We start from the raw sequence: 56,735 nt of genomic DNA, 5'->3' as shown, positions 1-56,735 counted from the left end.
AATCGCACAGCCGTCTGCACGAGGGCCACGGTGGCCGGATGCACCGACATCGCGGACCCGCTGATGTCCAGTACCCCGAGTACCTCGCCGGAGCGTGGATCGTGGACCGGTGACCCCGTACACGACCAGCCGTAGTGGGACCGCGCGTAGTGTTCGGCCGAGAAGAGCTGCACCGGAGCGTCCTCGACCAGCGACGTGCCGACCGAATTGGTGCCCACCGACTTCTCCGACCACCGGGCGCCCTCCACGAATCCGAGGACGTCGGCTTCCCTCTGCACGTCGCGTGCACCCTCTCGCCACAACACCACCCCGTCCGAGTCTGCGACGACCACGATGAAGTTCGCGTCGCTCGCCACCTCGGTCAGGGTGCCGCGTAGCTCGGGCAGAACCGATCTCAGGGCACTTCGTGCACGGCGCGCCTCGAGTTCGGAAGTGTCCGCGAGTACGACGTCCTCACACCGGGCGGGACTGACACCGTCTGCCCGAAGACGCGACCACGACCGGGCGACGACGTCGCGCGGCGGTACCGGCGGCGTCCGACCGGACATCACCGCGTCGTGGACGTCGCTCAGCAATCGGGCGCGGCGCGACAAGTCTTCACCGGAACCGGAAGCGAGCAACCGTTGGCGTGCCGAACTGGCCTTACTCACGCCGTCCAGCCTACCGTCAGGAGTGTGAGCCACACCATGGCCCCTGCCGTCTGCGGCCGTCACGAATGCGGAATTCGTCGACAATCTCGCACACTCGCCGAGAAGTGGGTCGACCGGCACACTGCCTGAGCAAGATCGTTCCGCACGAACGCTTTCGGGCCCCACGCACGCCACCACAGGTCGACACACCCGCGGGAAGCGGACCGCACCGTGTACGGCGTGGCCCCGGCCGGCTCGCCACCGAACCCGTCCATCTCCCGCGGCCCCACCGAGCCGCCGAACGACGTCGACGCCTTATGATCCTCTCGACACGGGGTGCCCTGGAGGAGGGCTGAGATCACACTCGTCGAACCTGCTCTAGTTCGTACTAGCGAAGGGATGTCCGAACGACGATGTCTGCTTGTCCACCGCCGCGAGTGTTGTCCGTTGCCGGTTCGGATTCCGGAGGACAGGCAGCGCTTCTTCTGGACCATGTTCAGGCGACCCACTGCCGCCGGATCGTCCTCGTGCCGGGCGGGGATCCTTCGCAGCCTGCCGAGTTGTCCGATGTGACATCGAAGTTCGACGTGCAGGCACAGCCGGGGTAGTCTTGCGACGGACTCGACACGGGGTGCCGGAAACGGCTGAGAGACAGACCCGTCGAACCTGATCTCGATCATGCGAGCGAAGGGATGCCGAGCCGGCGCGGCCGTGTGGTCCGTCGCTGCGGTGAACCCCTTCCCACCGAAGGGAAAGAACAGACAATGCTCCTGCAGAACCAGACTGTCCTCGTCACCGGCGCCGGGCGCGGTCTCGGTCGCCACCTCGCGCAGGCGTTCGCCGACGAGGGCGCCGCCGTCGTGGTCAACTACCGCAACAGCAGCGACGCCGCCCACGCCCTCGCCGAGAAGATCGGCCCGGACCGTGCGATCGCCCTGCCCGCCGACGTGACCGACGCCGCGCAGGTAGACGTCCTGTTCACGCAGGCCCGGAAACAGTTCGGCCGGCCGGTCACCACCGTGGTCAACAACGCGCTGCCCGACTTCTCCTTCAACGGCGACGCGCGCCGCAGAGCCGACGAGATCGGCTACGGCGACTTCGCCGCTCAACTCGACGGCATCGTCGGCGGCGCTGTCAACACGATCCAGGCGGCCCTGCCCGGCATGCGCGAGGCCGGCGGCGGCACCGTCATCAACATCGGCACCAACCTGTTCCAGAACCCGGTGGTGCCGTATCACGACTACACCGCCGCCAAGGCGGCACTGCTGTCGCTGACCCGCACGTTCGCGGCAGACCTCGGGCCCGAAGGCATCCGCGTGAACATGGTCTCCGGCGGGCTGCTGCGCACTACCGACGCATCGGCAGCGACCCCCGAGGAAGTATTCGACCTGATCGCCGCCTCCACGCCCCTGCGGAAGGTCACCACCCCGGCGGACGTCGCCGCCGCCGTCCTGTTCTTCGCTTCCGACTGGTCGCGAGCAGTGACCGGCCAGAACCTGGTGGTCGACGGTGGACTGGTGATGAACTGATGCCGGAGCCCCGCACCCTCCATCTGAACGCCTTTCTCCACGGTGTCGGCCACCATTCGGCGGCCTGGCGGCATCCATCGTCCGCGGCGGAGCGAATCGGCGACATCGCCTACTACGAGGAACTCGCGCGGACCGCCGAACGCGGCTGCCTCGATGCGGTGTTCTTCGCCGACGGACACTGCGTGAACCCGGGCTACACGGCCGGGACCACGTGGTTTCTCGAACCCCTGACCGCGCTGTCCGCCATGGCGCGCAGGACGAATCGCATCGGGCTGGTCACTACGGTGTCCGCGAGCTTCCATACACCGTTCCATGCGGCGCGGATGCTCGCCTCGCTGGACCACATCAGCGGTGGACGGGCCGGGGTGAACATTGTGACCTCGATGTTCGACGCGGAGGCGCGCAACCACGGGTTCGACGCGCTGCCGGACCATGCTGAGCGTTACGGCCGCGCCGAGGAGTTCATCGAGGTGCTGACTGCGCTGTGGGACTCGTGGGACGAAGCCGGCATCCTCGTCGATCGCGCGGCCGGTCGATACCTCGACGCCGATGCCATCCGTCGGATCGACCATCGCGGTCAGCACTTCCGCGTCGACGGGCCGCTCACCGTGCCGCGTTGTCCGCAGGGGCGTCCGGTGCTGTTCCAAGCGGGCGCGTCGGAGACCGGACGCAACCTCGCAGCGCGGCACGCCGAAGCGGTGTACTCGGTGTCGTGGGATTCGGCCGCGGCGCTCGACTTCGCCACCGATCTGCGTGGCCGCGCTGCCGCCGCCGGACGAGATCCCGCGTCGATTGCGATATTGCCGGGCCTCGTCCCCTACGTCGGTCGCACCGAGGACGAGGCCCGGGCGAAGAAGGCGACCCTGGACGCGTTGCTCGACATCGACGCTGCGCTCGCCCAGCTCGGTGTCTTCACCGGTCAGGACTACACGGGCCACGATCTCGACGCGCCGGTGGACGACCTGCCGTCCCTCGATCAGTTCTCCGGCCCGCAGGGCCGCTACGCGACGGTACAACGGATCATCGAAACGCACCGGCCCACTCTGCGTGAACTGCTCGGCTACCTCGCGGCCGGAGGAGGACATGCGACGATGATCGGCACGCCCGAGGCGATCGCGGATGGGATCGAGGAGTGGTTCGTCGCCGGCGCCTGCGACGGATTCAACCTGATGTGTCCGGCGTATCCGGATTCGCTGGACGACTTCGTCGACCTCGTCGTCCCGGAACTGCAACGCCGCGGCCTGTTTCGCACCGCATACCCCGGGGCCACCTTGCGCGACAGTCTGGGACTGTGGTCCTTCGCGTGAAGGCACCCGGGTGACGGCGCCGCTCGGGTAGTGCACAGCGCGGTCAGGGGTCCTGCTCGTCGAGCACCCGCCCGACGAAGCCACCGAGTCGAGTCCCGAGCCGGCGGATCCGAGTCTCGGTGGGCAGTGCTCGATCGGGCTGATTGCCGGGCAGAGGCGCCAGCTCCCGCACATACAGTGAGCATGCGAAGTTGCTGCACATGTAGGTTCCGATGCTGTTTCCGGCCTTGCCGCCGGCGCCGGCCTTGCGCGCCGTGAACAGCGACGTCCCGCCGGTGCGGTGGGCTCGAGCTGGCCTGGGCGGAAGCGCACACGCCGGATGGGCGCCGGCGAACCGCCATGTTCTTCGAGATCTATACCGCGGCGACGCGGGATCCCGAGCTGCAGCAGACATTCCTCGTCCCGGTGGTGACCGAATGGCTCGACCCCATGGCCGCGGCGATCGAGGCTGCGGGCGCGGCACCGGGCGCGGCCCGGTCCGTCGCCTCGCGCATCCTCGCGGTCCATCGAGGTCTTCTCCTCGAGGACCTCGCGCTCGGCTGCAACGTCGCCACCGATGCAGCGCACCGGGACGCCGTCCTGACGATCCGTACCGAGATCTCCCGTGCGACTTCCTCGGACGAGGAAGGGGTCCGTGACCCGGCCGAGTGAGCAGCCCGCCAATCGTTCGTCGCGATCCCGTTCGCACCGCTGTTCCGGGCTTTCCCGGCGTCGCCGGGGTCGCCGACCGGCCTGGGATCGAGCCCCGGCTCGATCGGCGGATCGGCACGAGCTGCCGGACCTTCGTGGGCCACCGTTCTCATCGGCCTCGCAATCGTCCGGCACAACCAGTCTTGCTAACGATAACGATTATCAGTAGCTTCTGTGGCGCTGGGTACTACGGAGGATGCGAGCGGAAGGCCACGTGTGGCACACCTACTGCTGGTCGAGAGCTGGGTCGGGGCAATGGGAACGTTGCTGCCGAGAGCGATTGCCGACCTGGGAGTCGAGTTCACATTCCTGACCCGACGACCGGGGCACTACCCGGACACCCTGCCGGACGGCTCCCCGCATCCGCTGCGTCTCGGTCGCGCGGTGGCGACTGCCGAGACCAACGATCCGGCTGCCGCACTCGAGGCGGCGCGGCGGATCGATGCCGAGGCAAGGATCGACGGCGTCCTCACCAGTTGCGACTACTACCTGCCGACGGCCGCGCGAATTGCCGCCGCGCTCGGACTTCCCGGTCCGACACCCGAGGCGATCGAGACCGCCTGCGACAAGGCGCGCACCCGGGCGGTGTTGGATTGCGTCGGTGTCCCGGGGCCGCGGCACACCACCGCCTCGGTCGACGACCCGATCCGGCTCCGTACCGCGGCCGAGTTGGTGGGATTCCCCTTGGTGGTCAAGCCCACCGATCTGTGTGCGGGAATGTTCGTGCGACGCGCGGACAGTTGGCTGGATGTCGAGTCGGCGGTGCACGCGCTGCGCGGGTTCGAGATCAATGCGCGCGGGCAGCGGCGGAGTCCGGTGGTGTTGCTCGAGGAGTTCCTCGCCGGACCGGAATTCAGTGTGGAGAGCTGGATTTCACGCGGAAACGTCCACACGGTCGGCGTGACCGACAAGAGCCTGGGTGGGACGTCGGGTTTCGTGGAGACCGGGCACATGTTTCCGGCCGACCTGGCTGAGGGGGACCGCGCGAAGGTGGTGGCCGCCGCGGAGGAGGCGATCGACGCGGTGGGCCTCGATCACGGTGTGGTGCACACCGAACTGCGTCTGACCGCCGCCGGGCCGCGGATCATCGAGATCAATCCACGGCCGGCCGGCAATCAGATCACCGAGCTGATCCGGCATGTGAGCGGAGTCGACCTGCCGCGGGTGGCGGTCGAGCTCGCACTGGGACGCGAGCCGATCGTCCCGGCGGTCCCGGACGAGCACCGTGACGGCGGACGGCCCTCGAGCGCAGCCGTGAGCATGCTGGTGCCGACGAGGGCGGGTGTCGTCACCGGAATCGAGGGAGTGGACACCGTCGCAGCCGATCCGTCGGTGGTCTCGGCGGCGTTCAAGGGGCCCGGTCACCGAACCACGCCGGGAATGGACAACAACAGCTACCTGGGCAGCGTCGTCGTCATCTCGCCGGAGCGGTCCGGGGCCCGCCCGCTGGCGGAGCGCCTGTTGTCGTCGATCTCCGCCACATACGGCGAGGAGCCGGCGTCGTGACCGCCACCTCGGCGATCGATACCGCGACGAACGGGCGCCTGGCTGCGCTTCTCGAGTGCTACCGCACCGACCCTGCCCGGCGTCCCGCGCGCGACGTGGTGGTGTCGGTTGCGTTCACCACGTCACAGGGGGTACGGCACGGCGGGCGCAGTGGCGGCTACCGCAACCAGGTGATCTCGCTGCGGGTGGGGGCTGCGACGGGCTCGTGCGCGGTCGAGCCGGGCTCGGTGGATCCGGAGATCGTGCACGCCTGCGCAGGGGTGGCAGTGGCCGATCTGCTGCACCATGCCGAGATCGCCGTGCAGATCGCCGCACTCGACGCCTACCTGACGCACCAGCGCCCGCACTCGGATGAGCCCCGCGCAGTGACGGTGCAGCTGGATTCCGGGGATTCGCTGCAGCGCTCGCTGGCCCGGGCGCATCACGTGACCGGGCTGGTCGACGCACCACCCGGCGGGCGGGTGCTGGTGATCGGAGTGGTCAACTCGCTGCTCGTCAGCTTGCGCGAGCGCGGGCTGCGGTACGTGCCGTGTGATCTGAAGGGCGGCACCACCGAGTGGGGTGAGCCGATCGTTACCGACTTCGCCGAGCATCTCGACGAGTGTGATGCGGTGCTGGCCAGCGGAATGATGCTGGGCAACGGCACCGTCGACACCTTGTTCGCGCGGGTGGCAGCGTCCGGCCGGCGGATTCCGATCACGATGTTCGCCCAGAGTGGCGCCGCGGTCGCCCGGGAGTTGCTCGGACACGGCATCGACGCACTCTCGGCCGAGCCGTACCCGTTCTTCTGGCTGACCGGGGACGCCGGCCCGATCTACCTGTACCACGGGTCGAGGGCACGATGACTGTGATCGATCTACCGGCGCGGGTGGGGAACAGCCCACTCGTCCGCATCCTCACGCCGGTGCCGACCCGGCATCCGGGCTACTTCGCGAAGATCGAGGCGCTCGGCCTCGGTGGGCTCAAGGCGCGGTCGGCCCTGTCGATGCTGGTCGGCGCCCGGCGACGCGGGGAACTGCGGGACGGCGCGCGGATCGTCGAATCGACCAGCGGCACTTTGGGAGTCGGGTTGGCATACGTGGCACAGCCACTCGGCCACCCCGTGACCCTGGTGGTGGACTGCGAGCTCGAACCCGCCATGCGCAATTTGCTGTGCGCGCTGGGTGCCACCGTGGAGATCGTGGACCGTCCGCACCCGGAAGGCGGGTGGCAGCAGGCCAGGCTCGACGTCCTGCACCGGATTCTTGCCGCCGACCCGGATGCGTACTGGCCCAACCAGTACGACAATCCCGACAACGCCGTGGGCTACCACGGGCTCGCCGACGAGATCGTCGCGGGCCTGGCCGCACAGGGTATCGAGCGGGCCGAGGTGCTTGTGTGCAGTGTGGGCACCGGCGGCCACAGCAGCGGAGTGGGTCTGCGGTTGCGCCAGGCGTGGCCGGACCTGCGGATCATCGGGGTCGATGCGGTGGGGTCGACGATCTTCGGACAGCCCGCCGCCTGCCGGGTCATGCGGGGACTGGGCAGCAGCGTGCATCCGCGCAATGTGCGATACGAGATGTTCGACGAGGTGCACTGGGTCGGCCCGCGCGAGGCCGTGCACGCCTGCCGCAGCCTGGCGCGGGACGGGTTCCACACCGGCGGCTGGTCGACGGGTGCGGTGGCCACGGTGGCCGGGTGGGCGGCCACCCGCTGGCCGGGCTCGGTGGTCACCGTCTTTCCGGACGGCCCCGACCGCTACCTGCGCACCATCTTCGACGACGACTGGTGTGCTCGGCACAGCCTGCTCGCTCCGCCGCGAACACATCCGCACGAGATCGCCGAGTGCGGTGACCCGGCGGAGTGCTGGACGCGGTGCGAATCCGTGCGGGCCCCGCACCCGGGGGCGAGGGACCGGATGGAGACGGCGCGATGAGCCTGACCTGGTCGGTGAGCACCCTCGCCCTGGCCCGGCCGTTCCGGATCAGCCGGGCGGTGATGTCGTCCCGCCAGGCGATCACGGTCACCGTGACCGATCCCGACACGGGATCGTGCGGCCGCGGCGAGGTCGTCACCTCCGTGTTCGCGGGCCTGGACGTGCACCTCGTCGAGGCCCAACTGCGGGCGGTCGCGGCGTGCTGCGGTGCCCGAGGGATCCCCGAAACGATTCCGGCACACGTGCACCCGGCGGTCGCCGGCGCCGTGTGGTCCGCCGTCGCCGACTACCGGGCACGCGTGAACAGGCAGACGGGCGCTGCGCACCTCGGGCTGCCGCTGCCCGCCGAGATCCCGATCTCCCGCACCCTCGGAATCGGTGCGCCCGAGGACATGGCCGCCGAGGCCGCCGAGTTGTCCGGGTGCGGGTTCGCTCTGCTGAAGGTCAAGACCGACGCCGACCCGACCGAATCGGTACGGCGGCTGGCCGCCATCGCCGCTGCCGCTCCAGGCGTGGACCTGATCGTCGACCCGAACGAAGCGTGGACCGCCGCCACCGCGCTGTCGGTACTCGCCGACAGCGGTGGTCTGCCGATCGTCGCGCTCGAACAACCGCTGCCGGTGCACGACCGCGACGGAATGCGGGAGCTGCGCAGCCGCACCGATCTTCCGCTCGTCGCGGACGAGGCCGTCCACGACCTGACGGACCTGGACGAGCTGACCGGCCTCGCGGACGTGGTGAACATCAAACTCGCCAAGTGCGGCGGCATCTACCGCGCCCACGCACTGGCCGAGGCGGCCGGCGCGCGCGGAATGGAGGTGATGCTCGGCTGCCTGGTGTGCAGCTCGCTGGGTATCGCCCCCGCGGTTCAGCTGGCGTCCCTGGCCCGATGGTGCGACCTGGACGGGCACCTGCTGCTCGCCCGAGACCCGTGGGCCGGCCTCGGGGGCGGAGACGGAAAGCTGCGCCCGAGCGGCCTGCCCGGACTCGGCGTGTACCGACCCGACAACGAGGAAACGCGATGACCGCCACCGACTCCCCGGCAGGGACCTTCGCTCTGCTGCGCAGCTTCCCCCGCTCGGTACAACTGCTGGTGCTCAACCAGTACGGCGTCAACACCGGCTTCTACATGCTGGTGCCGTACCTGTCGATGCATCTGACCGGGAACCTGGGTCTGTCCCTGGCGATCACCGGCCTGGTCCTCGGGGCGCGCACCCTCAGCCAGCAGGGGTTGTTCCTGATCGGGGGCACCGCTGCCGACCGGCTCGGACCCCATCGGGTCATCATCGCCGGCTGCGCACTACGGTCGGTGGGCTTCGCGGTGTTCGCTGTGGGCACCAGCGTGCCGCTGCTGCTGCTCGCCTCTGTTCTGTCGGGATTGGCTGGGGCTCTGTTCAATCCGGCCGTGCGCTCCTACATCGCCGTCGCCGAAACCCGGCGCCGGGCGGAGGCGTTCGCGGTCTTCAATGCCTTCGCACAGGCGGGGGCACTGTCCGGGCCGCTGATCGGCAGCGCGCTGCTGACGGTGGACTTCCGTACCGTCGCCGTCGCCGCGGCGGCCGTCTTCGCCGCCCTCACCCTGGCACAGCTGCGGTTTCTGCCCGCCCACCCGGTGGACCGCGCCGAGACGACGGTGCTCCGCGGCTGGGGTGCGGTGCTGGCCGACCGCCGGTTCGTGCTGTTCACCGTGACCATGCTCGGGATGTTCGCCCTGCAGACGCAGATGTATCTGGTGTATCCGGTGCTGGCCGGGCGGATCACCGACTGGAGTGGGGCAGTGGCGGTGCTGTTCCTGTCCACCACCGTCTTCGGTCTGCTCGCTCAGGTGCGGCTGACCCGATGGTTCGATCGCCACACCAGCCGGGGCACCGCGATCACGGCGGGGCTGATGCTGATGGGCGCCGCGTTCGTGGTGGCACTGCCGGTCCTGTGGGGCGAACCCTCCCACGGCGCGGGACGGATCGCCCTGACGCTGGCACCGCTGTTGCTCTCCGCCCTGATCCTCGAAGCGGGCATCCTGATCGCGCAGCCGTTCGTGATGGAACTGATCCCGGCATACGGGCCGTCGAACATGTCCGGAACTCTGTTCGGGATGTTCTACCTGGTCTCCGGGGTGGCCGCCGCCGGCGGCAATGCGCTGATCGGATACGGCCTCGACCTGGGCAACGGGTGGCCCGGAGCGCTGGTGTGCGTCGCCCTCGCATGGGGTTCGGCCACCGGGATCTGGCTGTTGCACCGCCGCGGCCTGCTCGCCGACCCGGCCGGAGCGCGGACATGACCGCGGCTGCAGGGGCTCGGAACCTGTTGACGGACAACCCCGCTCTGTACGAGGCACGATTCCCCGACCCGGACCACAGCGCCGCCCGGTTCGTCGACGACATTCTCGCGACCTACCTGACCTCCGACGATCCGGCGCCGCGGACACACCCCGCGACAGTGCTGGACCTGGGCTGTGGCACCGGCCGCGACCTGGGATACCTGGCCCGGCGGGGATACCGCTGCCTGGGCATCGACCAGTCCCCGGCGATGGTGCGGTACGCGCAACAACAGTATCCGGGCGTGAGAGCCGCGGTCGGCGACCTGCGCACCTTCGAGGTCGACGCGAGCGTCGACGCCATCGTCTGCCTCGACAGTGCCCTGCTGTACTGCCACACCGACGTCGAGCTGGAATCGTGCCTGCGCTGCTGCCGCAGGCACCTACGTCCCGGTGGGCTGCTGATCGCGGAAATGCGCAACGGCGCCTTCTTCCTCGGCAACACCGAACTCCTCGACGGGCCCACCCGCTCGTCCTTCTCCTGGCACGGCCACACCTGGCGGGCGGAGACCACCCTGTGGATCGACCACGCCGCGCAGCTGCTACGCCGCCGCCGGCGGTGGCAGATCCCCGAGTCCGCCGAGCCCCTCGTCCAGACCTCGGCGTGGCGGCTGCTGTTTCCGCTGGAGCTGACCGGCCACCTGCAGCGCGCCGGATTCGTGGTGCGGGCACTGTTCGACACACCCGGACCCCGCACCGAGACCGGCTGGCCGGGGCAAGGAACCGATCTCGGCGGTACTGCGCTCTGCGGCGACCGGCTGCACGTGATCGCCGAGGCCGTCTGACTCACCCGCACTCTTCACCCCGACCCGCTCGATCCACTGCCCGAGGAGATACCCCGATGAATCCGATTGCCCTGCCTCCGCGTCCGCACCTGAGCCGTCGCTCGTTCCTCGGCCTCGGCGCCGCCGCCGGCGCCGTACTGCTCGGGGCATGCAGCACGAGCGGCGAGACCGCCCCCGCGGCCACCGCCGGGCCCCGGGACGGCGGCCGACTGCGAGCGGTGTTCGCGGGCGGTGGCGCACAGGAGGTGTTGGACCCGCACAAGACCAACCTGTACGCCGACGTCGCCCGCGCGAACGCGCTCTACGACAAGCTCGTCGAATACGGCGACGACCTCGGCCCGGTACCGCGGCTCGCCACCGCCTGGCATCCGAACGCCGACGCGACCACCTGGACGGTGGAGCTGCGCCCGGCGGTCTTCCACGACGGCCGGCCGGTGCGCGCCGCCGACGTGCTGTACTCCTACCGGCGGATCCTGGACCCGGTGAACGCACTGCGCCCGCGGGCCTCTCTCGAGGTGATCGACATCGCCCGCTCCCGCGCCCTCGACGACCACACGATCGAGTTCGTCTGCGCCCGCCCGTGCGGGGAACTGGCGAACGTGCTGGCCGCGTTCGGCGCCTACATCATCCCGGAGGGCACCACCGACTTCAGCCGTCCGATCGGCTCCGGGCCGTTCACGTTCGTCTCGTTCGAACCGGGGCGCTCGCTCGTCACCGCGCGATTCCCCGACTACTGGGACGGTGCCCCCCATGTGGACGAACTCGAGATCCTCACCGCTCCGGACGAGACCGCACGGATCAACGCCCTGCTCGGTGGGCAGGTCGACTACGCCGACGACCTCGGTGTCACCTCGGCGCGCACCTACGAAACCGATGCCCGGATGCAGATCCTGCGGTCGCCGCGCAGCGCGATGTCGGCGTTCGCGATGAAGGTGGACCGGCCCCCCTTCGACAACGTGGATCTGCGGCGGGCGATGTTCGCCCTCGTCGATCGCGACGAGCTGGTCACCACCGTGCTGGGCAGCACCGGTGTGGTCGGCAACGACCTGTTCGGCAAGGACGCCAAGTACTACGCGGCCGACCTGCCGCAGCGCACCCTGGATCTGGACGAGGCCGAGGCCCTGATCCGCAAGGCCGGCGCCCGGAACGCGACCATCGAACTGCAGACCACCGGCGCCACCAACGGCTTCGTCGAGGCCGCCAACATCCTGGCCGAGCAGGCCGGACGCGCCGGACTGAAGATCGATGTGAAAGTCGGTGAGGGATCGACCTATTGGACGCGCACCCTCGACGAGGGTGTGTTGTCGAGTTTCCGCTCCGGGGCCATGCCCATCGAAACGCACCTCGCGCAGCGGATGCTGTCGACCTCGGCGAAGAACTACACCCAGTGGCGCCGCCCCGAGTTCGACGCCTTGTTCGCCACCGCCAGCGAAACCACCGACGAGAACGTCCGGGCCCGCGCATATCAGCAGATGCAGTCGCAGCTCCACAGCGAGGGCGGTCTGCTGGTGTGGGGCTTCTCCGACGGCCTGCACGGGATGGCGCCGCATCTGGCGGGGATGGCCGAGAATGCGCCCAGCAACACCCTCGGGTACGCCCGTTTCGACAAGGCCTGGCTTTCGTGATGCTCGCCCGCTACGCCGGTACCCGCCTCACGGTGGGACTGGCCCAGGTGCTGGGCGTACTCGTCGTCGTCTTCGCGATCGCCGCCCTGCTGCCGGGGGACGCTGCGGTGGTGATCGCGGGCGATGACGCAGATCCGCGGCGGATTGCGCAGTTACGCGAACTCCTCGGGCTGGACCGGCCGCTGTCCGTGCAGTTCGGGGACTGGCTGACCGGTCTGCTCGGCGGCGACCTGGGCACCTCCGTGGTATCCGGCCGCCCCGTCACCGCGATGCTGGGCTCGGCGCTGGCGCCGACGCTGACCCTCGCCGCCCTGGCGTTCGTGGTGCTGGTCCCGCTGGCACTGCTCCTCGGGGTGGTCGCCGCGGTGCGCCGCGGCCACCGGATCGACCGGGCCGTCACCGCCCTGACCGTAGCGTTCTACGCGGCACCGGAATTCGCGTTGGCGATCGTGCTGGTGGCAGTGTTCGCGGTCGGGCTGGGATGGTTCGCGCCCACCGCGGTCGGCGCCGGTGGTCCGTTGCTGATGCAACCGGAGCTGTGGGTGCTGCCCGTACTGGTGCTGGTGATCCGCCCGGTGTGCTCGCTGTCGCGGTTGGTGCGCTCGTCGCTGATCACCACCCTGGACTCCGAATACATCCGGCACACCCGTCGCCTCGGTGTGCCCGTGCGGCGGGTGATCTGGCGGCATGCCCTGCCGGGCTCGCTCACCCCGGCGACACAGCATCTCGCGCGGGTCGCCGATTGGCTGCTCGGCGGGGTCGTGGTCGTCGAGGCGGTGTTCGCGCTCGGCGGTCTCGGGCAGCTGCTGGTCAGCGCGGTCAGCAGCCGCGACATTCCGCTGTTGATGGGATTGGTGACGGTGTTCGCGGTGATCACGGTGGCGGTGAACACGGTCGCGGACATCGCGGCGTTCCAGCTCAACCCCACGGCCGGATCGGCATCGTGACCGGCTCCACGTTTCTCGAGCGTGCGGGTGGGCGGTCCCGGGTGCGCGTCGGGGCTGCCCTGACGGCGGTCCCGCTCGCGGTCGCGCTGCTGGGGCCCTTGTTCACCGAACCCGGTGCCCGTGGCCCGGCGTTCACCTACGGGGACCAGTGGCTTCTGGGAACCGATTCCGAGGGGCGCGATCTGCTCACGCAGGTCCTGCTCGGGGGGCGTTCGCTGGTGCTGGTGGCCGCGGCGGCCGTGGCCTTGACGTACCTGCTCGCCGTGCCGTGGGGGATAGCTGCCGCGACCGCTCGGGTACCGATCGTCGACGAGATGCTGATGCGCCCCCTGGATCTGCTGCTGTCGCTGCCGTCGATCATGGTGCTGCTGCTGCTGGCCGTGGCGCTCACCGACGCCGACCTGGTCGTTCTGACAGTCACCGTGGCGGTGCTGCTGTTCCCTGATGCGGCGCGTCTGGTGCGGGCGTCGGCGCTGCACACCGCGCACACCCCGGCCATGGAGGCGCTGCTCCTGCAACGCGAAACCTGGTGGCGCCGGCACCTCGGCTATCTGGGACGATCGCTGCTCCCGGTCCTCGCGGCAGACGCAGGGCTACGGTTCGTCGGGGCGATCTACCTGGTCGCCTCGGCCAGCTTCCTGGGGGTGAGCGCGGACTCCGCCGGCACCGATTGGGCCGTGATGATCGACCGCAACCGCGCGGGCCTCGCCCTCGTCCCGTGGGGTGTCGTCCTGCCCGCGGCCCTGATCATCGCCTTGGCGATGGGGGTGAATCTGCTGTTCGACTCCGGTGCTCGCGCGGCAACACGCGAGGTGTCGACGAGGAAGTGGCGATGACCGAGGTAATCCCCGCGGCCCCGGCCGCCGCTGTGCCCAGCAGCACCATCCGAGTGCGCGGTCTGACCGCACGGACACGGGATCGGCTCCTGGTCGACGGCGTCGACCTGGACATTCCCGCCGGGGTGGTCACCGCGCTCGTCGGGGCTTCCGGGAGCGGCAAGACCACCACCGCGCTGGCATTGATGGGCGAGCGCCGCCCGGGGGTCGACGTGACCACGACCGCCCTGGACACGGGCGGGGCACGGTTCGGGTACGTGCCCCAGCACCCCTCCTCGGCGCTGAACCCGGCCCTGCGGATCGGTACCGTGCTCGACGACATCGCTCGTGCCGGCCGACGGCACGGGCATCCGGTGACCGTGGCCGACGCACTCGCACGTGCGGGATTCGCCGACGATCCGGGCATGCTGCGCCGTTACCCGCATCAACTGTCGGGCGGACAGCAACAACGACTGGTCATCGCCCAGGCTCTGCTGACCGACCCGACATGCCTGATCCTCGACGAACCCACTACCGGGCAGGACCCGGCTCGTCGGACGGCGGTCCTCGACGAGATCACCCGACTTGCCCGGCAGGGCCTGACGATCGTGCTCGTCACCCACGACCTGGACGCGGTCCACGCGGTCGCCCAGCGTGTGATCGTCATGGGCGGCGGCCGGGTGCTCGAGACCGGTGACGCCGGGATCCTGCCGGTCGCCGCCCAGCGGATCCCGCAGACACGCGCCGACACTGCGGATCGCCGCCCGACCCGGGCCGACGCCCGGTTGATCCTGGACGCCGTCTCGGCGGGGTACCGCAACAACCGGGTTCTGCAACGCTTTTCGATCTCGTTGCAGCCCGGCGAATGTCTGGCACTTCACGGCCCCTCGGGCTGCGGCAAGACCACCGCGGCCCGGGTCGTCGCGGGCTTGCACCCACCCACGGCCGGACGGGTTCTTCTCGACGGCCACCCGTTGGCCGCATCGGTACGGCGACGGACCCGGCACCAGACGGCGGCGATCGGGTACGTCTTCCAGGACGCCAAGGCGGCCTTCGACCCGTATCGCAGCATGTGGGAGCAGATCCTGCGCGGTCCGGCACGCCTGCGCGGTGCCACCGGCCCGGAATCGGCCGCGGCGGCCCGTCGCGCGCTCGACCAGGTGGGTCTGGCCGAACGGATCACCCGGCAGCATCCGTCCGCCCTTTCCGGCGGCGAGGCCCAGCGCGCCGCCCTCGCCCGTGCCCTGGCGGTCGAGCCGTCGCTGCTCATCTGCGACGAAGTCACCACGGGACTCGATCCCGCATCCCGACAGCGGGTGCTCGACATCTTGTCCGATCTCGTACGAACACAACGCATATCCCTGCTGATGATCAGCCACGACGGCGCCGTGGTGGATGCGATCTCCGACCGGGTCGTCGACATGACCCTCCCGGCCACGAACGGGGAACCGCCGTGAGCGCGCCTCGCCGCGTCCGTCGCCGAGGAAACCCGGCTGTCTCCGCACCGAGCCGAACCGGACAAATCACTCGCGTTCGAGGGGCCGGTTGTGTCAGTCTCTCGGACATGACCGTGCACGACGCCCTCACCATCCGTACCGCCACCGATGACGACTGGCCGGCCCTGGAGCTGCTCGACTCGGTGGCGTTCGGGTATCACCCCATCGATGCCGATCGGACACTGCTTCGTCCGATGTTCCGCACGGAGAACATCGTGGTGGCGACCGAGCGGGGCGCGCCGATCGGTCAGGCGCTGTATCTGGACATGGAGGTCACCGTGCCCGGCGGGCACCAGGTCCCGGCATGTGGCGTCAGCTGGGTTTCGGTCGCTCCCACGCACCGTCGCCGCGGCGTGCTGCGGTCGATGTTCACCGAGCTGCACCGCCGGATGGAGGCGACCGGGGCACCGCTGGCCGCCTTGACCGCCAGCGACGCCGGCATCTACGGGCGTTTCGGATACGGTCCGGCCACCGTCGCCACCGAGGTCACCGTCGATCGGCGCTTCGCCCGCTTCCGCGAGGACGCCCCCGATCCCGGCGGGGTGGTCCTTGCCGACGCTGCGACGGCGGCGGTCCGGTTGCCGGAACTGTACGACCGGTGGCGGCTGTGCACGCCGGGAGCGCAGGCCCGTCCGAAAGCCGAGTGGGACTACACTTTTGCCGATCCCGAGGAGCGCCGCGACGGCGCCTCGGCGCTGTTCTTCCTGGTACACCCCGACGGGTACGCCACCTTCCGCCGCAAGGGATCCGACGCCGAGCCGGTCGCGGTGGTCGAGGAGCTGGTCGCGATCACCGACGACGCCCACGCCGCGCTGTGGCGCACCCTGTGCGGACTGGACCTGACCCACCGCATCGAAGCCGTCCAGCATCCCGACGATCCGCTGCGCCTGCTGCTGACCGACTACCGCCTGCCGCGCACGACCGCCCGGGTGGACGAATTGTGGCTGCGGATCATGGACGTGCCGGCCGCGTTGACCGCCCGCGACTATGCCGCCGACCTGGACACCGTGCTGGCGGTCCGTGACCCGTTCCGCAGCGCCGGGGCCACTTTCGCGCTGACGGTCCGCAACGGCCGGGCCCGGTGCGTCCGCACCGACGCGGCGCCGGTGATCACGCTGGACCTGGACGCGCTGTCCGCGTTGTACCTCGGCGCGCACAAGGCCCGCACGTTTGCCGCAGCCGGCCGGGTGGAGGCGCGCAGTGCTCGTGATATCGCCGACTTGGACCGCGCGTTCGACGTCGCCCGCCCCGCAACACTGGGCTGGCACTTCTGAATCGAGAGCTGCCCTGTGTCATGTCGACACAGCCTTGTCGACACAGTGTGGGATTCTCATGATCCGGTCGGAATCCTCCGGTTGCGACCTGCACCAGTCGGCAGGCCGGCGACGTCGACGGTGGCCGCCGATGCCGCGGCCAGCCACACCAGCACGAACACTCCCGCCGCCGCCCATGCGGCCACCAGCAGGTCGAACCCTGGCAGACACTGCGTGCCGGTGCGGACGCACTCGCCCCATCCGGCGTCTGCGACCACGCTCCCGGTCACCATCACGATCACCGAGACTACCGCCGCGAGCTCGCCACACCTCCGGACCGCGCGGACCGGCGACGCGTCAGGTCGGCGACGTCGATCGAGCGACGTGTACAGGTCAATCGGCGACCAGTCGCGCCGACCCGTACCGTCCTGCGCCGTGCTCGCGTTGTCGACGGATCACGTAGCAACCCGGAGCGATCCCCGTCGCCCCGTGCTCGGGGTGAAGAAGATACGCCGTCCCGGTGGTCTCGACGATGCCCAGAGCGAGACCCATGGTGTCCCGGACGGGGGTCGTCCACGTGCAGGTGCCCTCGTCGGCGACGAGGGAGTGCGGGTTGCCGCCGGCGGCGCTCCGCAGCAACTCCACTCCCGACCGTGGCACCCGGAGGGAGCGCGCCCACGGTGTGCGTTCGACGGCGGCACCGACCACCGGGTAGGGGATGACGATCAGATCGCCTTGAGCCTGGAGACCACCGGTCACCGGGACGGTGACCTCCCGGTCCAGGTGGTCGAGGACGTCCAACCCGCTGAGAGTCGTGAGATCGGACAGTGTGAGTTCGGACAGTGCGAGTTCGGAATGCATGGGATCACCTTGGTGGAGTTCAGGTTCGGCGAACGAGTTGGGCATAGTCGGTACCGCTGATGCCGTAGGTCCAGCCCGCGGCGTCCAGTGCGGAGGGAACCCAATCGGGGACGTGCAGGCCGTACCGGCGCCGTTGCCCGTCGCGTTCGGCGGAACCGTTGACGACGAGCAGGATCCGGCCGTGCCGACCCCAACCGGTCGGGGATGCATACAGTCCGAGCGTGCATCCCGGGTTTCCCGGATCGTCGGCACGGTCCACGAGTGCGAGCGCAGCCATGTCGATGTACCTGTCCCAGCCGATTCGCTCGATGGCGCATCGGCGGACCTCGATATTGCGCTCGTCGTTGATCCGCTCGACGGTGGGATCGAGGACGACCCAATCGGGAACGATGGTGCCGTGATGCACGAAAACATGGCTGCCGTCCGAGAATTCGAGTGCCGGACGATCGGGGTGGTGTAAGCGGCGTTCGTTGTGGACGCCCTCGGGTGTGGGTTCGGTGTGTAGTGCGGTAGGCCGTTCGGCCATGACGCAGACTCCGCCGAACGCCCACCACCACCCGGTGGCGCGGACCAGTGCGGCCTGAAGATCGAGGAGGTCGTCGTCGCGCGACTCGAAGCTCGCGAGGCCGAAGCGTCGGACCGTGTCGTAGTACGCGACCCGATGTGCCTCCTGTTGCCCGTACCAGGTGACACCGGGAGTCGGGCGCGGCCACAGTGTGCGTATCGCCGTCGCGACACCGACGTACAGAGACGTCCGCAACGAATCCCACACGGCCGCACGAAGGAGCGGGTCCTGCCGCCGAGGTGTGCGGGCGTCCATCCGGTCACGGGACGCGGACCAGAGTGCGGCGATCCCCGCCGAAGGGTGTGCCGGCTTTCCGAAGCGCAGCGGGGGGACCGAGAGGCCTTCGTCGGCAATCGACTGCAGTGCCGCTGGGGGAGAGGGGACCCAGACGAACTCCGGTTCGTCGAATCCCGCTCGTCGGTAGAGCTCTGCGACGGCGGATTCCGCGGCGGGCTGGTCGGAAGGCCTCGTACACAGTCCTTGCGCGAGCCAATGGTCGCGCCGGGCGGACGCGGCGGCGGCAAGGGCGTGCGGATCGGTGATTCCGGTGGACAGGGTGCGGTGCGGAACCGCTGATGAGATCGGCACGGCGCTCACCGGATGGTGGCGGTGGCCGCCTTTCCTGTAGTCATGGTTATCGAGGATGGCACGGGAAGGCTCTGGGCGCAAGCAAGTGTCCCCGCCCAGGCGTTCGGGCGTGGACGAAGACCGACGTTTACGTCATCGGCCGAGCGGGACCGTCGTCGATCGTCGTACGGGACTGCTGCAGAAGGGCATTCTCGGAACTACCGCCGCGACCCGGGCAACGGATCGGCACGCGGGCAACGGCGCCCGCGCGTCAGCCGATCTGCTCGAAGAGCGACACGATGATCCCTTCGGGTCCACGCACGTAGGCCATCCGCACGCTGTTCTCGTACTCGCCGATGCCGCCGACGAGCCCGTAACCGTCCGCAGCCACCGCGTCGACGGCCGCCTGGAGGTCGTCGACCTCGAAGGACACGTTGCGCAGCCCGAGCTCGTTGGGCATCGCCGTGGGTGATCCGGGCCCGTGGTCGGGCGTGACGAAGGTCGCGAGCTCCAGCCGGGTCCCTCCGTCGGGCGGCCGGAGCACGGCGATCTCACAGTGCGCGCCGGGGATGCCGCAGACGGTCTCCACGAACTCGCCCTCCACGGATCCGGTGCCCTCCACCTCGAGACCCAGTCCGACGAAGAACGCCGTCACCGACTCGAGGTCCGCGACGGTGATGCCGATGTGGTCGAAACGTTTCACGTGTGCCATGGGACCCATCCTCCGAGTGTCGTCGTGCCGATGCTGGGACGGAGACGGGTCCGGGATCTCGACATGTTCTTGCCGCAGAGCCGCGGTCGACCCGTGGTATCGAAAGGTCGCTGTTGTCCTGCATGGACCGGACCTCGCCGGTCGTGGGCACGCATCCGGTGTTGTCCCGGGTGCTACCGAACCGGGGAAATGGCACGCGAGCGACCGGGCCGTCCGCGACGTCACCGAGGAGCTCGGCGAGGAGTGATCACCCGGCCGGCGACGGCGGGCGGCTCACAGGCCCTCGGCGCGTAGCCAGGTGCGGAGGCGGCGCCGGGCGTTGGTGTACGGGGAGGAGGTGTTGAGCTGGATCATCCGTCCCGCGGTGTACGTGCGATACCAGGGCGCGCCGTAGAGTTCGTCGTTGTCGAGCCCGCGCACCAGGGCAACGATGCGGTCGTGGGCGGCATCGAGCCGCTGCAGCAGCTGCGGCCACGGTACGTCGGCATGATCGCGGTAGAACTTCTGCGCCAGCGAGCCGAGTCCGTTCCAGGTGAATCCCGGTGCCGGGAGGTGCGGGTCGATGCCGCGAGCGCGGTCGTCGTGCCACGAAACGACCAGTTCGCTCCATCCGATCAGGTACGCCACCAGATCGGCCGGGCTCATCCGGGTTCCGGCGCGGTGCCCGGGCAGCGACGCCTCCCGGGCCCGTTCGGCAGGCACACGCTGCAGCTCGCGCGTGAGCGCGCCGTACGTGTCGGCGAGGGCGTGCAGCAACTCGTCCTTGGTGTGCGGTACCGGCATGCGTGTCTCCGTGTGGCGGGCGGTGGTGCCGGCATGCACGGTATCGGCGACGGTGGGTCTGTGCCCGGCGACGGGCCCGGTCAGACCACCGGCGCCGGGCTGTCGATCCCGAACCGGCCCCGGAAGAACACCATGGGACGCTCCTCGCACACGGTGTCCAGCTCCAGCACCCGGCCGATGATCACGTCGTGGTCGCCGGCGACGTGGACGTCGTGCACCTGCGCGTGCACGCGCATCAGCACGTCCGGCAGCGCCGGCGTTCCCCAGCGGGACACCTCCCAGGCAAGATCCTCGTACTTGCGCCCCCGGCTCGAGCCGAACCGGGCGCACAGGTCGGACTGGTCCTCGCGGAGCACGTTGACGCTGAACCGCCCCGTCGCCCGGATCCGGGGCCACGCGCGGCCGCGGTGGTCGGCGCAGAACAGGATGAGCGGCGGCTCGAGCGAGACCGAGGCGAACGACTGGCACGCGAACCCCACCGGGCCCTCGTCGTCCAGTCCCGTCACCACCGTGACCCCGGTGGCGAACTGTCCCATCACCCGGCGCATGTCCTCCGGGCTGGGCGCGTCGGCTGTCGATGGTGCGAGGGTCGTCGTCTCGAGGGGCATGAGTCCACCTCCGGGTCGTGGGGACGGATCGGCGTGATCACTGGTCGATGGGCGACGCTAGGTCAGGGCCGGGGCGGTCCGAGCGAGCGTCCCGCTGAGCGGACGGGGTCGGCGGCGCCGCCGTCGACCGAGCGGTGATCTCGCTGAACGGGATGGTGTATGGCCGTCGTCGACCAGGGCTGGCAGCCTGCGGTTCGAATGGGCGGTGTGCCCGGCACCACGGCGACGAACAGGGACGACGATGACCGAAGTGAGCTACGAGGGGACCCTGAAGGAACTTTCCACCGATCAGGGTGTGCTGCGCTACCACGACGCCGGCGACGGGCCGCCGCTGCTCCTGCTGCACGGCTCCGGACCCGGGGTGACGGGGTGGCGCAACTACCGCGGCGTCCTCGCCGACTTCGCGCGGCACTTCCGCTGCCTGGTGCTCGAGTTTCCCGGTTTCGGCGTCAGCGACCCCGGCGACGGCCATCCGATGGCGATGGCGCAGGGGGCCGTCGGCACCTTCCTCGACGGCCTCGGTCTCGGTGCGGTGGACATGGTCGGCAACTCGATGGGCGGGATCGTCGCCGCGAAGGTCGCCATCGACGAGCCGCACCGCGTGCGCAGGCTCGTCACGATCGGCGGGATGGGCAAGAACGTCTTCGCGCCCGGACCGGGCGAGGGCATCAAGCTGCTCATGGAGTTCACCGACAACCCCACCCGCGAGGGTCTCGTCCGCTGGCTGCAGTCCATGGTCTACGACCCCGCCGTGGTCACCGACCAGCTCGTCGAGGAACGCTGGGCGCTCGCCACCGAACCGAAGACCCTCGAGATCGCCCGCCGGATGTACAGCTCGAAGGCATTCGCCGCCGGTGCCGCCGCAGCGGCCGCGTCGAACGTCACCCCGTACTGGGCGCAGCTGCACAAGATCACCGCACCGACCCTGCTGACGTGGGGTCGCGACGACCGGGTCAGCCCCGTGGACATGGCGATGCTGCCGATGCGCGACATCCCGAACTGCGAGCTGCACACGTTCCCGAAGTGCGGGCACTGGACGATGATCGAAGCCCGCGACGCGTGGCTGTCGGCCGTGCTCGCGTTCCTGCTGCGCGACGGCGACAGCAGCTAGTCCACGATCCCGCTGAGCGGGAGGGCTTCCGCCGTCCCACCTGCGCATATGCCACCTTCGAGACAGCCGATCGGCGCGACGACGCGCGGATCATCGACCAGTTCCAGGAGTGCACGATGCTCGACGGTTCCCGGCGACTCGCCGCCGCCGATCTCCTCTGGGCCGCCGAGCGCGACCGCGTCGCGATCGCCCCGCTGACGGAGACCTTTCCCGACATCGACGTGGTGGATTCGTACGAGATCCAGCTGATCAACATCCGCCGCCGGCTCGAGGCGGGCGCCACTGTCTACGGCCACAAGGTCGGCCTGTCGTCCGAGGTCATGCAGAAGATGATGGGCGTGGACGAGCCCGACTACGGACATCTGCTCTCGACGATGGTGTACTCCGAGGACGAGCCGATCGACACGGCGCAGTTCTGCTACCCGCGCATCGAGGTCGAGATCGGCTACGTCCTGGGCGAGACCCTGCCCGGCGAGAACTGCACCGAGGCGGACGTGCTGCGGGCGACCGAGTACATCGTCCCGAGCATCGAACTCATCGACTCGCGCATCGTGGACTGGCGCATCGGCCTGGCGGACACGATCGCCGACAACGCCTCGTCCGCGGGAGTGATCCTCGGAGCGGGCCGCATCGAACCGGACAAGGTCGACATCGGAGCCATCTCGGCGGTGCTGTACCAGGGCGACGAGGAGATCGCGCGCGGCGAGGCCGCAGCCGTGCTCGGTGACCCGACCCGCGCCGTCGCGTGGCTGGCCCGCAAGGTGGCGAGCTTCGGGGTGCGGCTCGAGGCCGGGCACGTGATCCTGCCCGGCTCGTGCACTCGCGCCGTCGATGCCCGGCCGGGCGATGTCTTCCGTGCCGATTTCAGCGACATCGGCTCCGTCTCAGTCGAATTCAAGTAAGGAAGTGCACCAGTGACGAAGGCTACCGCCGCGATCGTCGGGCCCGGCAACATCGGCACCGACCTGATGTACAAACTGCTGCGCTCGGACGTCATCGAGCCGCGGTGGATGATCGGTGTCGACCCCAGCAGCGAGGGTCTCGCCCGCGCAGCGACCGAGGGCCTGGTCGCGAGCCACGAGGGTGTGGACTGGCTGCTCGCCCAGGACGAGCGGCCCGACGTGATCTTCGAGGCCACCTCGGCCTACGTGCACCGCGCCAACGCCCCCCGCTACGCCGAGCTCGGCATCCAGGTCGTCGACCTGACCCCGGCGGCCCTCGGGCCGGCCGTCGTGCCCGCCGTGAACATGGGCGAACACGAGGACGCGCCGAACGTCAACCTCATCACCTGCGGTGGCCAGGCCACGATCCCGATGGTGCACGCCGTCTCCCGGGTCACCGAGGTCGAGTACGCCGAGATCGTCGCGAGCGTCGCCTCCCCGTCGGCCGGGCCCGGCACCCGCGCCAACATCGACGAGTTCACCATCACCACCAGCCGCGGCATCGAGACGATCGGCGGTGCCCGCAAGGGCAAGGCCATCATCATCCTCAACCCGGCCGAGCCGCCGATGCTCATGCGCGACACCGTGTTCTGCTCGATCCCCGAGGACGCGGACCGCGACGCGATCGCCGCGTCGATCCACGAGGTGGCTGCCACGGTGCAGGGCTACGTCCCCGGCTACCGCCTGCGCGCCGAGCCGCAGTTCGACGACCCCACCCCGATGACCGGGGGACGCGCCCGGGTGGCGATCTTCCTCGAGGTCGAGGGCGCCGGCGACTTCCTGCCGCCGTACTCGGGCAACCTCGACATCATGACCGCGGCCGCCACGAAGGTGGGCGAGAGTTTCGCGGCCAAGCTGCTCACCGCCCGCGTGTAGACCCCCACCGCAGACCGTACTTTCGAAGGAACACAGTCGATGCCCTACAGCGCTGATCTCGACATCCGGATCACGGACTCGTCGTTGCGTGACGGCTCCCATGCCAAGCGTCACCAGTTCACCGTCGAGGACGTGCGCTCGATCGTCGGTGCACTCGACGCCGCCGGTGTGCCCGTCATCGAGGTCACCCACGGCGACGGCCTCGGTGGCTCGTCGTTCAACTACGGCTTCAGCCGCACCCCCGAACAGGAGCTGATCAAGGCCGCCGTCGAGACCGCGACGCAGGCGAAGATCGCGTTCCTGATGCTGCCGGGTCTCGGTGTCCGGTCTGACATCCGTGAAGCCGCCGACAACGGCGCGTCGATCTGCCGGATCGCCACGCACTGCACCGAGGCCGACATCTCCGCCCAGCACTTCGGTCTGGCCCGCGAGCTCGGACTCGAGACCGTCGGATTCCTGATGATGTCGCACAGCCAGCCGCCCGAGGTGCTCGCGAAGCAGGCGCGCATCATGGCCGACGCCGGCTGCCAGTGCGTGTACGTCGTCGACTCGGCCGGCGCCCTCGTCCTCGAGGGAGTCTCCGACCGGGTCGCGGCCCTCGTCGCCGAGCTCGGCGACGACGCGCAGGTCGGTTTCCACGGGCACGAGAACATGGGGCTCGGCGTGGCCAACTCGGTGCTCGCGGTGCGTGCCGGCGCACTGCAGATCGACGGCTCCACCCGCCGGTTCGGTGCCGGCGCCGGCAACACCCCCGTCGAAGCGTTCGTCGCCGTCGCCGAGAAGCTCGGTATCCGAACGGGTATCGACACCCTGAAGATCATCGACGCCGCCGAGGACGTGGTGCGGCCGATCATGGACGGCGAGTGCCTCCTCGACCGGATGTCGCTGACGATGGGGTACGCCGGGGTGTACTCGAGTTTCCTCAAGCACGCCGCCACCCACGCCGATCGGTACGGGGTCTCCGGCGCGGAGATCCTCATCGAGGCCGGCCGCCGCAACCTCGTCGGGGGCCAGGAAGACCAACTCATCGAGATCGCCGTCGGTCTCGCCGCCCAGAAGTAGACCCTCGGGTCCCGAGCAGAGAGCTGACAGTCATGGGCCAGGTTTTGGACAACATCATCCAGTACGCGGACGAGATCCGCGCCGAGGGCGCCGAGGGCGACAAGCTCATGCGCCTGACCGACAACAACGCCAAGCGGCTGCGCAACGCCGGTGTGATCCGCATGCTGCAGCCCAAGGAGCACGGCGGCCTCGAAGTCCACCCGCGCGAGTTCGCCGAGACCGCGATGGCGATCGGAGCAATGGACGGCGCCACCGGCTGGGTCGCCGGCATCGTCGGCGTACACCCGTGGGAGCTCACGTTCTTCGATCCGAAGGCGCAGAACGAGATCTGGGGCGAGGACCCCGACATGTGGATGGCCTCCCCGTACGCGCCGATGGGTGTCGCGGTTCCGGTCGACGGTGGCTACATCCTCAACGGCCGCTGGTCGTTCTCCTCGGGCACCGACCACTGCGGCTGGATCATGATCGGCGCCGCGGTGGGCGACAAGGACGGAAACCGGCTGAACCCGCCGCAGGTCCTGCACGTGCTGCTGCCGCGCTCGGACTACGAGATCGACCAGGACAGCTGGAACGTCGTGGGCCTGCGCGGCACCGGCTCGAAGGATCTGATCATCGAGGACGCCTTCATCCCCGCCTACCGCACCCTCGACGCCGATGTCGTCCTCAGCGGCAACGGCTGGCGGCACGCCGGGCGCGACGAGACCCTCTACAAGTTCCCGTTCTCGTGCATCTTCCCGCTGGGCATCACCTCGTCGCTGATCGGCATGGCCGAGGGCGCGCTCGCGTGCTACATCGCGGCCCAGAAGGAGCGCGTCGCGGTCACCGGTATCCCGATCAAGGAGGACCCGTACGTCCTCTATGCCCTCGGTGAGGCGGCCGCCGAGATCGCCGCGTCGCGCGCCGCGATCCTCGAGACCGTCGACCGCTTCTGGGACAAGACGGACAAAGGCCAGGAGGTCACCTTCGACGAGCGTGCCATCGGGCGCCGCACCCAGACCGCTGCCGCGTGGCGGGCCGTCCGCGCCGTCGACGAGATCTTCGCCCGCGCCGGTGGTGGCGCGATGCACCTGAAGTTCCCGATGCAGCGTTTCTGGCGCGATGCGCACGTCGGTCTGTCGCACGCGATCCACGTCCCCGGCTCGATCTTCCACGCGTCTGCGCTGACCCAGCTCGGCGGCGAGCCGCAGGGTGTCCACCGCTCGATGATCTAGCTCTCCCGCGAACGTCCCGGAAGGAACACATATGACGGATATTCGAGGACTCGGATACCTCCGGATCCAGACCACCGACGTCGCGCGCTGGCGTGAACTCGTCGTCGACGGCCTCGGCATGGCCGTCGGTTCCGGCCCCGAACCGGACGGCCTCTACCTGCGGGTCGACGAGCGGCGGGCACGCCTGATCGTGCTGCCCGGCGAATCCGACAAGGCACTCGCGGTGGGCTGGGAGGTGCGCGATCAGTTCGCCCTCCAGCGGGTCCGCGAGACCGTCGAGAAGGCGGGCGTCACCGTCGACGTCCTCTCCCAGGAGGAATGCGACTACCGCGACGCCGAGCAGGTCATCGCGTTCGACGACCCGATCGGCACCCGCGTCGAGGTGTTCTTCGGCCCGGTGCTCGATCACAGCCCCGTCGTCACCCCGCACGGCGGCCGGTGGGTCACCGGCGAGCAGGGCCTCGGCCACGTCGTGCTGCCCGCCACCGATTTCGACGCGGCGCATGCCTTCTACACCGAGGTGCTCGGCTTCCTGCCGCGCGGCGCGATCCGGCTCCAGGCTCCCGGCCCGGCGCGGCGCGTGCGCTTCCTCGGCGTGAACCAGCGTCACCACAGCCTGGCCCTGTGCCCGGCGCCGCCGACCGAGGAGCCCGGCCTCGTGCACCTGATGACCGAGGTCGACACCCTCGACGCCGTCGGTCAGGCACTCGACCGCGTACGTAAGCTCGGGTTCTCCATCTCCTCGACGCTGGGCCGGCACACGAACGACAAGATGGTCTCGTTCTACGTGCGCGCGCCGGGCGGCTGGGACCTCGAGTTCGGCACCGAGGGAATGCTCGTCGACGAGGCGTACTACACGGCCGAGGAGATCACCGCCGACAGCTACTGGGGCCACGACTGGTCCGGGTCCGAGCCGCTGGCGGCGTTCAGCCCGAAGTCCTAGCTCGCAGAGGGAACACGAACAAAGGCCCGGCCGGGGATCACCCCGGCCGGGCCTTCGTCGTCGAGCCCTGGTGCTGGGCCGCACCTCGCACGGCATGGTTCCTGCCGTGCTGCTCGGCGTCGTCGCGACGCTGCTCGCGACGAATTTGTCGGTGCGGCTGCGACGGTGCACCCGCGCCGCGATCTGTCATGGCTCGTCGTGATCGTCGGCTACGGCTGCGCCATGACCCCGGTGCGCCTGCAGGACAGGATCGTCGGTGCTCTGCGCGGAACGCAGTGCCGGTCCGCGCCTGCCGACGACGCACCGAGCTCGCAGGTCCCGCCGGCGCGGCAGTCGACCCGGCCGGTGCTCCGACCCGCACAGAAACGAACTGCCCACACGCCGTGCTCGGCGGGTGGGCAGTGCGGATACGAGAACCGATCGGGCCGGCCGTCCTGCGCAGCAAGTCGACGGTGGACCGACTGTCATGGAATGTGCGCAGTCCGGCCGACCCGATCGTGTGTAAGGTACCCCCGCGTCGGTGCTTTCACACCGACGCCCCGGAAATCCGTTCGGTCAGCTCCTGTTCAGCAGCTTGCGCATCGCCTCGGCCGCGCCCCGGACGAGCTTGTCGCGGGGGAACCCGCTGCGCTTGACCGCGGCGTCGTAGTTGCCGCCGGCCACCCACACCGGTCCGTCGGTGAGGTGATCGAGGCCCTCCCGGGCCACCTCCTCCGGCTCGGCGACGAGCATGCCGGGGATGTCGAAGTTCAGTCCGGCGCGGATCATCGCCGGGGTGCGAGTCACGCCGAGGACGAGTTCGACGACATGCACCCCGTGCGGGGCCAGTTCGAGCCACAGGCTTTCGGCGAAGACCCGGCTGAACGCCTTCGACGCCGCGTAGATGCTCTGGTGCTCGGACCCCATGTATCCGGCGAGCGAGCCGAGCAGCATGATGCCACCGCGTCCGCGCTCCTTCATCTTCGACCCGAACAGGTGCGAAAGTTCCAGCTGCCGATCGATGTTGAGGGTGATCACCCCGCGGAAGCCGTCGAGGTCGCCGGAGACGAACTCGTGGCCGTAGCTGTTGGCGCCGGCGTTGAAGATGAGCAGACCCACCTCGACGTCGTCGGTCGCCTGCCGGATCTGCTCGACCGCGTCGTCGGCGAGCAGATCGAGCGCGAGGGTGCGCACCTCGACCCCGTTGCCGCGGACCTTCTCGGCGGTCTCCTCGAGCGGGCCGGGCTTGCGGGCGACGAGCACCAGGTTCAGCCCCGCCTTGCTCAACTCGTCGGCGAACGCGGCACCGACGCCCTCGGAGCCGCCGGCGATGACGGCCCACGAGCCGTACTGCTTGACGTCGATCACGAAAGTTCCTTTCCGGCTGACTTACTGGACGATCGGTCCCGGCACCGGGGTGTCGTCGAGGACGGTGAGGCGGCCTTCGGTCGCGGCCCACGTGATCGTCTCGGCGAGCTTCGCGCAACCGCGGCGCGGCGCCCCGGGGCGGCAGTCCTGCCCACCCTGCTCACGCATCTCCGGGCACCGGGACCGCGCCTCCTCGTTCCACTGTACGGAGGTGTGCTCCCAGCTGTTCTTGGCGACGAGAACCCGGGCGCCGCACTCAGTGCACTGCAGGGGTTGCATCGGTGGTCGCCGCCTCCTCGGCTGCCGTCCTGCGGGCGAGGTTCTCCTCGACCTCCTTCATCCACGCCGCCACGGGGCGGGTGGTGTCCATTTCGAACTCGAACCGCTCGGTCATCTCCGGCTTGACGTCGGCGGCGTCCACGTAGAACTGCTCGTACCAGCGGCGCAGCTGGTAGACGGGGCCGTCCTCGTCGCACAGCAGCGGATTCTCGATGCGCGTCTTGTTCTTCCAGATCTCGACGTCCTGCTCGAAGCCTCGGGCGATGAAGTCACCGAACTTGCGGGCCGTCTCGTCGGCCGAGTCGCCGAGGGCGTCCGACTTCTTCACGATGATCCCGTACATCAGGACGAACTTGTTCTCGGTGACGGGGTAGTGGCAGTTGAGCAGCACCGAGTCGATGTCGTAGCCCTCGTACTTGTACTGCAGGTCGTCGATCATGAACGACGGACCGAAGTACGCCGCCTCGGAGCGGCTGCCGACGAGCTTCGGCTGGCCGTCGGCGTGCGGCCGCATGTCCTCGCGCGCCTGACCGTGCATGATCTGCGTCGCGACGTGGCCCTCGAAGATGTTCTTGAAGTACGTGGGGAACGAGTAGTGCACGTAGAAGAAGTGCGCCATGTCGACGATGTTGTCGATGATCTCGCGGCAGTTGGTGTCGACCTCGGTGGTGTACCAGACCCAGTCGGTCCACTCGTCGCTCGTCGCGCCCTCGATGCGGGGGATGGTGACGTCGGCGGGCGGCGGGTTGCCCTCGGGATCGTGCCAGACGAACAGCATTCCGTCCTGGTCGAGGGTGTGCCACGCGCGGGTCTTCGCGATCGGCGGAACGCGCCGCGCGTAGGGGATCGACGTGCACCGGCCGTTGCCGCCCCAGCGCCAGTCGTGGAAGGGGCAGGCCACCGAGTCGCCCTTGATCGTGCCCTGGCTGAGGTCGCCGCCCATGTGCCGGCAGTACGCGTCGAGGATCTTCAGGTTGCCGCTGCTGTCGGCGAACACCACGAGCTTGGTGCCGAAGGCGTGGACCGAATGCGGCTTGCCGTCCTTGAAGGACTCGGACAGGCCCAGGCAGTGCCAGCCCCGGGCGAACCGGGTGGGCGCGGCACCGGCCACGATCTCGCGAACTTCGACGTCGTCGGACTTGCTGGAGCTCACTGTCGTCCGTCCTTTCGGAGGAAATGTCGTATCGGATGGAGCACCTCGGTGCTGTGCGCGGGTGGGCCGGGGGACGGCAGCCGCCTGCGACCTGTGGGATCGACGCTAGGTGAGGCCGGTCACCGGGGGTGCGGCGATCCCACTGTCCGGGACACGTTCCGGCGGGCCGCGGCGACGGCGCCGCACGATGGGGGAGCCCGTACCCGCCCCGGTCACGAAGGAGTGACGCCGATGCCCGACGACGTGCTGACGAAGGTGCGCGAACTGCTGCCGTCCATCGCGGAGCGCGCGCAGACGGTCGACGACTCGCGCCGGGTGCCGGACCAGACCGTGCAGGACCTGGCCGCGGCGGGGGTGTTCCGGATGCTGCAGCCCGCCCGGTACGGCGGTCTCGAATGCGACCCCGTGCGCTTCTACGAGGTGGTGCGGGAGATCTCGGGGGCCTGCGGGTCGACGGGCTGGGTGACGTCGATCCTCGGGGTCCACTCCTGGCACCTGGGCCTGTTCGACCCGCAGGCCCAGGACGACGTGTGGGGGCAGGACGATTCGACGCTGCTGTCCTCGTCGTACGCGCCGGTCGGCGAACTCGTCCCGGTCGACGGCGGTTTCCGGCTGTCGGGCAACTGGCGGTTCTCGTCCGGGTGCGAGCATGCGACCTGGGCGTTGCTCGGGGCACTCGTCGTCGGTGCCGAGGGCCGGCCGGTGGACTTCATGACCGTCCTGGTGCCGCGCAGCGACTACCGGATCCTGGACGTGTGGGACGTCGTGGGCATGCGCGGAACCGCCAGCAACGAGATCTCCGTCGACAAGGCGTTCGTGCCGCACCACCGCACGGTGCGCAACTACGACCTGGCGCAGCTGCGTGCCCCCGGCCACGCGGTGAACCCGGGACCGTTGTTCCGGCTGCCGTTCGCCGCGATCTTCACCACCGCCGTCGCCGCGCCGGTGATCGGAACGGTCGCCGGGTGCTACGAGCAGTATCTGGGCGCGATGCGGAACCGGGTGCGGTTGAGCCTGGGCGGGGGCCGGTTCGCCGAGGACCAGTTCGCGCAGGTCGCCGTCGCCCGGGCCGCCTCGGAGATCGACGCGGCGATCCTCCAGACGGACCGCAACATCCGGGAGTTGTACGAGCTGGCGGTGGCGGGGCAGCCGCTGCCGACGCGGCTGCGGCTGCGGCTGCGCCGCGACCAGGTGCGGGGCACCGAGCGTGCCGTCGAGGCGATCGATCTGCTGTTCAAGACCTCGGGCGGCAACTCGCTCGGCCGGGGGACCCCCGTCGAGCGGGCGTGGCGTGACGCACACGCGGGCAGCGTGCACGTCGCCAACGATCCCGAACGCGCCCTCGCGATGTACGGACGGGGCGCATTCGGCCTGCCGGTGGAGGACAACCTGATCTGAGCCGCCACCTGCTGGAACGAGGGGTGCCCGGGATCGCTGTATCCTCCCTCTCGTGCGCCGAGCACGCGCGCGTCCCACTGAGCGGAAGATCTCCGGCGGCTCGGCGCGGAACGCGGGATGCTGGGCGGCGCGGCATCGCCGCAGAGACGAGACGACGGAGGAGGACCCCCGTGCCCAGAGTTGCCGAAGCGCGGGACGCCGCGGAGCCGACGTCCGCCGAGCAGCGCGCGCGGTTCGGGCGCATCCTCGACGCCGCTGCGAGCCTGGCGACCGAGAAGGAACTCGAACGGGTGCAGATGCACGAGGTCGCGAAGATGGCCGGCGTCGCCATCGGCACCCTGTACCGGTACTTCCCGTCCAAGACGCACCTGTTCGTGGCGGTCATGGTCGATCAGATCGATCAGATGAGCGAGCGGATGGCCCAGCGCACCAATCCGGACGCCACCCCGCAGGAGGCCGTCTACGAGGCGCTCGTGCGGGCGACGCGGGCGCTGCGGCGACGGCCGTTGCTGGCGACGGCGATGATCCAGTCCACGAGCACCGCCAAGGCCACCTCCATTCCCGACGTCGCGAAGATCGACCACCGCTTCCGCGAGGTGCTCTATCGGGCGGCCGGGCTCGAGTACGTCACCGAACGGGACGCGACGCTGGTGCGGGTCCTCGAGCAGGCGTGGTTCGGGATCATCCAGTCCAGTCTCAACGGCCGGATCTCGGTTCCCGATGCGGAGTCCGACCTGCGGGTGGCGTGCGAGCTGCTGCTCGCGGGCCTGTCGAACGCGAGCCCGGCGAACGCGAGCCCGGCACCCTCCGTCTGACCTCCCGGTCGCGCACCCGTGTCCCGAACCTCGGCGTGCCTGCGTAACTGAAATGAATTCTCATTCCGTCCGCGGGGCGTAGACCTGCATGGGGTCCGAAATAGGCCATTGCCGTGGCGTAGAAAATGGAATACATTCCAAAAGTGAACGCGTTCCGGTTCTGTGCGCCGGCGCGTCCCATCGACATTTGCCCAGCACTCATGTTCCGAGGAGCCAGCTCATGACCGACGTAGTCATCGTCGACGCGGCCCGTACCCCCGTCGGCCGCCGCCGCGGCGCCCTGTCCGGTCTGCACCCGGCCACCCTGCTCGGCACCGCCCAGCGCGCCGTCCTCGAGCGCACCGGCCTCGCCCCCGACCAGGTGGGACAGGTCGTCGGCGGCTGCGTCACCCAGGCCGGCGAACAGTCCAACAACGTCACCCGGCAGGCGTGGCTGCACGCCGGCCTGCCCTACACGACGGCGGCCACGTCGATCGACTGCGCGTGCGGCTCCTCCCAGCAGGCCGTCCACATCGTCGCCGGCCTCATCGCCTCCGGCCAGATCACCGCCGGCATCGGCTGCGGCGTCGAATCCATGAGCCGGGTCTTCCTCGGCCAGGCCCTCACCCCCGAGACCGGCAGCCCCTACCCGGACGACTGGACCATCGACATGGGCGACCAGTTCACCTCCGCCGAGCGCATCGCCGCCAAGCGCGGCATCAAGCGCGGCGACACCGACGCCTTCGGTCTCGAGTCGCAGCGCCGCGCCGCCGCCGCCTGGGCCGAGGGCCGGTTCGACCGCGAGATCGTCCCCACCGAGGCGCCCGTGCTCGCCGACGGCGTGCCCACCGGTGAAACCACCGTCGTCACCCGCGACGGCGGCCTGCGTGAGACCACCGCCGAAGGCCTGGCCGCGCTGAAGCCGGTCGTCGAGGGCGGCATCCACACCGCGGGCTCCGCGTCGCAGATCAGCGACGGCGCCGCCGCGGTCCTGCTCACCAGCGCCGAGCGCGCCCAGGAACTGGGCCTGCGGCCCCGTGCCCGGATCGTCGCCTCGGGCATGGTCGGGTCCGACCCGTACTACCACCTCGACGGCCCGATCGACGCCACCCGCCACGTGCTCGGCAAGGCCGGGATGACGCTGGACGACATCGATCTCGTCGAGATCAACGAGGCGTTCGCGTCGGTCGTCCTGTCGTGGGCGCAGGTGCTCGACGCCGACATGTCCAAGGTCAACGTCAACGGTGGCGCCATCGCCCTCGGCCACGCCGTCGGGTCGACCGGTGCCCGGCTCCTCGCCACCGCCCTGCACGAGCTCGAGCGGTCCGACCGGTCGACGGCACTGGTCACCATGTGCGCGGGCGGCGCACTGTCCACCGCCACCGTCATCGAACGCATCTGACCACCACCATCGAATTCGCGAGGCCGACATGACCATTGGACTGACAGACGAGGACCGCGACCTGCGCGACGCGGTGCGCGGCTGGGCCGCCCGCCACGTCACCGCCGACGTGGTGCGCCAGGCCGTCGAAGCCAAGACCGACACCCGTCCCGCGTTCTGGGGCTCGCTCGCCGAACTCGGTGTGCTCGGGCTGCACCTGCCCGAGGAGGTCGGCGGCGCCGGCTTCGGTCTGGTCGAACTCGCGGTGGTCATCGAGGAACTGGGCCGGTCGATGGTGCCCGGCCCGTTCCTGCCGACCGTGCTGACCGCCGCGGTGCTGCGCGAGGCCGGCCGCACCGCCGAACTCGCCGGTCTCGCGGACGGCGCCACGCTCGCCGGCGTCGCCCTCGACCCGGGCACGTTGCGGGTGGGGCGCGGCTCGGCCGGCACCACCCTGTCCGGACGGTCCGGATTCGTCCTCGGCGGCCACACCGCCGACGTGCTGCTCGTCGCGGCCGAGGACGCCGGCAACCGCGCCTGGGTGCTGCTGCACCGCGACCGGGTCGACGTCGAGGATCTGCCCAGTCACGACGTGGTGCGCGGCAATTCGCAGTTCGAGGTGGACCGTCTGGCGCTCGGCGCCGACGACGTGCTGCGGATCGACCCGCAGCGCGTCACCGATCTCGCGGCCGCCCTGTTCGCGGCCGAGGCGTCGGGCATCGCGGACTGGTGCGTGCGCACCGCCGCCGAGTACGCCGCGGTGCGCCGCCAGTTCGGCCGCCCGATCGGCCAGTTCCAGGGCGTCAAGCACCGCGCCGCACGCATGCTCGCACTCGCCGAGCAGGCCCGCGTGTGCGCGTGGGACGCCGCCCGCGCCCTGACCCCCGGCGGTGCCGAGGCGGACGAGGCGTCCCTCGCGGCCGCCGTCGCCGGCGCCACAGCCCCCGAGGCCGCGTTCGCCGTGGCCAAGGACTGCATCCAGATTCTCGGCGGCATCGGCTACACGTGGGAACACGACGCGCACCTGTACCTGCGCCGCGCCCAGTCGCTGCGGATCCTGCTCGGTTCCACCGCGTCGTGGCGCCGGCGGGTCACCGACCTCACCCGCGGCGGCACCCGCCGCGTCCTCGGCATCGACCTGCCGCCGGAGGCGGAGCGGATCCGGGACGAGGTGCGCGGCGAACTCGCGCCCGCCGCCACGCTCGACGGCGCCGAACGCACCACGTACCTCGCCGAGAAGGGCTACACCGCACCGCATCTGCCCGCGCCGTGGGGCAAGGGCGCCGACGCGGTCACCCAGCTGGTGATCGCCGAGGAACTGCGCGCGGCGAGCCTGAGGCCGCACGACATGATCATCGGCAACTGGGTGGTGCCGACCCTGATCGAGCACGGCAGCCCGGAGCAGCTCGAGCGGTTCGTGCCGCCGTCGCTGCGCGGCGACATCGTCTGGTGCCAGCTGTTCTCCGAGCCCGGCGCGGGCTCGGACCTGGCGTCGCTGACCACGAAGGCCACCAAGATCGACGGCGGGTGGATCCTGCAGGGGCAGAAGGTGTGGACCTCGATGGCCCGCGACGCCCACTGGGGCATCTGCCTGGCCCGCACCGACGCCTCCGCTCCCAAGCACAAGGGCTTGTCGTACTTCCTCGTCGACATGCGCGGCAGCGAGGGTCTCGACATCCGCCCGCTGCGCGAGATCACCGGCGAGGCGCTGTTCAACGAGATCTTCATCGACAACGTCTTCGTCCCGGACGAGTGCCTCGTCGGCGAGCCCGGCGACGGCTGGAAGCTCGCCCGCACCACCCTCGCCAACGAACGCGTCTCCCTCTCGCACGACTCGTCCCTCGGCTCCGGCGGCGAGGCCCTGCTCGACCTGGCCGCCGAACTGCCCGGCGGACTCGACGACGAACAGGCCACCGTCCTCGGGAAGGTGCTGTGCGACGCGCAGACCGGCGGGCTGATGGCGTTGCGCACCACGCTGCGCTCCCTGGCCGGTGCCCAGCCCGGTGCCGAGTCCTCGGTCGCGAAGCTGCTCGGCGTCGAGCACATCCAGCAGGTGTGGGAGGTCGCGATGGACTGGGCCGGACCGCGTGCCCTGCTCGGCGCGCAGGACCGCCGGTCGGCGACGCAGATGTTCCTCAACTCCCAGTGCATGTCGATCGCCGGCGGCACCACCAACGTTCAGCTCAACATCATCGGGGAGCGCCTGCTCGGCCTGCCCCGCGACCCCGAGCCCGGGAAGTGAGCACCGCCGTGACGTCGGCGCGGCAGGGACGCCGCGTGTTCGTCGTCGGCGTGGGGATGACGAAGTTCGAGAAGATCGAGACCAGCGGCCGGGAATACCCCGAGATGGTCCGCGAGGCCGTCGACATGGCCCTCGGCGACGCCGGCATCGGCTACGGGCGGGTGCAGCGGGCCGCCGTCGGTTACGTGTTCCAGCCGTCCACCGCCGGTCAGCGCGCCCTGTACGAGGTGGGACTGACCGGCATCCCGATCGTCAACGTCGACAACAACTGCGCCACCGGCTCCACGGCGCTGATGACGGCGCGGGACTGGGTGCAGGGCGGGCAGGCCGACGTCGCGCTGGCCGTCGGGTTCGAGAAGATGACCCGCACCTCCCTGACCGGCACCGGCGAACTGCCGAAGGTCACCACGCTCGACCACCACCTGAACGTCATGACCGACCTGCACGAGTGGGGCACCGGCCCGATGACCGCCCAGCTGTTCGGCAACGCCGCGGTCGAGCACATGGAGCGCTACGGCACCACCGCCGAGCAGATCGCCGCCGTGGCGGTGAAGAACCACCGGCACTCGGTGCACAACCCCTACGCGCAGTTCCGCGACGAGTACACCCTCGAACAGGTGCTGGGCGACAAGATGATCCACGCGCCGCTCACCCGCTCGCAGTGCTCGCCCACCTCCGACGGCGCCGGCGCGGCGGTCCTGGTGAGCGAGGCCTTCGTGCGCGAGCACGGCCTCGAGGACCGGGCCGTCGAGATCGTCGCGCAGGCGTTGACCACCGACACCGGCGAATCGTTCGACAGCCGCTCGATGATCGACGTCGTCGGCGCCCCGATGACGGGAGCGGCCGCCGCCCGGGTGTTCGCCGAGTCCGGGCTCACCGTCGACGACGTCGACGTGATCGAACTGCACGACTGCTTCGCCATCAACGAGATCATCACCTACGAGGGGCTCGGGCTGTGCAGCCCCGGCGAGGGCGGCAAGCTCGTCGAGTCGGGTGCCACCACCTACGGCGGCCGGTGGGTGGTCAATCCGTCGGGCGGCCTGCTCTCCAAGGGCCATCCCCTCGGCGCCACCGGCCTGGCCCAGTGCGCCGAACTCACCTGGCAGCTGCGCGGCGAAGCCGGCGGCCGTCAGGTCGACGGCGCCCGCGTGGGCCTGCAACACAATCTGGGGCTCGGCGGCGCGTGCGTGGTGACGCTGTACCGGGCCGGAACCCTCACCGGAACCGCGGACGAGAAGGAGAACTGACCGTGCCCATCGACCCGAAGACCGCACTGTCCGCCGAACCCACTGTGCGCGAAGCGGTCTGGACCAACCGCGACGTCATGCTGTACCACCTCGGGCTCGGCGCCGGCGGCGACGGACTCGACCCGGCCGAGCTGCGCTGGGTGTACGAGAAGGACCTGCGGGTGCTGCCGACGTTCGCGATGGTGGCCGGCCAGGGCATCTCGGCCGGCGCGCTGAAACCGGCCGGCATGAACCTGCCCGGCATCGACATCGACCTGCGCCGCATCCTGCACGGCGGGCAGTCGCTGCAGCTGCACGCCCCCATCCCCGCCTCCGGGACGGCGCACATCTCGTCGCGCGTGGCGCACGTGTGGGACAAGGGCAAGGCCGCCGTCATCGTGCTCGAACAGGCGGCCACCACCCCGGAAGGTGCGCCGCTGTGGACCACCGGCATGCAGATCTGGGCCCGCGGCGAGGGCGGCTTCGGCGGCGAACCCGGCCCGGAGACGCCGCACACGGTGCCCGACCGCGACGCCGACACCGTCCTCGTCTCGCCCACCGGCACGCGGCAGGCCCTGCTGTACCGGCTCAGCGGCGACATGAACCCGCTGCACGCCGAGCCCGCGTTCGCGCAGGCCGCCGGTTTCGACCGGCCCATCCTGCACGGTCTGGCCTCCTACGGGATCGTGTGCAAGGCCGTCGTCGACGGCCTGCTCGACGGCGATCCGGCACGGGTGCAGAGCTACTCGGTGCGGTTCGCCGGCTCGCTGTTCCCGGGCGAGACCATCGAGACCGCCGTCTGGCACGACGGCGACCGGCTGACGTTGCTGGCGACCTGCCCGGAGCGCGACGGCGCCCCCGTCCTCACCCACGCCGTCATGGAGGTGCGTCCGTGAAGGTCGGAACCCATCCCACCGCCGCCACCCACGCCCACGGCACGGTGCTGACCTCGGCGCCGCAGGACGCGCCGGTGGACCGGGCGACCGCCGCCGCGCGCCGCGTCGTCGACGCCATGCTGCGCACCGACCGCGGCAACGCCAACCTCGACCGGGTCGCGGAGGAACTGAACAGCATCGCCGACCACCTCGAGGAACACGCCCCGGAGGTCGCCGAACGACTGATCGACATGTGGAACGGTGAGGGCGTCACCCGGCACGACCCGGTCACCGGCCCCGAGAACGCCATCGCCCCGCCCCTGGTCCTCGAGGGCCTCGAGGACGGCTCGGTGCAGGGCACGGTCACGCTGACGATGCCGTACCAGGGTCCGCCCGGGTGCGTCCACGGCGGGGTGTCGGCCCTGATCCTCGACCATGTGCTCGGCGTCGCCAACGCCTGGGGCGGCAAGTCCGGGATGACGGCGAAGCTCGAGACGAACTACCACCGGCCCACGCCGCTGTTCGAGCCGCTCGTCGTCACCGGCCGGCTCGTCTCCGTCGACGGCCGCAAGATCCGCACCGTCGGCAGCATCACGACGGCCGACGGACAGCTGTGCGTCTCGGTGGAGGGACTGTTCATCGACAAGACGGTTCCGCGTCCCCGATAGGAGAATCCGCATGGGAGCACTCGACGGTCGTGTCGCGCTGATCACCGGCGCCGGCATGGGCATCGGGCGCGGCATCGCCGCGGCGTACGCGCGGGAGGGCGCGGACGTCGTCGTCGCCGAGATCGACGAGCAGGCCGGCGATGCCACCGCCCGGTGGCTGCGCGACGAGTGGGGTGCGCGCGCCCACTTCGTGCGCACCGACGTCACCGACAAGGCCCAGGTCCACGCGGCGGTCGACGCCGCGGTCGAACGGTTCGGCCGTCTCGACGTCCTCGTCAACAACGCCTGGCGCGGCTCCGGGTACGCCCGGTTCGAGAACATGACCGACGAGCAGCTGCGTGCCGGGTTCGACACGGCCGTGATGGCGGCGTTCTGGGCGATGCAGCGGGCCCTCCCGGAACTCGAGCGCCACGGCACCGGCCGGGTGATCAACCTGTGTTCGCTCAACGGCGTCAACGCGCACATGTACTCCGTGCAGTACAACGCCGCCAAGGAGGCGCTGCGCACCCTCACCCGCACCGCGGCGCGGGAATGGGCGCCGAAGCAGATCTGCTGCAACGTGATCTGCCCCGGCGCGCAGAGCGAGGCGTTCCGGCGGGTGGCCGAGACCGACCCGCAGATGGCGGCGGCGTCGGCGCAGGCCAACCCGATGGGCCGAATCGGTGACTCGCTCGACGACATCGGACCCGTCGCGGTGTTCCTCGCGAGCGACGGTGCGCGCTACCTCACCGGCAACACCTTGTTCGTCGACGGCGGCGCGCACATCAACGGCGTCCAGTGGGCGCCGCGGGTGGACTGAGCATCCGGTCCCGACCCCCGAGACCGGCCCGTGACCGTCGGCGACGAAGATGAAGAGGTCGTGTCGGTGACCAGCGGGAGGCGTGTACAACGATGAGGCCGGGCAGGTGCGCAGCGTGCGGGCGGATCGTGGGTCCGTTCGAGCGGCGGGTCGACGGCCGGTGCACCCGGTGTGTCGCCGCCCGCCTCCGCGCCTGGGCGGCGGCCCCCGAGGTGCCGGTGCGCCGGGAACCGCAGGACCGCGGCCCGAAGCTGCGCCGGCTGCGTCGTCCCGCGGTGCAGTGGCCCCGCCGGTCCGAGCCGCAGCCTCGTCGCGAACCCGAGTACGCGGGAGTGCGTCGCCCCGAGCCGCCGTGGCCGCCCGTCGCCCGGCCCGGGCCGCCCCCGCTGCCGGCGCAGCCGCCCCGCAATCCGTGGCCGACGCGGGCGAAGCGGGCCGGCGCAGCGGTCGCGGCGCTCGTGCTGATCGCGCTGACGGCCACCGCGTCGCTGCGGGTGTGGACGCCGGCGTCGTCGCGGTTCATGCGCATCGACGACGGCCCGGTCACCTACCAGTACGTCTCGCTCGACCACGTCAGCCGCTACATCGTCGCCTCGGTGATCGCCCACGAGGACGACCAGATGGGTCTTCGTGCGCAGGCGTTCCACTGGGGCGACTACGCCGACCGCGCCCGCGCCCACCTGACGGGTGAGCCGCAGCAGACGTACTCGACGATCCCGCAGCAGCTCGCGAAGAACATGTTCTTCACCCCCGACCAGAGCGCGATCCGCAAGGCCGTCGAGACGGTGCCGTCGATCCTGTTGAGCAGCACCCTGCCCGACGCCCGCATCATGGAGCTGTACCTGAACTACGCGCAGTTCGGTCCCGACCTGTACGGGGTGTGCGCGGCCAGCTGGTACTACTTCGACACCGCGCCCTGGGAGATGTACCAGTACCACGCGATGCAGCTCGCGGGCATGCTGCCCAATCCGGAGGACGTCGTGCGCCTGCCCGGCGGGGGCGTCGCCACGCCACCGGACGCGCCGTATCCGAGCGCCGCGTTCCACATCAACGGTGCCGCCAACGTCGATCTGCCCGCCCGCTTCGCCGGCTGGGGCGGCTGGGAGAACATCGTCGCGTCGGTGGGCATCGAGGATTCGGCCGCCGACCACGCCGACGACCGGCCCAGCGCGGATTCGTGCTCGACGATGCCCGAGCCGGTGCGTCAGCGTCTGGCGGTCGAGGACCCCGGGTTCGTGTCCCGGTCGCAGTAGCCGCATCCGCGACCGGCGGTGCTTCTCGCGCGCGTGAGAACGCGCGCAAGAAGCACCGCCCCGCGCAACTAGATGCTGACCTCGCGACGCACCGTCTTGCCCGTCGCGTTGCGGGGCAGCAGGTCGGAGGTGATCCGCCAGCGGGTGGGAACCTTGAAGTACGACAGACGCTCGGCCGCGTACTCGCGCAGCTCCTCCTCCGTCACGCTCGCCCCCTCGGCGAGGACGACGACCGCCGCCACCTCCTGACCGAGGTCGGGGTGCGGGACGCCGATCACGGCGCACTCGCGCACGGCCGGGTGCTCGTCGAGGGTCTGCTCGATCTCGGTGGGGTAGACGTTCTCGCCGCCGCGCAGGATCAGGTCGGAGCGACGGCCCGTCAGGCGCAGCCGGCCGTTCTCGATGACGCCGTAGTCACCGGTGCGCAGCCACCGGTCCGGGGTGATCGCCGCGGCCGTGGCCTCCTCGTCCTCCCAGTAGCCGAGCATGACGAACGGGCTGCGCACGCACACCTCGCCTTCGACCCCGTCCGGCAGCCATTCGCCGAACGGATCGCGGATCTCGAGGCTCACCGTGATGATCGGCCGGCCCAGGGTGCCGGGGAACGCCTCGATGTCCTGCGAGTTGGCGACCGCGATGGCGGTGCTGCACTCGGTGAGCCCGTAGCTGTCGACGAGGGCGTCGCGCGCGAAGGGCACCTTCTCGCGCAGCCGGTCCTTGAATGCGATCGACGACGGTGCCGACGCGAGTGCGAACGCCGTCAGCGACGACAGGTCGTACTTGTCGAGGTTGTCGTGCTCGAGCAGCCGCGACGCCATCGTCGGCACCGCGCCCCAGTTGGTGACGCGTTCGCGTTCGATCAGGCTCAGCACCTTGTCCACGTCGAACGAACCCTGGTGCATGATCACCGCGCTGCCCGTCGCCAGCCGCGGGATCACCAGGTTGTGCAGGCTCGCGATGTGGAACAGCGGCGAGGTGAGCAGGTACCGCAGGTCGCTGGGGACGTCGTCGCTGTAGGTCCGGCCGGTGAACGCCGCGAGCAGGGCATCGCTGAACCGGTGGTAGTCGACGACCGCCAGCAGGTTGCGGTGCGAGTGCAGCGCGCCCTTGGGCCGGCCGCTGGTGCCGCTGGTGTAGAGGATGACCGACGGGTCGTCCTCGTCGATGTCGACGCGCGGCGGCTCGGCGCCGGGGTACTGCGCGATCAGCCGGGGCAGGTCCTCCTCCATCGTCAGGACCGTGATCCCGGTGGTGTCGACGTCCGCGAGGGCCTCGGCGCGCTTGGCGTCGACGACGAGGACCTTCGGCCGGCTGTGCTCGAGGCCGTACTCGATCTCCCGCGGCACCCACCAGCCGTTGAGCCCGACGGTGATCGCGCCGAGCGTCTGGCTCGTCCAGAACGCGATCACCCACTCCGGGGTGTTCGCGGCCAGGATCGCGACGCGATCGCCCTTCTCGACGCCGTAGTCGCTGCGCAGCGCCCGGGCGAGGGAGTAGGCGGCGGCGGCGTGCTCGGCGAAGGAGAGCCGGCGGTCGGCGGTGACGAGGTAGTCGCGGTCCCCCCAGCGCAGGGAGTCGGCGAGCAGCTCGCCCACGGCCTTGCCGCGGTTCTTCATCACCGGCATCGAGGCGCCGAGCACCTCTTCCTCGACGATCTCGAACCGGCCACCCGGGCCGGTCAGGCGGGAGACGACCTCGTCGAGGTACAGCCGGGGATCTGCGGACGCAGTCATGCGGGGGACCTTTCCTTCGTGTCACGTGAATACCGTGTCACCTGCGGCGATAGACCTGTGACCTCACCCTGGCCGCGGCCGCGTGTGAGGCGTGCCACTGCAATTTCTCACGTCGGGCCGTGGGTGCGGTAGTGGTTACCACTGAGCGGGACTCACCGTGATCCACCCGACAGCCGGGGCTACGTTCGGCGCAGAATCGCTGCCGGAGGAGCAACCGCATGTCCACATTTCTCGATACCCCGACGACAAGGATCGATCCCTTCGCCCCCGCGAAGCTCGGCCCGCTGACCCTGCGCAACCGGGTGATCAAGGCGGCCACGTTCGAGGGCCTGACCCCGAAGGGGCTCGTCACCGACGAGCTCATCGAGTTCCACCGCCGGCCCGCCGCCGGCGGCGTCGGCATGACGACGGTCGCCTACTGCGCCGTCGCACCCGACGGCCGCACCGCCCCCGGTCAGCTGCAGTGGACCGACGAGACCCGGCCCGGCATGCGCAAGCTCACCGACGCGATCCACAACGAGGGCGCCGCGGTCTCCGCGCAGATCGGGCACGCCGGTCCGGTCGCCGCTGCGAAGTACCTGGGCACCCCGGCCCTCGGGCCGAGCCGCGCCTTCCGCATGACGACCCAGAACTTCAGCAAGCCCGCCACCAAGGCGGACATCGCCCGCATCACCGAGGGCCACGCCGAGGCCGCGCGCCGCGCCGTCGAGGCCGGCTTCGACGCCGTCGAGATCCACTTCGGGCACAACTACCTCATCAGCTCGTTCCTGAGCCCGAAGATCAACAAGCGCAAGGACGAGTACGGCGGGTCGCTGGAGAACCGCGCCCGCTTCGCGCGGGAGGCCGCCCGCGCCGTCCGCGACGCCGTCGGCGACAAGATCGCGATCCTCGCCAAGCTCAACATGGACGACGGTGTGCCCGGCGGCTTCTGGCTCGACGAGTCGATCCAGGTCGCCAAGTGGCTCGAGGCCGACGGCTCGCTCGACGCCCTCGAGCTGACCGCCGGCAGCTCGCTGCTCAACCCGATGTACCTGTTCAAGGGCGACGCGCCGCTGCGCGACTTCGCCGCCGTGATGCCGCAGCCGACGAAGCTGGGAATCCAGTTGGTGGGCAAGCACTTCCTGCGTGAATACCCCTACCGCGACGGCTACCTGCTCGAGGACGCCAAGCAGTTCCGGTCGCAGCTGAAGATGCCGCTGGTGCTGCTCGGCGGCATCACCAACCGGGCGATCATCGACGAGGCGATGGCCGAGGGCTTCCAGTTCGTCGCCGCCGCGCGGGCGCTGCTGCGCGACCCGGACCTCGTCAACCGCATGCAGGAGGACGCGGACGCCGCGTCGCTGTGCAACCACTGCAACAAGTGCATGACCGCCATCTACGGGGGCACCCACTGCGTGCTCCGGACGGCGTGAAGGGAGCCGCAACGATGACGAGCACCGTGAACCCCGGCACCGCCGCGACGGAAGCGGGCGTGCAGCGCGCCACCATCGCCGAGATGCTGCTCGACCGCGTCGGCGACGACCGGCTCGGCCTGCGGACCCGGGAGCAGGACTGGACGTGGGACGCCGTGGTGCGCGAGAGCGCCGCGCGTGGCGCTCTCGCGCGGTCGCTGCGCGGCGACGGCCCGTTCCACATCGGGATCCTCCTCGACAACGTCCCGGACTTCCTGTTCTGGCTCGGCGGGGCCGCGCTGGCGGGCGCGACGGTCGTCGGCATCAATCCCACGCGCGGCGCGGCGGAACTCGAGGCCGAGGTCCGCTACGTGGACTGCCAGCTCATCGTCACCGACACCGCCGGGATGGCGAAGCTGCGCGGCCTCGACCTGGGCCTCGGCGAGGACCGCTTCCTGCTGATCGACGATCCCGGCTACGCGGCCCGCCTCGAGCGGGTGGAACCGGCGATCGCCGACGGCGTCGACGAGGACAGCCTGTTCCTGCTGCTGTTCACCTCCGGCACCACCGGCCGGTCCAAGGCCGTCAAGTGCTCCCAGGGCCGGTTGTCGCGGCTCGCGTACGCCAACACCGCCAAGTACGGGCACCACCGCGACGACGTGGACTACTGCTGCATGCCGCTGTTCCACGGCAACGCGCTGATGGCGCTGTGGGCCCCGGCCCTGGCCAACGGTGCGACGGTGTGCCTGACCCGCAAGTTCTCCGCGTCCGGGTTCCTGCCCGACGTGAAGTTCTTCGGCGCGACGTTCTTCACCTACGTCGGCAAGGCCCTGGCCTACCTGATGGCCACCCCCGAACAGCCCGACGACGCCGACAACCGGCTCGAGCGGGGCTTCGGCACCGAGGCCTCGCCGGAGGACAAGGCCGAGTTCGTGCGCCGGTTCGGCGCGGTGCTGTTCGAGGGGTACGGCTCGAGCGAGGGCGCCGGTTCGGTCCGGCTCGATCCGGCGGCGCCGGAGGGCGCGCTCGGCCGGCCCGCGCACGCCGGGATCGCGGTGGTGAATCCCGACACGTTCGCCGAGTGTGCCCGCGCGGTGCTCGACGAGCACGGCCGGGTGCTCAACCCGGACGAGGCGATCGGCGAGATGATCAACAAGGAGGGCGCCCGCGCCTTCGAGGGCTACTACAAGAACGACGTCGCCGACGCCGAGCGGATCCGCAACGGGTGGTACTGGACCGGCGACCTCGGCTACGTCGACGAGGCCGGCTTCATCTACTTCGCGGGCCGCAAGGGCGACTGGATCCGGGTCGACGGCGAGAACACCTCGGCGCTGATGATCGAGCGGGTCCTGCGCCGGCACCCGAAGGTCGTGACCACCGGTGTCTACGCGGTGCCGGACCCGCGGTCGGGCGATCAGGTGATGGCGGCGATCGAGGTCGCCTCGCTCACCGACTTCGACCCGGCCGAGCTCGCCGAATTCCTCACCGGCCAAGCCGATCTCGGGTCGAAGGCGATTCCCCGGTTCGTGCGGGTGTCGACGAACCTGCCGGTGACCGGCTCGAACAAGGTCCTCAAGCGCGAGCTGCAGGCGCAGCGCTGGCACACCACCGAGCTCGTGTACCGGTGGGTGGGACGCGGCGCGCCGGAGTACACCGCGATGAGCGAGGCCGACAAGGCCGCCCTGGACGAGGAATTCGCCGCACACGGCCGGCAGCGGCTGCTGAGCGTGTAGCCGATGCCCGGCACCCGCGTCGCCCTCGTCACGGGCGCCAGCCGCGGCATCGGACGCGAGACCGCCCTCTCGTTCGCCCGTGCGGGCTTCGACGTCGCCGTCACCGCCCGCACGGTCCGCGAGGGCCAGGGCGCCGTGCCGCCCCGCAGCCGCCGCGACGGCGACGAACCCATCGCCGTGCCCGGCAGCCTCGAGACCACCACCGCGGAGATCGAGGCACTGGGAGTGCGGGCGCTGCCCGTCCCGATGGACCTGCTCGACGTCGAATCGGTGCGCGGCGCGGGCCGGCGCGTCCTGGACGCGTGGGGCCGGGTCGACGTGCTGGTCGCCAACGCGTACGCGCAGACCGCGGGGAACATGGACCGGCTGCTCGACATCGACCTCGCCGACGCCGCCGCCATGATCGACGGCAACTACCTGCACCAGGTGGCGTTGATGCAGACGGTGCTGCCGGCGATGCTCGACCGCGGCAGCGGTGTGGTGATCGATCTGGTGTCCGGGTCGGCGGCGATCGACCCGCCCGCCCCACCGGGGGAGGGCGGCTGGGGCCTGTCGTACGCCGCGTCGAAGGCCGCGTTCGCCCGGATCGCCGGGATGATCAACGCCGAGTACCGGGGCCGCGGGATCCGGGCGTTCAACCTCAGCCCCGGGTTCGTCGTCACCGAGGCCGGCCGGGCCCGGGGCGGCACGCGCGCCGTCGAGGACGCCGGATTCGAGGCCGTGCCGGCGACGGTGCCCGCCGCCGCCGCGGTGTGGCTGGCGACCGCGCCCGAGGCGGACCGGCTGCTCGGCAAGGTGGTGTGGGCGCCGAAACTGATCGAGGAGACGACCGCTCGGGGAGCGGCGGCACGAGAGGACGGACGTACGTGAAGCTGGGTGTGGTGGTGCCGATCGAGCTGGGACACAGCGGGGACCCCGAGTGGATCCTCGAATTCGCGCGTGCCGCGGAGAAACTGGGGTTCGACGAGATCTCCGCCGTCGAGCACTCCGTGGTGATCGCGAACACCGGCAGCGCGTATCCGTACTCGCCGACCGGCAAGTCCCACCTGCCCGACGACTGCGACCTGCCCGACCCGCTCGAGCTGCTGTCGTTCGTCGCCGGTGCCACCACCGACCTCGGTCTCGCCACGGGCGTGCTGGTGCTGCCCAACCACCATCCGGTGGTGCTGGCCAAGCGCCTGGCCACCCTCGACCGGCTCTCCCGCGGCCGCGTCCGGATCTGCCTGGGGCTGGGCTGGATGCGGGAGGAGATCGAGGCGTGCGGCGGCGACTTCGACCGGCGCGGAAAGACCGCCGACGAGGCGATCGCCGTGATGCGCACCCTGTGGGCCGGCACCGACCCGGCGGGAGCGGACTTCGACGGCGAGTTCTACTCCTTCCGCGGCGCCCACAGCTGGCCGAAGCCGCACCGCGAGAGCGGGGTGCCGCTGTACATCGGCGGGCACAGCGCCGCCGCGGCCCGCCGGGCCGGTCGCCTCGGCGACGGATTCCAGCCGCTCGGCCTGGCCGGGGAGGATCTCGATCGGGCGATCGGGCAGATGCGCCGCGCCGCCGAGTCGGCCGGCCGCGATCCCGGCGCCGTGGAACTGGTGCTCGGGGCGACGCTGCCGCGGCTCGACGAGGCCCGCATCGACCGGGCCCGCGCCCTCGGGGCCACGCGGATGGTGCTGTCGGCGTCGCCGAAGGCCGGGACGCTGAACCGGGTCGTCGACGAGATGGCCGCCTGTGCCGAACGCCTCGGCCGGGTCTGACCGGGCGGTTCCCGCTGTCCGAGACGGTCCGCCCGCTCGGCGGCCCCGCTGACTAGCGTCCGAGGTCACAACGACATTCGGTCGCTAGGAGAATTCGCGATGGATCTGAAGGAATCCCCGGAGCAGGTCGCGCTCAGGAGGGAGCTGCGCGCCTACTTCGCGTCGCTGCTGCCGGAGGACAAGCGTCGCCGCGCCGGTGAGCAGGGAGTGGGGGGCGAGCACTTCCGCGAGGTCGTCACGCTGCTCGGCAAGGACGGCTGGCTGGGGATCGGCTGGCCCACGGAGTACGGCGGGCAGGGCCGGTCCATCGAGGAGCAGTTCGTCTTCTTCGACGAGGTGCAGCGCGCGGGCCTGCCGTTCCCGTTCGTCACCGTCAACACGGTCGGCCCGACCCTGATGAAGTACGGCACGCAGGAGCAGAAGGACCGCTTCCTGCCCGGCATCCTCTCCGGCGACATCGTCTTCGCCATCGGCTACACCGAGCCGGAGGCCGGCACCGACCTGGCATCGCTGAAGACCCGCGCGGTGCGCGACGGCGACGAGTGGGTGGTCGACGGCAACAAGATCTTCACCTCGGGCGCCAACACGGCCGACTACGTGTGGCTGGCGTGCCGCACCGACGCCGACGCCCCCAAGCACCGCGGGATCTCGATCCTCATGGTGCCGACCGACGCGCCCGGGTTCTCGTGGTCGCCGATCCACACCGTCGGCGGCCTGTCGGTCACCGCCACCTACTACAGCGGCATCCGCGTCCCCGACCGGGACGTGGTCGGGGAGATCAACGGCGGCTGGCCGCTGATCACCGCCCAGCTCAACCACGAGCGCATCGGCCTGGCCGCGATCGGCGGCCGCACCTACGGGCTGTGGCATCAGGTGCTGGACTGGGCGAAGGAGAACGGCGCCATCGAAATTCCCTGGGTGCAGCAGGAATTCGCCCGCACCCACGCGAAGCTCGAGGCGATGCGGCTGCTGAACTGGAAGATGACCGCCGCCGTCGCGGCCGACACCCTCTCGGGCGCGGACGCCGGTGCCACCAAGGTGTACGGCACCGAGACCCACGTCGACGTGTACCGGACGCTGCTGGGCATCCTCGGCGCGGCCGGTCGCATCCGTCCCGAATCGCCGGGCGCGGTGCTGGCCGGTCAGATCGAGCAGATCTCCCGGCAGGGCATGGTCAACACGTTCGGCGGCGGCGTCAACGAGGTCCTGCGCGACATGGTCGGCACCATGGGCCTGGGCCTCGTGCGGGAGAAGAGGGTCAAGTGAGCGAACTGCTGACCACGTTGCGGGCGTTCGAGGGGCAGACCCTGACCCCCACCACGTGGGGGCCGGACGAGGTCAACACCCCGATGATCCGGCACTGGGTCGAGACGATGGGCGACACCTGCCCGATCTACCTCGACGACGAGGCCGCCCGCGCCACCGGCCGTGACGGTGCCGTCGCCCCCGCGCTCATGACGCAGGTGTGGACGATGCGCACCTTCACCGACAAGATGGCGAACAACGACCCGTCGCAGGTGTGGACCGACCTGATCGCCACCCTGGACGCCGCCGGGTTCACCTCCGTCGTCGCCACCGACTCGGACTTCGAGTTCTTCACCGAGCTGCGCCCCGGCGACCGGGTCTCGCTCACCGAGGTGATCGAGTCGATCTCGGAGGAGAAGAGGACCGGGCTCGGTGCCGGGCACTTCGTGACCACGCTCAAGACGTACCGCAACGGCGTCGGCGAGGTCGTCGCCACCCAGCGGTGGCGCACCCTCCGTTTCCGGCCGAAGGACACGGCGCAGCCGAAGGACACGGCGCAGCCTGACGATGCGGCGCAGGCGAAGCCGAAGGGGCTGCGTCCGCGCCCGGCGCTCAACGCCGACAACGCCTTCTGGTTCGAGGCGGCGAAGGAGCACCGGCTGGTGATCCAGCGCTGCACGTCGTGCGGCACCCTGCGGCACCCGACGGGATCGATGTGCGGGCAGTGCCGCTCGCTCGACTGGGACACCGTCGACGCGTCGGGCCGCGGCACCGTCTACAGCTTCGTGGTCAACCACCACCCGCAGATTCCCGGCTTCGAGTACCCGCTCGTCGTGGCGACGATCGAACTCGAGGAGGGCACCCGCCTGATCGCGAACATGACCGGTGTCGCGCCGGACGCGGTGGAGATCGGCATGCCGGTGGAACTGGACTGGATCGACGCCGACCCGGATTTGACGCTGCCCGCGTTCCGGCCGGCCGCACGGGAGGACTCGTAGATGGATTTCAACTTCAGCGAAGAGCAGGAAGCGATTCGCGGCCTCGCCCACGAGGTCTTCACCGGCAAGGCCGGCATCGACCGGGTCAAGCAGGTCGAGCTCGGCGACGAGCGCGTCGACCGGGAGCTGTGGCGCGAACTCGCCACCACCGGTCTGCTCGGCGTCGCCCTGCCCGAGGAGCTCGGCGGCGGCGGTCTCGGATTGTCGGAGCTGTACGTGCTGCTCGAGCAGCAGGGCCGGCACGTGGCGCCCGTCCCGATCTGGCAGTCCGTGCTCGCCGCCCTGGCGGTGGTCGAGTTCGGCACCGACGCGCAGCGCACCGCGCTGGTTCCCGGCGTCGCCGACGGCAGCCGGTTCCTGACGATCGGGCTCGAGGAGTTCGGCCCGTACGTCGACGGCGCTCCGGCGACCACCGCGACCGAGACCGGCGGCGGGTGGCACCTGACCGGCGCCAAGGCCGCCGTCCCGGTCACCCACGTCGCGGAGCGCGCGATCGTGTCGGCGACGACGCCGGCCGGTGCCGCGCTGTTCGTCGTCGACCTCGCCGGTGACGGTGTCGCCGTGGAGCAGACGCAGTCCACCACGTGGGAGATCTGCGGCAACGTCACGTTCGACGCGGCGCCCGCCGAGCTGCTCGGCCCCGCCGACGGCACCGCGGTGCAGTGGTTGCTCGACCGCGTCGAGCTCGCGCTCGCCGCCCTGCAGCTCGGTGTCGGTGCCGGGGCGGTCGAGCAGGCCGTCACCTACCTCAACGGGCGCATGCAGTTCGGGCGTCCGCTCGCGACGTTCCAGGCGGTGGGCCATCAGCTCGCCGACTGCTACATCGACCTCGAGGCCATGCGGGTGACGCTGTGGCAGGCGGCGTGGCTGCTCACCGAGGGCGCGGACCCGGGCACATCGGTGCTCGTCGCCAAGTGGTGGGCCACCGACGGCGGTCAGCGCGTCGTGCACCGCACGACGCACGTGCACGGCGGAATGGGCGTCGACACCGACTATCCGGTGCATCGGCACCTGTTGTGGGGCAAGCAGATCGGCGCCACCCTCGGCGGGTCCGCGTCGGATCTGGCGCGGCTCGGTGCCCAGCTCGCTGCCGGGGTCGAGGTGGTGGCATGACCGCCACCGTGTCCACGGACCGCAGCTACGACGACATCGAGATCGGCGAGGTGCTGCCCGAACTCGCGATCCCGCTCACCCGCACCCTGATCGTCGCGACCGCCCTCGCGACCCGCGACTTCCAGGACGTCCACCACGATCCCGAACTCGCCCGCGAGCGCGGATCGAAGGACGTGTTCATGAACATCCTCACCAGCAACGGCCTGGTGGGCCGGTTCGTCACGGACTGGGCCGGTCCGTGCGCCGTGGTGCGGCGGGTGAAGATCCGCCTGGGCGCACCGAACTACCCCGGCGACACCATGACGATGACCGGTGAGGTGGTCGGCAAGTCCGACGGGCTCGTCGAGGTCCGCGTCCGCGGCGCCAACAGCCTCGGCGACCACGCCGCCGGCACCGTCACGATCGCCTTCACCGACCGGCCGGGAGGAACCCGATGACCACCCCGCTCTCCGGTGCCGCCGCGATCGTCGGCATCGGCGCCACCGAGTTCTCCAAGAAGTCCGGCCGCTCCGAGCTGCAGCTCGCGTGCGAGGCGATCGTCGCGGCGCTGGCCGACGCCGGCATCGACCCGTCCGAGGTCGACGGCCTGGCCACCTACACGATGGAGACCAACGGCGAGATCCTCGTCGCCCGCAACTGCGGACTCGGGGAACTGAAGTTCTTCTCCCGCATCGGGTACGGCGGCGGGGCGGCCTGCGCGACCGTGCAGCAGGCCGCGATGGCCGTCGCGACGGGCGTCGCCGAGGTCGTCGTGGTCTACCGTGCGTTCAACGAACGTTCCGGGGTCCGGTTCGGTCTCGGCCAGCACGACCGGCCGATGGATTCGACCGCCGACCGCGCGGCCTACGCGTGGCTGACCCCGCAGGGACTGGCGACTCCCGCCCAGTGGGTCGCGATGTTCGCCCGCCGGTACATGCACCAGTACGGTGCCACGAGCGAGGATTTCGGCCGGGTCGCCGTCGTCGCCCGCAAGCACGCCGCGAACAACCCCGCGGCGTGGTTCTACGGCAAGCCCATCACGCTCGAGGACCACCAGAACTCGCGGTGGATCGCCGAGCCGCTGCACCTGCTCGACTGCTGCCAGGAAACCGACGGCGGGCAGGCGCTCGTCGTCGTCTCCGCCGAGCGGGCCCGGGACCTGCGGCACACACCGGTCCTGGTCAAGGGCGCCGCGCAGGGCTCCGGCAAGGACCAGCACATGATGACCAGCTACTACCGTCCGGACATCTCCGGCATCCCGGAGATGGGTCTGGTCGGCCGCCAGCTCTACGCGCAGAGCGGCCTGAGCCCGGACGAGATCGACGCCGCGATCCTCTACGACCACTTCACCCCGCTGGTGCTGCCGCAGCTCGAGGAACTCGGCTTCTGCCGCCCCGGCGAGGCGAAGGACTTCATCCGCGAGGGCAATCTCGAGCTCGGCGGCCGGTTGCCGTCCAACACCCACGGCGGGCAGGTCGGCGAGGCGTATCTGCACGGCGTCAACGGCATCGCCGAGGCGGTGCGCCTGCTGCGCGGCACCTCCACCAACCAACCCGACGGCGTCGAGAACGTGCTGGTGACGGCGGGAACCGCGGTTCCCACCTCCGGCCTGATCCTCGGCGCGGCCTGAACCGGAAGGACACGACATGACGGCAGTGGAGCAGAAGGCCGGTGCGTGGCGCGGCGCCGACCTGGGCACCCGCACGGTGAGTTACGACGAGCGCGACGCGATCCTGTACGCGCTCGCCGTCGGCGCCCAGCCGGCCACCGACCTGGACCTGGTGCTCGAGGACCGGCTGCGGGTGCTGCCGACGTTCGCGCTGACCCTCGCCCAGTGGGCGCCGGACGAGCTGGGCTCGCGGGGCGCGTTCGACACCGGCACCGCGCTGCACGGCTCGCAGGAGCTGACCGTGCTGGCTCCGCTGCCGCGCCGCGGCGAGGTGGAGCTGCGGGCGTCGGTGGGTGAGGTGTGGGACAAGGGCGCCGCGGCCGTGTTCGAGGTCCGGGTCGAGTGCGAGTACTTCGTCGCGACCTGGTCGATCTTCGCGCCCGGCGCGGGTGGGTTCGGCGGCGAGCGCGGCCCGTCGAAGCCGGCGGCCCCGCAGGGCGAGCCGGAGCTGACCGCGCCTCTGGTCACCGCCGCCAACCAGGCCGCGCTCTACCGGCTCACCGGCGACCGGCACCACATCCACATCGACCCGGAGGCGGCCGCGCGGATCGGGCAACCGCGTCCGATCATGCACGGGCTGTGCACGCTCGCGGCGGCGACATTGCCGCTGGCGCGGCTCGTCGGTGCGCATCCGGCGGATCTCACCGCGCTGCAGGGCCGCTTCGCGGCGCCGGTGTTCCCCGGCGACGTCGCCGAGTTGCGGGCCTGGGGTGGACGCGACGACGTGGCGTTCGAGGTGGTCGGGGACGGACGGGCCGTGATCTCGGGGGCGCGGGCGTCGTTCGCGTGACGTGGGATCGGTGCCCGGCATCCGGGCACCGATCCGCGCGGTCACTTCCCGTGCAGGGCCATGTACCGGGCCGGGAACTCGCCGCCGCCGTGGACGGCGAGGTCGGCGCCGTTGACGTAGGCCGCCAGGTCGCTGCCGAGGAACAGGCAGGCCCGGGCGATGTCCGACGGGACCGCCATCCGCTCCATCGGCAGGGTCCGGGTCACGGCGGCGCCGCCGTCGTCGCCGTACACCGACGCGGCGGCCTCGGTGCGGATCAGGCCGGTGGTGATGTGGTTGACGCGCACCTTCGGGGCCCATTCGAGGGCGAGAGCCTTCGTCAGGCCCAGCAGGCCGGCCTTGGCGGCGGTGTAGGCGGCGGTGCCGGGCTGCGGGTCGTGCGCCGAGACGCTGCCGATGTTGACGATCGCGCCGCCCTCGGGCTGTTCCTGCATCACCCGGTTGGCGGCCTGCGCGGCGTAGAACGGGGCGAGCAGGTTCAGTGCGACGATCTTCTCCACGAAGCGCGGGGAGACGGTGGCGGCGTCGGCGTCCGGCGACCCGCCGGCGTTGTTGACGAGCACGTCGAGCCGGCCGAACCGGGCGACGGTGTCGTCGACGAGGCCGGCCACGTCGGCCGGGTTGCGCACGTCGACGGCCCGGAACGCGGCGCTGCGGCCGTCGACCGAGGGCAGCGTCTCGGGTTCGTTGCGGGCGCAGACCAGGACGTCGGCGCCGGCGGCGAGGAAGTGCTCGGCGACGACGAAGCCGATGCCCTTGGTGCCGCCGGTGACGATCACGGCGCGCCCGGTGTGGTCGGCAGGATTGGGAAGGTGCACGTGGCTACCTTTCTGCGAGTTCGGAGCGGTTCGAGACTGCTTGCCGTCCGACGCTTTTCGCGGGCGACGGTGGAAACCGACATAGACAAGCAAGTGCTTGGTCAAGGATAGTGGACGGGGAGCCTGGGACGCACCAGGACTTCCGAAGTGGCGAGAGAACCGGAGCAGGACACATGAGCAAGCTGGACGGCAAGGTCGCGCTCATCACGGGCGCGGGGCAGGGGATCGGCCGGGGCATCGCCCTCGCCCTCGCCAAGGAGGGCGTGCGGATCGCGGCGGCGGGCCGCACCGAATCCAAGGTGATCTCGACGGCCGAGGCGATCGAGGAGCTCGGCGGCAAGGCACTCGCCGTGCGCTGCGACGTCAGCAACCCCGACGACGTCGACGCGGCGGTCCAGCGCACCGTCGAGCACTTCGGCGGCGTGGACATCCTGGTCAACAACGCCAACGACTGCCGGCCCGGACCGCTGCTGTCGTTCACCGACGACGAGTTCGAGCGGTCCTTCGCCACCGGACCGCTCGCGACGCTGCGGCTGATGCGGGCCTGCTACCCGGTGATGAAGGAACGCGGGGGCGGATCGATCGTCAACCTCGTCACCTCGGCGGCGGTCCGGTGGGACGCGAGCAACTACGGCGTCTACGGATCGATCAAGGAGGGCATGCGGTCGCTGACCCGTGCCGCGGCGTGCGAGTGGGGCGTCGACGGCATCCGCGTCAATGCCATCGCCCCCCACGCCCTGTCGCCGGGACTCGAGCGGTGGATGGAACGCAACCCCGAGGAGGCCGAGGAGTTCCGCGCCGGAATCCCCCTGCGTCGCATCGGCGATCCCGAGACCGACATCGGCCGGGCCGTCGTCTTCCTCGTCGGCGAGGACGCCGGCTACCTCACCGGCGCGACCATCCCCCTCGACGGCGGTCAGTCCCGCTGGGGCTGACGCCCCCGGTGCGTCCTTTGGGCTGCCCTGGCCGCCCAAAGGACGCACCGGCGCCGGAGGCGCCTATCCGGTTACCCGGCCCGCGTTGCCGGCGTCGACCGGCAGCACGGTGCCGCTGATGTGGGCGCTCGCCTCGGCGGCGAAGAACAGCACCACGCGGGTGATCTCCGCGGGATCGAGCCACGGCACCGGCTGTGCGTGCAGGCTCTGGAAGACCGGCGCCACGTCGTCGGCGCCGGGGTGCTCGAGGTCCGGGCGCATCAGGCCGTAGAGGAAGTCGTTGTGGATCATCGGCGTCGAGATGTTCCCGGGGGCGATCGCGTTCACCGTGATCCCGTGCGGAGCCAGATCCAGCGCGGCGCTCTTGGTCAGGCCGATCACGCCCCACTTCGACGCGCTGTACGCCGCCATGTTGGTGCTGCCCGCGCGCCCGAGCATCGACGAGATCGTCACGATCCGGCCGTACCCACGCTCCACCATGCCGGGTGCCACCGACCCGACCGTGTTGAACACCCCGGTCAGGTTCGAGCCGATCGCCTCGGCCCACTGTGCCTCGGTCATCGACTGGATCGGGGCGGCGACCGACACTCCGGCGTTCGCCACCGCGATGTCGATCCGGCCGAACTCCGCGTGCGCCCGCGCGACGAGTTCGTCCATCGCCGGGCGGTCCGCGGTGTCCAGCTTCGCGGTGAGGCACCGGCGCCCGGTCGCGCGCACCGCCTCCGCGGTCTCCTCCAGGTCGGCCTCGGTGGCCAGCGGGTACGGCACCACCGGGCTGTCGGCACACCGGTCGCACAGCACGATGTCGGCGCCGCGCTCGGCCAGCGCCACCGCGTGGCTGCGTCCCTGCCCGCGTGCCCCGCCCGTGATCAGCGCGACCCGGCCTTCGAATTCACTCATCGATTCACTCCTCCTACTCGGTCAGCAGGTCGATGCTGCTGCCCCGGGAGTGCGGCGACCCTCCGGCGATCCCGCTCAGCGGGAGGAGGGCAGGTCGTGGATCCTCACGCGACGGCTGCGACGGGCACGGACGCAGCGCCCATGCCCGACGGTGCGTAACCGGGCCGGTACGACGGTTGCGACCGGTTCCCCGAGACGAGTACCGCGACGACGACGAACGCGACCGCCAGCAGCACGGCCAGCACGCCGACGACCGTCCACAGATCCGGTCGCCACGAGCGCCCGCGGGGCTCGTCGCCGTAGGTCAGCCGTTTGACGCGTCGGACCTCGGCGCCGGAGGCCGGGACCCGCGCCGCGGAGTGCGACGCCGGCGCCGCGGCCGGCTCGCCCGGGACGAGCAGCTTGGCGATGGGCTGGGTGGACGCGAGGGGGTCCACCGACTCGGGATTGTGCATGGTCGTCCGTTCTCCACAGGTGTCGACTGTCCGCAGTTGCCGACGGCCGTAGATCGACAAACCCGGCACGCCCGTTACGGTGAAATTCGCCACGCCCTCAGGTGGTCCATGCGAAACGGAACCGCTCCGCGAGTTCGGCGGGTGGCCGCGCGCGGTACTCGCCGTACTCGTAGCTCTTCACCGCGAGCAGCGCCTCGCGCAGCGACGGCCCGAACAGGTCACCGGCGAGCCGCGACGAGGCGAGGGCCGCGAGCAGGTCGTCGGGGCTCGTGGGCAGGAGGTCGACCCCGAGCGCGGCGCGTTCGGCGTCGGTCAGCCGGACGGGATCGACCGGGACCTCCGCCGGCAGCGGCAGTGCACCGACGAGGCCGGCGTGCGCGGCCCCGAGGATCGCCGCGCAGGCGAGGTACGGGTTCGCCGACGGATCCACCGGCTTCACCTCGAGATGCGCGCCGTGCGGATTCCCAGGCGTGAGGGCGCACAGCCGCACCGCGGCCTCGCGGTTCTCGAGTCCCCAGCAGCACCAGGCGCCCGCCCACATGCCCGGCCGCAGCCGCAGGTGCGAGAGCACGGACCCGGTGAGGACGGCGCCGAGGTCGGGGAGGGCGCGCAGGATGCCGGCGACGACGCTGCCGCCCGCGTCCGTCATCCCGTGCGGGCCGGCGCCACCGGACAGCAGCGGCCGCCCGTCCCGGGTGAAGGACACGTGGACGTGGGCGCCGTTGCCCGACCCGCCGGCGACGGGCACGGGCGAGAACG

The 56,735-nt window shown here is 70.6% G+C and carries 57 protein-coding genes and 2 riboswitches (2 of these 59 running past the window's edge); of the genes, 41 read left to right on the top strand and 16 right to left on the bottom strand.

Translation table 11 applies throughout. From position 1 onward, the window contains the following. On the bottom strand, positions 1-575 hold the 5' portion of the coding sequence (locus LZP97_RS16335; RefSeq protein ID WP_010593452.1) for a GAF domain-containing protein. It extends 553 nt beyond the left edge of the window; 575 of the gene's 1,128 nt are visible here — the first part of the coding sequence; it begins with the start codon at positions 573-575; its stop codon lies off the left edge, out of view. 376 nt (positions 576-951) lie between these two features. Then, positions 952-1,046: riboswitch (TPP riboswitch) on the top strand. 200 nt (positions 1,047-1,246) lie between these two features. Continuing rightward, positions 1,247-1,339, top strand: a riboswitch (TPP riboswitch). Between the two features lie 54 nt (positions 1,340-1,393). Between LZP97_RS16335 and LZP97_RS16330 the strand changes: the two genes are divergently transcribed. Beyond that, entirely contained in the window at positions 1,394-2,158 is a 765-nt protein-coding gene (locus LZP97_RS16330; protein WP_040274193.1) for a 3-oxoacyl-ACP reductase, read from the top strand. Continuing rightward, positions 2,158-3,465 carry an LLM class flavin-dependent oxidoreductase gene (locus LZP97_RS16325; RefSeq protein ID WP_010593450.1) on the top strand — a complete coding sequence of 436 codons (1,308 nt, stop codon included), beginning with the start codon at positions 2,158-2,160 and terminating at the stop codon, positions 3,463-3,465. Before LZP97_RS16330 ends, LZP97_RS16325 begins: the two co-directional genes overlap by 1 nt. Before the next feature lie 43 nt (positions 3,466-3,508). Here the strand turns inward: LZP97_RS16325 and LZP97_RS16320 are convergent, their stop codons facing one another. After that, the gene (locus LZP97_RS16320; protein WP_230831746.1) at positions 3,509-3,859 is read right to left on the bottom strand and encodes an FBP domain-containing protein; all 351 of its coding nucleotides are present in this window, start codon (positions 3,857-3,859) and stop codon (positions 3,509-3,511) included. On the opposite strand from LZP97_RS16320, the gene LZP97_RS16315 reads away from it, so the two are divergent. From LZP97_RS16315 to LZP97_RS16260, 12 genes are all read left to right on the top strand, one after another. Further along, positions 3,757-4,116, top strand: coding sequence for a TetR family transcriptional regulator (locus LZP97_RS16315; protein WP_326491671.1), 360 nt, complete (start codon positions 3,757-3,759; stop codon positions 4,114-4,116). The two genes, LZP97_RS16320 and LZP97_RS16315, sit on opposite strands and share 103 nt — an antisense overlap. Before the next feature lie 255 nt (positions 4,117-4,371). Continuing rightward, on the top strand, positions 4,372-5,661 hold the full coding sequence (locus LZP97_RS16310; RefSeq protein ID WP_010593448.1) for an ATP-grasp domain-containing protein: 1,290 nt from the start codon (positions 4,372-4,374) through the stop codon (positions 5,659-5,661). Then, positions 5,658-6,506: a hypothetical protein gene (locus tag LZP97_RS16305; protein WP_010593447.1), complete on the top strand. Its 849-nt coding sequence runs from the start codon at positions 5,658-5,660 to the stop codon at positions 6,504-6,506. Before LZP97_RS16310 ends, LZP97_RS16305 begins: the two co-directional genes overlap by 4 nt. Further along, positions 6,503-7,576, top strand: a complete 1,074-nt coding sequence (locus tag LZP97_RS16300) for a PLP-dependent cysteine synthase family protein (RefSeq protein ID WP_010593446.1) — start codon at positions 6,503-6,505, stop codon at positions 7,574-7,576. Before LZP97_RS16305 ends, LZP97_RS16300 begins: the two co-directional genes overlap by 4 nt. Continuing rightward, on the top strand, positions 7,573-8,601 hold the full coding sequence (locus LZP97_RS16295; RefSeq protein WP_203011117.1) for an enolase C-terminal domain-like protein: 1,029 nt from the start codon (positions 7,573-7,575) through the stop codon (positions 8,599-8,601). The genes LZP97_RS16300 and LZP97_RS16295 overlap by 4 nt, the downstream gene beginning before the upstream one ends. After that, positions 8,598-9,854 carry an MFS transporter gene (locus LZP97_RS16290; RefSeq protein ID WP_234574837.1) on the top strand — a complete coding sequence of 419 codons (1,257 nt, stop codon included), beginning with the start codon at positions 8,598-8,600 and terminating at the stop codon, positions 9,852-9,854. Before LZP97_RS16295 ends, LZP97_RS16290 begins: the two co-directional genes overlap by 4 nt. After that, positions 9,851-10,675 carry a class I SAM-dependent methyltransferase gene (locus LZP97_RS16285; protein ID WP_026137565.1) on the top strand — a complete coding sequence of 275 codons (825 nt, stop codon included), beginning with the start codon at positions 9,851-9,853 and terminating at the stop codon, positions 10,673-10,675. The genes LZP97_RS16290 and LZP97_RS16285 overlap by 4 nt, the downstream gene beginning before the upstream one ends. A 56-nt stretch (positions 10,676-10,731) precedes the next feature. Next, positions 10,732-12,300: an ABC transporter substrate-binding protein gene (locus LZP97_RS16280; RefSeq protein ID WP_010593441.1), complete on the top strand. Its 1,569-nt coding sequence runs from the start codon at positions 10,732-10,734 to the stop codon at positions 12,298-12,300. After that, positions 12,300-13,247 (top strand): ABC transporter permease, encoded by a 948-nt coding sequence (locus tag LZP97_RS16275; protein ID WP_040274239.1) that lies wholly within the window; start codon positions 12,300-12,302, stop codon positions 13,245-13,247. Before LZP97_RS16280 ends, LZP97_RS16275 begins: the two co-directional genes overlap by 1 nt. Beyond that, positions 13,244-14,083: an ABC transporter permease subunit gene (locus LZP97_RS16270; RefSeq protein WP_234574836.1), complete on the top strand. Its 840-nt coding sequence runs from the start codon at positions 13,244-13,246 to the stop codon at positions 14,081-14,083. Before LZP97_RS16275 ends, LZP97_RS16270 begins: the two co-directional genes overlap by 4 nt. Beyond that, on the top strand, positions 14,080-15,519 hold the full coding sequence (locus tag LZP97_RS16265; RefSeq protein ID WP_234574834.1) for an ABC transporter ATP-binding protein: 1,440 nt from the start codon (positions 14,080-14,082) through the stop codon (positions 15,517-15,519). Before LZP97_RS16270 ends, LZP97_RS16265 begins: the two co-directional genes overlap by 4 nt. Before the next feature lie 107 nt (positions 15,520-15,626). Next, positions 15,627-16,832, top strand: a complete 1,206-nt coding sequence (locus LZP97_RS16260; RefSeq protein ID WP_234574833.1) for an enhanced intracellular survival protein Eis — start codon at positions 15,627-15,629, stop codon at positions 16,830-16,832. 56 nt (positions 16,833-16,888) lie between these two features. On the opposite strand, the gene LZP97_RS16255 is transcribed toward LZP97_RS16260, so the two are convergent. From LZP97_RS16255 to LZP97_RS16230, 6 genes are all read right to left on the bottom strand, one after another. After that, positions 16,889-17,104, bottom strand: a complete 216-nt coding sequence (locus LZP97_RS16255) for a hypothetical protein (RefSeq protein WP_234420217.1) — start codon at positions 17,102-17,104, stop codon at positions 16,889-16,891. Between the two features lie 100 nt (positions 17,105-17,204). After that, positions 17,205-17,672, bottom strand: coding sequence for a hypothetical protein (locus tag LZP97_RS16250; RefSeq protein WP_010593435.1), 468 nt, complete (start codon positions 17,670-17,672; stop codon positions 17,205-17,207). A 19-nt stretch (positions 17,673-17,691) separates the two neighbouring features. Then, the gene (locus LZP97_RS27410) at positions 17,692-18,834 is read right to left on the bottom strand and encodes a DUF6745 domain-containing protein (protein ID WP_010593434.1); all 1,143 of its coding nucleotides are present in this window, start codon (positions 18,832-18,834) and stop codon (positions 17,692-17,694) included. Positions 18,835-19,075: 241 nt separating this feature from the next. Then, positions 19,076-19,516 (bottom strand): VOC family protein, encoded by a 441-nt coding sequence (locus tag LZP97_RS16240; RefSeq protein ID WP_017679858.1) that lies wholly within the window; start codon positions 19,514-19,516, stop codon positions 19,076-19,078. Positions 19,517-19,789: 273 nt separating this feature from the next. Continuing rightward, complete coding sequence (locus tag LZP97_RS16235; RefSeq protein WP_234574829.1) at positions 19,790-20,299, bottom strand: ClbS/DfsB family four-helix bundle protein; 510 nt, start codon at positions 20,297-20,299, stop codon at positions 19,790-19,792. 80 nt (positions 20,300-20,379) lie between these two features. Then, on the bottom strand, positions 20,380-20,907 hold the full coding sequence (locus tag LZP97_RS16230; RefSeq protein WP_124258340.1) for a flavin reductase family protein: 528 nt from the start codon (positions 20,905-20,907) through the stop codon (positions 20,380-20,382). Positions 20,908-21,148: 241 nt separating this feature from the next. Between LZP97_RS16230 and LZP97_RS16225 the strand changes: the two genes are divergently transcribed. The 7 genes from LZP97_RS16225 to LZP97_RS27295 all read left to right on the top strand — a co-directional run bounded on the left by LZP97_RS16225 (position 21,149) and on the right by LZP97_RS27295 (position 27,253). After that, entirely contained in the window at positions 21,149-22,018 is an 870-nt protein-coding gene (locus LZP97_RS16225) for an alpha/beta fold hydrolase (protein ID WP_234574827.1), read from the top strand. A gap of 116 nt (positions 22,019-22,134) precedes the next feature. After that, complete coding sequence (locus LZP97_RS16220) at positions 22,135-22,920, top strand: 2-keto-4-pentenoate hydratase (protein WP_234574826.1); 786 nt, start codon at positions 22,135-22,137, stop codon at positions 22,918-22,920. 12 nt (positions 22,921-22,932) lie between these two features. Then, positions 22,933-23,835 carry an acetaldehyde dehydrogenase (acetylating) gene (locus LZP97_RS16215; protein WP_267966266.1) on the top strand — a complete coding sequence of 301 codons (903 nt, stop codon included), beginning with the start codon at positions 22,933-22,935 and terminating at the stop codon, positions 23,833-23,835. 39 nt (positions 23,836-23,874) lie between these two features. Then, complete coding sequence (gene dmpG / locus LZP97_RS16210; protein ID WP_017679864.1) at positions 23,875-24,897, top strand: 4-hydroxy-2-oxovalerate aldolase; 1,023 nt, start codon at positions 23,875-23,877, stop codon at positions 24,895-24,897. 32 nt (positions 24,898-24,929) lie between these two features. Beyond that, a complete protein-coding gene (locus tag LZP97_RS16205) occupies positions 24,930-26,108 on the top strand; it encodes an acyl-CoA dehydrogenase family protein (protein WP_203011111.1) in 1,179 nt (392 codons plus the stop codon). 31 nt (positions 26,109-26,139) lie between these two features. Further along, positions 26,140-27,051, top strand: coding sequence for a biphenyl-2,3-diol 1,2-dioxygenase (gene bphC / locus LZP97_RS16200; protein WP_017679866.1), 912 nt, complete (start codon positions 26,140-26,142; stop codon positions 27,049-27,051). Positions 27,052-27,121: 70 nt separating this feature from the next. Next, positions 27,122-27,253: a hypothetical protein gene (locus LZP97_RS27295; RefSeq protein ID WP_267966265.1), complete on the top strand. Its 132-nt coding sequence runs from the start codon at positions 27,122-27,124 to the stop codon at positions 27,251-27,253. Positions 27,254-27,606: 353 nt separating this feature from the next. Here the strand turns inward: LZP97_RS27295 and LZP97_RS16195 are convergent, their stop codons facing one another. The 3 genes from LZP97_RS16195 to LZP97_RS16185 are packed head-to-tail and all read right to left on the bottom strand — an operon-like array spanning position 27,607 to position 29,830. Beyond that, positions 27,607-28,398: an SDR family NAD(P)-dependent oxidoreductase gene (locus tag LZP97_RS16195; RefSeq protein WP_234574824.1), complete on the bottom strand. Its 792-nt coding sequence runs from the start codon at positions 28,396-28,398 to the stop codon at positions 27,607-27,609. A gap of 21 nt (positions 28,399-28,419) precedes the next feature. Next, a complete protein-coding gene (locus LZP97_RS16190) occupies positions 28,420-28,677 on the bottom strand; it encodes a hypothetical protein (protein WP_003934713.1) in 258 nt (85 codons plus the stop codon). Further along, the gene (locus tag LZP97_RS16185) at positions 28,655-29,830 is read right to left on the bottom strand and encodes a Rieske 2Fe-2S domain-containing protein (RefSeq protein WP_234574822.1); all 1,176 of its coding nucleotides are present in this window, start codon (positions 29,828-29,830) and stop codon (positions 28,655-28,657) included. The genes LZP97_RS16190 and LZP97_RS16185 overlap by 23 nt, the downstream gene beginning before the upstream one ends. A 231-nt stretch (positions 29,831-30,061) precedes the next feature. On the opposite strand from LZP97_RS16185, the gene hsaA reads away from it, so the two are divergent. The 9 genes from hsaA to LZP97_RS16140 all read left to right on the top strand — a co-directional run bounded on the left by hsaA (position 30,062) and on the right by LZP97_RS16140 (position 40,466). Next, on the top strand, positions 30,062-31,228 hold the full coding sequence (hsaA, locus tag LZP97_RS16180; protein WP_017679869.1) for a 3-hydroxy-9,10-secoandrosta-1,3,5(10)-triene-9,17-dione monooxygenase oxygenase subunit: 1,167 nt from the start codon (positions 30,062-30,064) through the stop codon (positions 31,226-31,228). Between the two features lie 170 nt (positions 31,229-31,398). Beyond that, positions 31,399-32,043: a TetR family transcriptional regulator gene (locus LZP97_RS16175; RefSeq protein ID WP_010596079.1), complete on the top strand. Its 645-nt coding sequence runs from the start codon at positions 31,399-31,401 to the stop codon at positions 32,041-32,043. 220 nt (positions 32,044-32,263) lie between these two features. Beyond that, entirely contained in the window at positions 32,264-33,424 is a 1,161-nt protein-coding gene (locus tag LZP97_RS16170) for a steroid 3-ketoacyl-CoA thiolase (protein WP_017679870.1), read from the top strand. A gap of 28 nt (positions 33,425-33,452) precedes the next feature. Next, positions 33,453-35,645 carry an acyl-CoA dehydrogenase gene (locus LZP97_RS16165; RefSeq protein ID WP_040270143.1) on the top strand — a complete coding sequence of 731 codons (2,193 nt, stop codon included), beginning with the start codon at positions 33,453-33,455 and terminating at the stop codon, positions 35,643-35,645. Next, positions 35,642-36,892, top strand: a complete 1,251-nt coding sequence (locus LZP97_RS16160; RefSeq protein ID WP_082335545.1) for a lipid-transfer protein — start codon at positions 35,642-35,644, stop codon at positions 36,890-36,892. Before LZP97_RS16165 ends, LZP97_RS16160 begins: the two co-directional genes overlap by 4 nt. 2 nt (positions 36,893-36,894) lie before the next feature. Further along, the gene (locus LZP97_RS16155) at positions 36,895-37,767 is read left to right on the top strand and encodes a MaoC/PaaZ C-terminal domain-containing protein (protein WP_040270147.1); all 873 of its coding nucleotides are present in this window, start codon (positions 36,895-36,897) and stop codon (positions 37,765-37,767) included. Then, on the top strand, positions 37,764-38,414 hold the full coding sequence (locus tag LZP97_RS16150; protein ID WP_010596073.1) for a PaaI family thioesterase: 651 nt from the start codon (positions 37,764-37,766) through the stop codon (positions 38,412-38,414). Before LZP97_RS16155 ends, LZP97_RS16150 begins: the two co-directional genes overlap by 4 nt. A 10-nt stretch (positions 38,415-38,424) precedes the next feature. Further along, complete coding sequence (locus tag LZP97_RS16145) at positions 38,425-39,213, top strand: SDR family NAD(P)-dependent oxidoreductase (RefSeq protein ID WP_017679874.1); 789 nt, start codon at positions 38,425-38,427, stop codon at positions 39,211-39,213. A 128-nt stretch (positions 39,214-39,341) separates the two neighbouring features. Then, the gene (locus tag LZP97_RS16140) at positions 39,342-40,466 is read left to right on the top strand and encodes a biosynthetic peptidoglycan transglycosylase (protein WP_017679875.1); all 1,125 of its coding nucleotides are present in this window, start codon (positions 39,342-39,344) and stop codon (positions 40,464-40,466) included. A gap of 68 nt (positions 40,467-40,534) precedes the next feature. On the opposite strand, the gene LZP97_RS16135 is transcribed toward LZP97_RS16140, so the two are convergent. Beyond that, the gene (locus tag LZP97_RS16135; protein WP_234574821.1) at positions 40,535-42,199 is read right to left on the bottom strand and encodes a class I adenylate-forming enzyme family protein; all 1,665 of its coding nucleotides are present in this window, start codon (positions 42,197-42,199) and stop codon (positions 40,535-40,537) included. Between the two features lie 218 nt (positions 42,200-42,417). Here LZP97_RS16135 and LZP97_RS16130 point away from each other — a divergent pair, with 218 nt between their 5' ends. The 10 genes from LZP97_RS16130 (at position 42,418) to LZP97_RS16085 (ending at position 52,868) form a co-directional block, all read left to right on the top strand. Further along, entirely contained in the window at positions 42,418-43,611 is a 1,194-nt protein-coding gene (locus tag LZP97_RS16130; RefSeq protein ID WP_010596069.1) for an NADH:flavin oxidoreductase, read from the top strand. Positions 43,612-43,625: 14 nt separating this feature from the next. Next, a complete protein-coding gene (locus LZP97_RS16125) occupies positions 43,626-45,323 on the top strand; it encodes an AMP-binding protein (RefSeq protein ID WP_099528056.1) in 1,698 nt (565 codons plus the stop codon). A 3-nt stretch (positions 45,324-45,326) separates the two neighbouring features. Then, positions 45,327-46,193 (top strand): SDR family NAD(P)-dependent oxidoreductase, encoded by an 867-nt coding sequence (locus LZP97_RS16120; protein WP_048773239.1) that lies wholly within the window; start codon positions 45,327-45,329, stop codon positions 46,191-46,193. Beyond that, positions 46,190-47,074: an LLM class F420-dependent oxidoreductase gene (locus LZP97_RS16115; protein ID WP_234574819.1), complete on the top strand. Its 885-nt coding sequence runs from the start codon at positions 46,190-46,192 to the stop codon at positions 47,072-47,074. The genes LZP97_RS16120 and LZP97_RS16115 overlap by 4 nt, the downstream gene beginning before the upstream one ends. A gap of 99 nt (positions 47,075-47,173) precedes the next feature. After that, complete coding sequence (locus LZP97_RS16110) at positions 47,174-48,340, top strand: acyl-CoA dehydrogenase family protein (RefSeq protein ID WP_234574818.1); 1,167 nt, start codon at positions 47,174-47,176, stop codon at positions 48,338-48,340. Further along, the gene (locus LZP97_RS16105) at positions 48,337-49,317 is read left to right on the top strand and encodes a bifunctional MaoC family dehydratase N-terminal/OB-fold nucleic acid binding domain-containing protein (RefSeq protein ID WP_234574816.1); all 981 of its coding nucleotides are present in this window, start codon (positions 48,337-48,339) and stop codon (positions 49,315-49,317) included. The genes LZP97_RS16110 and LZP97_RS16105 overlap by 4 nt, the downstream gene beginning before the upstream one ends. Beyond that, positions 49,318-50,430, top strand: a complete 1,113-nt coding sequence (locus LZP97_RS16100) for an acyl-CoA dehydrogenase family protein (protein ID WP_010596063.1) — start codon at positions 49,318-49,320, stop codon at positions 50,428-50,430. After that, positions 50,427-50,867 carry a MaoC family dehydratase gene (locus LZP97_RS16095; RefSeq protein WP_010596062.1) on the top strand — a complete coding sequence of 147 codons (441 nt, stop codon included), beginning with the start codon at positions 50,427-50,429 and terminating at the stop codon, positions 50,865-50,867. Before LZP97_RS16100 ends, LZP97_RS16095 begins: the two co-directional genes overlap by 4 nt. After that, positions 50,864-52,039, top strand: a complete 1,176-nt coding sequence (locus tag LZP97_RS16090) for a lipid-transfer protein (RefSeq protein WP_010596061.1) — start codon at positions 50,864-50,866, stop codon at positions 52,037-52,039. The genes LZP97_RS16095 and LZP97_RS16090 overlap by 4 nt, the downstream gene beginning before the upstream one ends. Positions 52,040-52,055: 16 nt before the next feature. Then, entirely contained in the window at positions 52,056-52,868 is an 813-nt protein-coding gene (locus LZP97_RS16085) for a MaoC/PaaZ C-terminal domain-containing protein (protein ID WP_010596060.1), read from the top strand. 41 nt (positions 52,869-52,909) lie between these two features. On the opposite strand, the gene LZP97_RS16080 is transcribed toward LZP97_RS16085, so the two are convergent. Next, positions 52,910-53,686 (bottom strand): SDR family oxidoreductase, encoded by a 777-nt coding sequence (locus tag LZP97_RS16080; RefSeq protein ID WP_040270165.1) that lies wholly within the window; start codon positions 53,684-53,686, stop codon positions 52,910-52,912. 173 nt (positions 53,687-53,859) lie between these two features. On the opposite strand from LZP97_RS16080, the gene LZP97_RS16075 reads away from it, so the two are divergent. Continuing rightward, on the top strand, positions 53,860-54,621 hold the full coding sequence (locus LZP97_RS16075) for an SDR family NAD(P)-dependent oxidoreductase (protein ID WP_010596058.1): 762 nt from the start codon (positions 53,860-53,862) through the stop codon (positions 54,619-54,621). Between the two features lie 63 nt (positions 54,622-54,684). Here the strand turns inward: LZP97_RS16075 and LZP97_RS16070 are convergent, their stop codons facing one another. From LZP97_RS16070 to LZP97_RS16060, 3 genes are all read right to left on the bottom strand, one after another. Further along, positions 54,685-55,521, bottom strand: coding sequence for a mycofactocin-coupled SDR family oxidoreductase (locus tag LZP97_RS16070; protein ID WP_048773248.1), 837 nt, complete (start codon positions 55,519-55,521; stop codon positions 54,685-54,687). Positions 55,522-55,625: 104 nt separating this feature from the next. Continuing rightward, complete coding sequence (locus tag LZP97_RS16065; RefSeq protein WP_017679884.1) at positions 55,626-55,976, bottom strand: hypothetical protein; 351 nt, start codon at positions 55,974-55,976, stop codon at positions 55,626-55,628. A 97-nt stretch (positions 55,977-56,073) separates the two neighbouring features. After that, a protein-coding gene (locus LZP97_RS16060; protein ID WP_203011104.1) for a glutamine synthetase family protein crosses the window boundary here: on the bottom strand, positions 56,074-56,735 show its 3' portion. The gene runs 646 nt beyond the window's last position; 662 of the gene's 1,308 nt are visible here — the last part of the coding sequence; the start codon falls outside the window, past its right edge — the gene reads right to left on this strand; it ends in the stop codon at positions 56,074-56,076.

The organism is Rhodococcus sp. DMF-1, assembly GCF_021441945.1.
GTDB classification, from domain to species: Bacteria; Actinomycetota; Actinomycetes; order Mycobacteriales; family Mycobacteriaceae; genus Rhodococcus; species Rhodococcus ruber.
The sequence above is the reverse complement of the archived record's forward strand: the minus strand, read 5'-3'. Positions and strand labels throughout refer to the sequence as shown.

Coding starts and splice junctions, on each gene's coding strand:
- LZP97_RS16330 (WP_040274193.1), top strand. CDS start 1,394: ATGCTCCTGCAGAACCAGACTGTCCTCGTCACCGGCGCCGGGCGCGGT.
- LZP97_RS16325 (WP_010593450.1), top strand. CDS start 2,158: ATGCCGGAGCCCCGCACCCTCCATCTGAACGCCTTTCTCCACGGTGTC.
- LZP97_RS16320 (WP_230831746.1), bottom strand. CDS start 3,859: ATGTCTGCTGCAGCTCGGGATCCCGCGTCGCCGCGGTATAGATCTCGA.
- LZP97_RS16300 (WP_010593446.1), top strand. CDS start 6,503: ATGACTGTGATCGATCTACCGGCGCGGGTGGGGAACAGCCCACTCGTC.
- LZP97_RS16295 (WP_203011117.1), top strand. CDS start 7,573: ATGAGCCTGACCTGGTCGGTGAGCACCCTCGCCCTGGCCCGGCCGTTC.
- LZP97_RS16290 (WP_234574837.1), top strand. CDS start 8,598: ATGACCGCCACCGACTCCCCGGCAGGGACCTTCGCTCTGCTGCGCAGC.
- LZP97_RS16285 (WP_026137565.1), top strand. CDS start 9,851: ATGACCGCGGCTGCAGGGGCTCGGAACCTGTTGACGGACAACCCCGCT.
- LZP97_RS16280 (WP_010593441.1), top strand. CDS start 10,732: ATGAATCCGATTGCCCTGCCTCCGCGTCCGCACCTGAGCCGTCGCTCG.
- LZP97_RS16275 (WP_040274239.1), top strand. CDS start 12,300: ATGCTCGCCCGCTACGCCGGTACCCGCCTCACGGTGGGACTGGCCCAG.
- LZP97_RS16265 (WP_234574834.1), top strand. CDS start 14,080: ATGACCGAGGTAATCCCCGCGGCCCCGGCCGCCGCTGTGCCCAGCAGC.
- LZP97_RS16260 (WP_234574833.1), top strand. CDS start 15,627: ATGACCGTGCACGACGCCCTCACCATCCGTACCGCCACCGATGACGAC.
- LZP97_RS16255 (WP_234420217.1), bottom strand. CDS start 17,104: ATGGTGACCGGGAGCGTGGTCGCAGACGCCGGATGGGGCGAGTGCGTC.
- LZP97_RS16250 (WP_010593435.1), bottom strand. CDS start 17,672: ATGCATTCCGAACTCGCACTGTCCGAACTCACACTGTCCGATCTCACG.
- LZP97_RS16240 (WP_017679858.1), bottom strand. CDS start 19,516: ATGGCACACGTGAAACGTTTCGACCACATCGGCATCACCGTCGCGGAC.
- LZP97_RS16235 (WP_234574829.1), bottom strand. CDS start 20,299: ATGCCGGTACCGCACACCAAGGACGAGTTGCTGCACGCCCTCGCCGAC.
- LZP97_RS16230 (WP_124258340.1), bottom strand. CDS start 20,907: ATGCCCCTCGAGACGACGACCCTCGCACCATCGACAGCCGACGCGCCC.
- LZP97_RS16225 (WP_234574827.1), top strand. CDS start 21,149: ATGACCGAAGTGAGCTACGAGGGGACCCTGAAGGAACTTTCCACCGAT.
- LZP97_RS16220 (WP_234574826.1), top strand. CDS start 22,135: ATGCTCGACGGTTCCCGGCGACTCGCCGCCGCCGATCTCCTCTGGGCC.
- dmpG (WP_017679864.1), top strand. CDS start 23,875: ATGCCCTACAGCGCTGATCTCGACATCCGGATCACGGACTCGTCGTTG.
- LZP97_RS16205 (WP_203011111.1), top strand. CDS start 24,930: ATGGGCCAGGTTTTGGACAACATCATCCAGTACGCGGACGAGATCCGC.
- bphC (WP_017679866.1), top strand. CDS start 26,140: ATGACGGATATTCGAGGACTCGGATACCTCCGGATCCAGACCACCGAC.
- LZP97_RS16190 (WP_003934713.1), bottom strand. CDS start 28,677: ATGCAACCCCTGCAGTGCACTGAGTGCGGCGCCCGGGTTCTCGTCGCC.
- hsaA (WP_017679869.1), top strand. CDS start 30,062: ATGCCCGACGACGTGCTGACGAAGGTGCGCGAACTGCTGCCGTCCATC.
- LZP97_RS16170 (WP_017679870.1), top strand. CDS start 32,264: ATGACCGACGTAGTCATCGTCGACGCGGCCCGTACCCCCGTCGGCCGC.
- LZP97_RS16165 (WP_040270143.1), top strand. CDS start 33,453: ATGACCATTGGACTGACAGACGAGGACCGCGACCTGCGCGACGCGGTG.
- LZP97_RS16145 (WP_017679874.1), top strand. CDS start 38,425: ATGGGAGCACTCGACGGTCGTGTCGCGCTGATCACCGGCGCCGGCATG.
- LZP97_RS16135 (WP_234574821.1), bottom strand. CDS start 42,199: ATGACTGCGTCCGCAGATCCCCGGCTGTACCTCGACGAGGTCGTCTCC.
- LZP97_RS16130 (WP_010596069.1), top strand. CDS start 42,418: ATGTCCACATTTCTCGATACCCCGACGACAAGGATCGATCCCTTCGCC.
- LZP97_RS16125 (WP_099528056.1), top strand. CDS start 43,626: ATGACGAGCACCGTGAACCCCGGCACCGCCGCGACGGAAGCGGGCGTG.
- LZP97_RS16120 (WP_048773239.1), top strand. CDS start 45,327: ATGCCCGGCACCCGCGTCGCCCTCGTCACGGGCGCCAGCCGCGGCATC.
- LZP97_RS16110 (WP_234574818.1), top strand. CDS start 47,174: ATGGATCTGAAGGAATCCCCGGAGCAGGTCGCGCTCAGGAGGGAGCTG.
- LZP97_RS16100 (WP_010596063.1), top strand. CDS start 49,318: ATGGATTTCAACTTCAGCGAAGAGCAGGAAGCGATTCGCGGCCTCGCC.
- LZP97_RS16095 (WP_010596062.1), top strand. CDS start 50,427: ATGACCGCCACCGTGTCCACGGACCGCAGCTACGACGACATCGAGATC.
- LZP97_RS16090 (WP_010596061.1), top strand. CDS start 50,864: ATGACCACCCCGCTCTCCGGTGCCGCCGCGATCGTCGGCATCGGCGCC.
- LZP97_RS16085 (WP_010596060.1), top strand. CDS start 52,056: ATGACGGCAGTGGAGCAGAAGGCCGGTGCGTGGCGCGGCGCCGACCTG.
- LZP97_RS16075 (WP_010596058.1), top strand. CDS start 53,860: ATGAGCAAGCTGGACGGCAAGGTCGCGCTCATCACGGGCGCGGGGCAG.
- LZP97_RS16070 (WP_048773248.1), bottom strand. CDS start 55,521: ATGAGTGAATTCGAAGGCCGGGTCGCGCTGATCACGGGCGGGGCACGC.
- LZP97_RS16065 (WP_017679884.1), bottom strand. CDS start 55,976: ATGCACAATCCCGAGTCGGTGGACCCCCTCGCGTCCACCCAGCCCATC.